At 71.4% G+C, this 45,414-nt stretch carries 45 protein-coding genes and 1 pseudogene (1 of these 46 only partly in view); 25 read left to right on the top strand and 21 right to left on the bottom strand.

What is annotated here, in order from left to right; translation table 11 throughout:
- Positions 1-133, top strand: the 3' end of a protein-coding gene (locus ACFWJ8_RS05025; protein ID WP_378809561.1) for an adenine phosphoribosyltransferase. Its footprint begins 383 nt before the window's first position; 133 of the gene's 516 nt are visible here — the last part of the coding sequence; its start codon lies off the left edge, out of view; the stop codon is at positions 131-133.
- Positions 134-154: 21 nt separating this feature from the next.
- On the opposite strand, the gene ACFWJ8_RS05030 is transcribed toward ACFWJ8_RS05025, so the two are convergent.
- A complete protein-coding gene (locus tag ACFWJ8_RS05030) occupies positions 155-736 on the bottom strand; it encodes a pyridoxamine 5'-phosphate oxidase family protein (protein ID WP_378809562.1) in 582 nt (193 codons plus the stop codon).
- Between the two features lie 618 nt (positions 737-1,354).
- Between ACFWJ8_RS05030 and ACFWJ8_RS05035 the strand changes: the two genes are divergently transcribed.
- Positions 1,355-1,753: a hypothetical protein gene (locus ACFWJ8_RS05035; RefSeq protein ID WP_378809564.1), complete on the top strand. Its 399-nt coding sequence runs from the start codon at positions 1,355-1,357 to the stop codon at positions 1,751-1,753.
- 164 nt (positions 1,754-1,917) lie between these two features.
- Here ACFWJ8_RS05035 and ACFWJ8_RS05040 read toward each other — a convergent pair whose 3' ends face one another.
- Both ACFWJ8_RS05040 and ACFWJ8_RS05045 read right to left on the bottom strand, forming a co-directional pair.
- A complete protein-coding gene (locus ACFWJ8_RS05040) occupies positions 1,918-2,388 on the bottom strand; it encodes a DUF1772 domain-containing protein (RefSeq protein ID WP_378809565.1) in 471 nt (156 codons plus the stop codon).
- A gap of 22 nt (positions 2,389-2,410) precedes the next feature.
- Positions 2,411-3,343, bottom strand: coding sequence for a 2-hydroxyacid dehydrogenase (locus ACFWJ8_RS05045; RefSeq protein ID WP_378809567.1), 933 nt, complete (start codon positions 3,341-3,343; stop codon positions 2,411-2,413).
- A 106-nt stretch (positions 3,344-3,449) separates the two neighbouring features.
- Between ACFWJ8_RS05045 and ACFWJ8_RS05050 the strand changes: the two genes are divergently transcribed.
- On the top strand, positions 3,450-3,881 hold the full coding sequence (locus ACFWJ8_RS05050) for a DUF1761 domain-containing protein (protein ID WP_378809569.1): 432 nt from the start codon (positions 3,450-3,452) through the stop codon (positions 3,879-3,881).
- 121 nt (positions 3,882-4,002) lie between these two features.
- Here the strand turns inward: ACFWJ8_RS05050 and purQ are convergent, their stop codons facing one another.
- Positions 4,003-4,710, bottom strand: a complete 708-nt coding sequence (gene purQ, locus ACFWJ8_RS05055) for a phosphoribosylformylglycinamidine synthase subunit PurQ (RefSeq protein WP_378809570.1) — start codon at positions 4,708-4,710, stop codon at positions 4,003-4,005.
- The gene (purS, locus tag ACFWJ8_RS05060) at positions 4,707-4,955 is read right to left on the bottom strand and encodes a phosphoribosylformylglycinamidine synthase subunit PurS (protein ID WP_378809571.1); all 249 of its coding nucleotides are present in this window, start codon (positions 4,953-4,955) and stop codon (positions 4,707-4,709) included. Before purS ends, purQ begins: the two co-directional genes overlap by 4 nt.
- 254 nt (positions 4,956-5,209) lie before the next feature.
- On the opposite strand from purS, the gene ACFWJ8_RS05065 reads away from it, so the two are divergent.
- The 5 genes from ACFWJ8_RS05065 to ACFWJ8_RS05085 all read left to right on the top strand — a co-directional run bounded on the left by ACFWJ8_RS05065 (position 5,210) and on the right by ACFWJ8_RS05085 (position 11,246).
- A complete protein-coding gene (locus tag ACFWJ8_RS05065) occupies positions 5,210-6,487 on the top strand; it encodes an ABC transporter substrate-binding protein (RefSeq protein ID WP_378809573.1) in 1,278 nt (425 codons plus the stop codon).
- Between the two features lie 166 nt (positions 6,488-6,653).
- A complete protein-coding gene (locus ACFWJ8_RS05070) occupies positions 6,654-7,715 on the top strand; it encodes a carbohydrate ABC transporter permease (protein WP_378809574.1) in 1,062 nt (353 codons plus the stop codon).
- A 14-nt stretch (positions 7,716-7,729) separates the two neighbouring features.
- Positions 7,730-8,635 (top strand): carbohydrate ABC transporter permease, encoded by a 906-nt coding sequence (locus tag ACFWJ8_RS05075; RefSeq protein WP_378809622.1) that lies wholly within the window; start codon positions 7,730-7,732, stop codon positions 8,633-8,635.
- A 69-nt stretch (positions 8,636-8,704) separates the two neighbouring features.
- The gene (locus tag ACFWJ8_RS05080; RefSeq protein ID WP_378809575.1) at positions 8,705-10,183 is read left to right on the top strand and encodes a glycoside hydrolase family 1 protein; all 1,479 of its coding nucleotides are present in this window, start codon (positions 8,705-8,707) and stop codon (positions 10,181-10,183) included.
- Positions 10,184-10,232: 49 nt separating this feature from the next.
- Complete coding sequence (locus ACFWJ8_RS05085) at positions 10,233-11,246, top strand: LacI family DNA-binding transcriptional regulator (RefSeq protein ID WP_378809576.1); 1,014 nt, start codon at positions 10,233-10,235, stop codon at positions 11,244-11,246.
- Between the two features lie 43 nt (positions 11,247-11,289).
- Here ACFWJ8_RS05085 and ACFWJ8_RS05090 read toward each other — a convergent pair whose 3' ends face one another.
- From ACFWJ8_RS05090 to ACFWJ8_RS05100, 3 genes are all read right to left on the bottom strand, one after another.
- On the bottom strand, positions 11,290-12,129 hold the full coding sequence (locus tag ACFWJ8_RS05090; RefSeq protein WP_378809623.1) for a VOC family protein: 840 nt from the start codon (positions 12,127-12,129) through the stop codon (positions 11,290-11,292).
- Between the two features lie 224 nt (positions 12,130-12,353).
- Positions 12,354-13,685 (bottom strand): uracil-xanthine permease family protein, encoded by a 1,332-nt coding sequence (locus tag ACFWJ8_RS05095; protein WP_378809578.1) that lies wholly within the window; start codon positions 13,683-13,685, stop codon positions 12,354-12,356.
- A gap of 71 nt (positions 13,686-13,756) precedes the next feature.
- On the bottom strand, positions 13,757-14,764 hold the full coding sequence (locus ACFWJ8_RS05100) for a phosphoribosylaminoimidazolesuccinocarboxamide synthase (RefSeq protein ID WP_378809579.1): 1,008 nt from the start codon (positions 14,762-14,764) through the stop codon (positions 13,757-13,759).
- Between the two features lie 82 nt (positions 14,765-14,846).
- Here ACFWJ8_RS05100 and ACFWJ8_RS05105 point away from each other — a divergent pair, with 82 nt between their 5' ends.
- Positions 14,847-15,467: a PadR family transcriptional regulator gene (locus ACFWJ8_RS05105; RefSeq protein WP_378809580.1), complete on the top strand. Its 621-nt coding sequence runs from the start codon at positions 14,847-14,849 to the stop codon at positions 15,465-15,467.
- Entirely contained in the window at positions 15,464-17,023 is a 1,560-nt protein-coding gene (locus ACFWJ8_RS05110) for a DHA2 family efflux MFS transporter permease subunit (RefSeq protein WP_378809582.1), read from the top strand. Before ACFWJ8_RS05105 ends, ACFWJ8_RS05110 begins: the two co-directional genes overlap by 4 nt.
- Before the next feature lie 76 nt (positions 17,024-17,099).
- Here ACFWJ8_RS05110 and ACFWJ8_RS05115 read toward each other — a convergent pair whose 3' ends face one another.
- Genes ACFWJ8_RS05115 through ACFWJ8_RS05125 form a run of 3 tightly spaced genes read right to left on the bottom strand, consistent with a single transcriptional unit; the run spans position 17,100 to position 19,589 of the window.
- Complete coding sequence (locus ACFWJ8_RS05115; protein WP_378809583.1) at positions 17,100-17,750, bottom strand: response regulator; 651 nt, start codon at positions 17,748-17,750, stop codon at positions 17,100-17,102.
- Positions 17,747-18,874, bottom strand: a complete 1,128-nt coding sequence (locus ACFWJ8_RS05120) for a sensor histidine kinase (RefSeq protein ID WP_378809584.1) — start codon at positions 18,872-18,874, stop codon at positions 17,747-17,749. The genes ACFWJ8_RS05115 and ACFWJ8_RS05120 overlap by 4 nt, the downstream gene beginning before the upstream one ends.
- Positions 18,875-18,878: 4 nt before the next feature.
- The gene (locus ACFWJ8_RS05125) at positions 18,879-19,589 is read right to left on the bottom strand and encodes a DUF2306 domain-containing protein (protein WP_378809586.1); all 711 of its coding nucleotides are present in this window, start codon (positions 19,587-19,589) and stop codon (positions 18,879-18,881) included.
- Positions 19,590-19,741: 152 nt separating this feature from the next.
- On the opposite strand from ACFWJ8_RS05125, the gene ACFWJ8_RS05130 reads away from it, so the two are divergent.
- Positions 19,742-19,900, top strand: a complete 159-nt coding sequence (locus ACFWJ8_RS05130; RefSeq protein WP_378809587.1) for a hypothetical protein — start codon at positions 19,742-19,744, stop codon at positions 19,898-19,900.
- Between the two features lie 136 nt (positions 19,901-20,036).
- On the opposite strand, the gene purD is transcribed toward ACFWJ8_RS05130, so the two are convergent.
- Positions 20,037-21,311: a phosphoribosylamine--glycine ligase gene (purD, locus tag ACFWJ8_RS05135; RefSeq protein ID WP_378809588.1), complete on the bottom strand. Its 1,275-nt coding sequence runs from the start codon at positions 21,309-21,311 to the stop codon at positions 20,037-20,039.
- A 149-nt stretch (positions 21,312-21,460) separates the two neighbouring features.
- On the opposite strand from purD, the gene ACFWJ8_RS05140 reads away from it, so the two are divergent.
- Positions 21,461-21,829 carry a sterol carrier family protein gene (locus tag ACFWJ8_RS05140; RefSeq protein WP_378809589.1) on the top strand — a complete coding sequence of 123 codons (369 nt, stop codon included), beginning with the start codon at positions 21,461-21,463 and terminating at the stop codon, positions 21,827-21,829.
- A 3-nt stretch (positions 21,830-21,832) separates the two neighbouring features.
- On the opposite strand, the gene ACFWJ8_RS05145 is transcribed toward ACFWJ8_RS05140, so the two are convergent.
- From ACFWJ8_RS05145 to ACFWJ8_RS05155, 3 genes are read right to left on the bottom strand one after another with little or no spacing between them, the layout of a single operon-like run.
- Complete coding sequence (locus ACFWJ8_RS05145; protein ID WP_378809590.1) at positions 21,833-22,663, bottom strand: heme ABC transporter ATP-binding protein; 831 nt, start codon at positions 22,661-22,663, stop codon at positions 21,833-21,835.
- A 5-nt stretch (positions 22,664-22,668) separates the two neighbouring features.
- Positions 22,669-23,757 (bottom strand): FecCD family ABC transporter permease, encoded by a 1,089-nt coding sequence (locus ACFWJ8_RS05150; protein WP_378809591.1) that lies wholly within the window; start codon positions 23,755-23,757, stop codon positions 22,669-22,671.
- Positions 23,754-24,896, bottom strand: a complete 1,143-nt coding sequence (locus tag ACFWJ8_RS05155; protein ID WP_378809592.1) for a hemin ABC transporter substrate-binding protein — start codon at positions 24,894-24,896, stop codon at positions 23,754-23,756. Before ACFWJ8_RS05155 ends, ACFWJ8_RS05150 begins: the two co-directional genes overlap by 4 nt.
- Before the next feature lie 145 nt (positions 24,897-25,041).
- Between ACFWJ8_RS05155 and ACFWJ8_RS05160 the strand changes: the two genes are divergently transcribed.
- Positions 25,042-28,026 (top strand): HtaA domain-containing protein, encoded by a 2,985-nt coding sequence (locus tag ACFWJ8_RS05160; protein WP_378809593.1) that lies wholly within the window; start codon positions 25,042-25,044, stop codon positions 28,024-28,026.
- Between the two features lie 122 nt (positions 28,027-28,148).
- A complete protein-coding gene (locus ACFWJ8_RS05165; RefSeq protein WP_378809594.1) occupies positions 28,149-28,502 on the top strand; it encodes a potassium transporter Trk in 354 nt (117 codons plus the stop codon).
- A 10-nt stretch (positions 28,503-28,512) separates the two neighbouring features.
- On the opposite strand, the gene ACFWJ8_RS05170 is transcribed toward ACFWJ8_RS05165, so the two are convergent.
- A complete protein-coding gene (locus ACFWJ8_RS05170) occupies positions 28,513-29,124 on the bottom strand; it encodes a zinc-binding alcohol dehydrogenase (RefSeq protein WP_378809595.1) in 612 nt (203 codons plus the stop codon).
- Between the two features lie 120 nt (positions 29,125-29,244).
- On the opposite strand from ACFWJ8_RS05170, the gene purM reads away from it, so the two are divergent.
- On the top strand, positions 29,245-30,396 hold the full coding sequence (purM, locus tag ACFWJ8_RS05175) for a phosphoribosylformylglycinamidine cyclo-ligase (protein WP_378809597.1): 1,152 nt from the start codon (positions 29,245-29,247) through the stop codon (positions 30,394-30,396).
- A 38-nt stretch (positions 30,397-30,434) separates the two neighbouring features.
- Positions 30,435-31,895 carry an amidophosphoribosyltransferase gene (gene purF, locus ACFWJ8_RS05180; RefSeq protein ID WP_378809598.1) on the top strand — a complete coding sequence of 487 codons (1,461 nt, stop codon included), beginning with the start codon at positions 30,435-30,437 and terminating at the stop codon, positions 31,893-31,895.
- A gap of 152 nt (positions 31,896-32,047) precedes the next feature.
- Here purF and ACFWJ8_RS05185 read toward each other — a convergent pair whose 3' ends face one another.
- A complete protein-coding gene (locus ACFWJ8_RS05185; protein ID WP_378809600.1) occupies positions 32,048-32,614 on the bottom strand; it encodes a DJ-1/PfpI family protein in 567 nt (188 codons plus the stop codon).
- A gap of 113 nt (positions 32,615-32,727) precedes the next feature.
- Between ACFWJ8_RS05185 and ACFWJ8_RS05190 the strand changes: the two genes are divergently transcribed.
- Together ACFWJ8_RS05190 and ACFWJ8_RS05195 are read left to right on the top strand one after the other, a co-directional pair.
- Positions 32,728-33,492 (top strand): IclR family transcriptional regulator, encoded by a 765-nt coding sequence (locus tag ACFWJ8_RS05190; RefSeq protein ID WP_378809602.1) that lies wholly within the window; start codon positions 32,728-32,730, stop codon positions 33,490-33,492.
- A gap of 64 nt (positions 33,493-33,556) precedes the next feature.
- Positions 33,557-34,807 carry a CynX/NimT family MFS transporter gene (locus tag ACFWJ8_RS05195; RefSeq protein WP_378809624.1) on the top strand — a complete coding sequence of 417 codons (1,251 nt, stop codon included), beginning with the start codon at positions 33,557-33,559 and terminating at the stop codon, positions 34,805-34,807.
- 146 nt (positions 34,808-34,953) lie between these two features.
- Here the strand turns inward: ACFWJ8_RS05195 and ACFWJ8_RS05200 are convergent, their stop codons facing one another.
- Entirely contained in the window at positions 34,954-35,151 is a 198-nt protein-coding gene (locus ACFWJ8_RS05200) for a DUF3073 domain-containing protein (RefSeq protein WP_203580981.1), read from the bottom strand.
- A gap of 166 nt (positions 35,152-35,317) precedes the next feature.
- On the opposite strand from ACFWJ8_RS05200, the gene ACFWJ8_RS05205 reads away from it, so the two are divergent.
- Positions 35,318-35,857 (top strand): universal stress protein, encoded by a 540-nt coding sequence (locus ACFWJ8_RS05205; protein ID WP_378809604.1) that lies wholly within the window; start codon positions 35,318-35,320, stop codon positions 35,855-35,857.
- Between the two features lie 119 nt (positions 35,858-35,976).
- On the opposite strand, the gene ACFWJ8_RS05210 is transcribed toward ACFWJ8_RS05205, so the two are convergent.
- Positions 35,977-36,585, bottom strand: coding sequence for a PadR family transcriptional regulator (locus tag ACFWJ8_RS05210; protein ID WP_378809606.1), 609 nt, complete (start codon positions 36,583-36,585; stop codon positions 35,977-35,979).
- Positions 36,585-37,475, bottom strand: a complete 891-nt coding sequence (locus ACFWJ8_RS05215) for a DUF4097 family beta strand repeat-containing protein (protein WP_378809607.1) — start codon at positions 37,473-37,475, stop codon at positions 36,585-36,587. The genes ACFWJ8_RS05210 and ACFWJ8_RS05215 overlap by 1 nt, the downstream gene beginning before the upstream one ends.
- 152 nt (positions 37,476-37,627) lie before the next feature.
- Here ACFWJ8_RS05215 and ACFWJ8_RS05220 point away from each other — a divergent pair, with 152 nt between their 5' ends.
- Positions 37,628-38,416, top strand: coding sequence for a MerR family transcriptional regulator (locus ACFWJ8_RS05220; protein ID WP_378809609.1), 789 nt, complete (start codon positions 37,628-37,630; stop codon positions 38,414-38,416).
- A gap of 67 nt (positions 38,417-38,483) precedes the next feature.
- Here the strand turns inward: ACFWJ8_RS05220 and ACFWJ8_RS05225 are convergent, their stop codons facing one another.
- On the bottom strand, positions 38,484-38,648 hold the full coding sequence (locus tag ACFWJ8_RS05225) for a hypothetical protein (RefSeq protein ID WP_378809611.1): 165 nt from the start codon (positions 38,646-38,648) through the stop codon (positions 38,484-38,486).
- Between the two features lie 223 nt (positions 38,649-38,871).
- Here ACFWJ8_RS05225 and ACFWJ8_RS05230 point away from each other — a divergent pair, with 223 nt between their 5' ends.
- From ACFWJ8_RS05230 to ACFWJ8_RS05250, 5 genes and pseudogenes are all read left to right on the top strand, one after another.
- Positions 38,872-39,138 (top strand): Rho termination factor N-terminal domain-containing protein, encoded by a 267-nt coding sequence (locus tag ACFWJ8_RS05230; RefSeq protein ID WP_378809612.1) that lies wholly within the window; start codon positions 38,872-38,874, stop codon positions 39,136-39,138.
- A gap of 46 nt (positions 39,139-39,184) precedes the next feature.
- Entirely contained in the window at positions 39,185-40,153 is a 969-nt protein-coding gene (locus ACFWJ8_RS05235) for a DNA topoisomerase IB (protein ID WP_378809613.1), read from the top strand.
- 200 nt (positions 40,154-40,353) lie between these two features.
- Complete coding sequence (locus ACFWJ8_RS05240; RefSeq protein ID WP_378809614.1) at positions 40,354-40,767, top strand: CrcB family protein; 414 nt, start codon at positions 40,354-40,356, stop codon at positions 40,765-40,767.
- Positions 40,764-41,141 carry a fluoride efflux transporter CrcB gene (crcB, locus tag ACFWJ8_RS05245; protein WP_378809615.1) on the top strand — a complete coding sequence of 126 codons (378 nt, stop codon included), beginning with the start codon at positions 40,764-40,766 and terminating at the stop codon, positions 41,139-41,141. The genes ACFWJ8_RS05240 and crcB overlap by 4 nt, the downstream gene beginning before the upstream one ends.
- A gap of 86 nt (positions 41,142-41,227) precedes the next feature.
- Positions 41,228-44,362, top strand: a pseudogene (locus ACFWJ8_RS05250) (efflux RND transporter permease subunit); the annotation flags it as partial.
- Positions 44,363-45,414: the final 1,052 nt, after the last annotated feature.

Raw genomic sequence — 45,414 nt, forward strand, 5'->3', positions numbered from 1 at the left:
CACCCTGGTCGCCGCCCACGAACTCGTCGGCGCCCTCGGCGGCGTCGTCGTCGGCACCGCCGTGCTCATGGAGCTCACCGCACTGGGAGGCCGCGCCGTCGTCGGCGACGTGCACACCGTCTTCACCGCCTGACGTACCGCAGCGCGGCCGGCGTCATTCCGACTGGCGCGGCTGCGGGGTGATCGGGGTCGCACCGGTGATCGGTTCGAAGTGCGGGATCGGCGCGGGGCGCTGTCCTCGTGCGACGTGCGGCTCCTCGGGCTGCGGCCGGGTCGCCTCCCCTTCGAATGCGATGGCAGGATCGCTCCGCCCGAGGTCGACGGCGAACCGCCGGCCGGTGATGGTGTTGACGGTGATCTTCACGACGAACAGCTTCACGGTCGGGCTCCACGAGACGAGTCGGCTGATCCCGCTCGCGCGGATCTCGTCGTCCCGGATCACGCGCTCGGCCTGTCCGCGGATCACCACGCTCCAGTAGTGGCCGTCCGCCTCGCCGTCGACTTCGAACGCAACGGCCGGATGGTGCGCGATGTGGAGCAGCTTCGGGTCGCGCGCGGTGCGGATGAACAACGAGCCCTCGTGGGCGAGATGATTCACCGGAAAGATGTCGGGCGAGCCCTCGGCGTTGATCACCGCGAGCCTGCCGAGCGGCGTCGTCTGCACATACTCCCAGCTGGTGGAGGCGGGGAGTCGCTCGATGGCCGGGTTTCCGCGTGCGGCGGGGGAGGTGTTCATCGCGATCGCTGTCCTTGCCTCCGGTCTACTCCACCGCGATGCAGAACTGAAGGGGGGCGGGATGCTGCGCCGTGTCCTTGACGGCCCCCCCGCTCAGGTCGCGCCGGCCCCGCATCCACGTTGTCCACAGGCCTCGTCGTCGACCTGCGCGCTTACCCTACTGTGGGCCCTGTGACCCGTCTGCCGCGCCGCCGGCTCCTCGTGACCGCCGCGGTCGGTGTCGCCGTGGCGCTCGTGCTCATTGCGGCGGTCCTCCTTCCCGACTGGGCGTCGTGGAGCCCGGCGGCGGGTCCATCGCCGACGGCTGCGGCGCCGGACGCCAGGCCATCCCGCACGCCGGCCCATCCCTCCGCGCGGGCGCTTCCCTCCGCGACGGCAACCACCGAACCGGCGGCATCAGACGCCGAGGCGCAGGCGGAGCCCGCCCCGGGAGCCACTTCGCCCGGCACGTCCCCCGAGACGTCGGCGCCGGAGACTCCCCCCACGACGACAGCCCCGGGCACGACCGCACCTGGTGGGGATCAGCCCGTCGGATCGGGCTCGCTGCCGCCTCGGACCGCGCCGACCATGACGCAGCCTCCTCCTCCTGCTACTGCTCCTCAGATCAACTGTCCGCGCGTGGTCGATGTCGAACTGGGGAACCTCGGGGCCTGGGTTTCGCACTACGAGCCCGGCGCGCCGGATCAGGATCGGATCACCCTGGGAGCCCAGGTGTGGATCAGGAGCTACAGCGACACGATGGTCGAGGTATCGGGGATATCCCTCGACGTTCGCGCGGACAACGGGCTCACGTTCACCACGACGCAAGGGCAGCCAATCCAGGTCCGCAAGGACGGCTTCCTCGACATGGAAGTCGGCACCCTGACGCGCGGCGAGTGGAACACCATCGGGTCGTGGGAGCACACCGGCGGCACCGCCCAACTGAGTTGGGCGGAAGCGCGACCCGCCGACTGCATTCCGGACTCGCCGATCCTGCAGGTCTACCCCAAGCCGCTCGCGCCGTACCTGCCCAGCTGAGACGCCGCGGGTCAGCCGCCGAGCATCACGTTCAGCGGCGGCTCGCCGGCGGCGAGGCGTTCGATCCGCGCGCGCGAGCTTGGCCAGCATCTGCCGACCTCCATTTCGCCGTTCCGTCCTACTCCTGGGCGAGGCGAAATGAGCGGGCCCCGCGCGGACCCGGCTCAGAGCAGCAGCGTGAGGATCAGGATCGCGGCGCCGAGGAACGCCGCCCAGCCGCGGACGTGGTTGCCGATCGTCCACTGGCGCGCGGTCGTCCGCCACGTGCGCTGAGCCGCCGCGTCGTCCGGAGACAGCCGGTCCACGGCGTTGTTCCGTGGGATGTGGAAGCTGCCGGTGATCAGGAAATGCGCGACGATCAGCGCGTCGCCGACGATGCGCCAGACCGAGACGGCCCCTTGCCAGGCCACCGCCTCCGCGACCACCGACGCGACCGCCACCAGCGTCGAGCCGAGGAACAGCAGCAGGAACACCGGCCGGATCGACCGGTTGATCTGCTGCATGACGCGCAGCGCGGCGTCGTCGGGCGAGCGCGACAGGCCCGGCATGACGAGCAGGGAGAAGCCGAAGTACACACCGCCCATCGCGGCGCCGAGCAGGGCGGCTGCGGCCGCCAGCGTGTCCTGCACGTCCATGTGCGCTCCTTGAGGTGGTGGGTCAGCCGCCGAGCACCACGTTCAGCGGCGGCTGGCCGGCGGCGAGCCGTTCGATCTGCGTGCGCACCAGCTTGGCCACGCGCGGGCGCATGGCGCTGGAGGCGCCGCCGACGTGCGGCGTGATGAGCACACCCGGGAGGCTCCACAGCGCGTGGCCCTCGGGGAGGGGCTCGGGCGCCGTCACGTCCAGTGCCGCGCGGATGCGACCGCGCTGCACGTGGTCGACGAGCGCGTCGGTGTCGATGAGCGAGCCGCGCCCGACGTTGATGACGAGCGCGCCGTCGGGGAGCGCCGCCAGGAACGCGTCGTCGACGAGGTTCTGCGTCGCCGCACCGCCGGGGAGCGTCAGGATCACGATCTCGGCGCGGGGGAGCAGGGCGGGCAGCTCGTCGACGCCGTGCACGGCCACGCCGTCCTCGTCGCGGGCGCTCGAGGCGACGGCGGTGATCTCGACCTCGAAGGGCGCGAGCCGCGCCGCGACGGCCTTGCCGACGCCGCCGTAGCCGAGCAGCAGCACGCGCCGGTCGGCGAGGCTCTGGGCGAACACCGGGGCCCAGCGGCCTGCCGCGGTGTCGACGGCGAACCGGTCGACGTGCCGCTGCGCCGCGATCGCGAGGCCGACGGCCAGCTCGGCGGTCGAGGTCTCGTGCACCGAGGCCGCGTTGGCGAACGTCAGGCCCTCCGGCAGGAGGTCGGCCACGCCGTCGTAGCCGATCGACTGGCCCTGCACGAGCCCCACCTCGACGCCCTCGAGGCGCTCGAGCACGCGGGCCATCGACATGTACGGCGGAACGACGATGTCGAAGCGGTCGCGCGGGGCGGCGGCATCCATCGGCCAGATCACGAGCTCGACGTTGTCGGGCAGCTCACCCAGATCTGCGGCGAGCTGTTCGGTGGGGACGCTGACGACGAGATTCGGGATGCCGGTGCTCACTCGCTCCACGCTACCGGCGAGGTGCCTGGTCGGTGTCGCCACGTGACGCTACGCTCGCGTCGAGCGGGGCGCGCGGCCCGAGCGGCCCCCGACGGAGGAGGCTGGCATGGTTCCCGAGATCAACTATTGGGCGGTGCTGCTGGCGACGGCGTCGAGCATGGTCGTCGGCTCGATCTGGTACACGCCGAAGGTGTTCGGCACGCGGTGGGCCGCACTCGCGAAGGTCGACATGGACCGGCCCGGCGCCAGCGCGGTGGTGCCGATCGTGGTGACCGTGATCGTGAGCTTCGTGACGGCCTGGGTGCTCGCCGGGGCGTCGACGATCGCCTGGCACTTCTACGACGGCAGCTACCTGTGGGGAGCGCTCGGCACCGGCGTCATCCTGTGGGCGGGTTTCACGGCGGCCCGCTTCATCACGCACGACGCGTTCGAGGGGCGCCCGTCGTCGCTCACGGTGCTCAACATCGCGCACGAGCTCGTGACGATCGTCGTGATGGCGCTCATCATCGGCGTCTGGCCGCCCGCCGGCACGGTCTGAGAGGGGCGCGTCCCGAGCTCGTCGAAGGGCGCTTCGACAGGCTCAGCGACCGCGCTGCCCGGCGACCGCGCTGCCCGGCGACCGGGCTGCCGCGAACGGCGGGGCGAAGGGATGCCGGCGGTCAGGCTGCCTGGGCGACGACGGCGGCGATCGCCGACGAGAAGAAGCTCAGGCCGTCGACGCCGGAGCGCATCGCGTCGGCGGTGCCGGGGCCGAAGCCGGGCTCCACGGCGTGCTCGGGGTGCGGCATGAGGCCGACGACGTTGCCGCGCTCGTTGACGAGACCGGCGATGTCGCGCAGCGACCCGTTCGGGTTGACCCCGACGTAGCGGAAGGCGACGAGGCCTTCGCCCTCGAGCCGGTCGAGCTCCGACTCGGACGCGATGTAGCCGCCGTCCGCGTTCTTCAGCGGGATCACGATCTCCTGGCCCGAGGCGAAGTCGCTCGTCCAGGCGGTGTCATTGTTCTCGACGCGCAGTTTCTGGTCGCGGCGGATGAACTGCTGGTGGGCGTTGCGGATCAGGCCGCCGGGCAGCAGGTGCGCCTCGACGAGCATCTGGAATCCGTTGCAGATGCCGAGGACGGGCATGCCCTTGGCTGCGGCATCCTTCACCTCGGTCATGATCGGCGCGAGGGCCGCGATCGCTCCGGCGCGCAGGTAGTCGCCGTAGCTGAAGCCGCCGGGCAGCACGAGCGCGTCGACGCCTTCGAGGTCGTGCGAGCCGTGCCACAGCGCGACGGGCTCGGCGCCGGCGATCTGGATCGCGCGCTGCGCGTCGCGGTCGTCGAGCGAGCCGGGGAAGGTGATGACGCCGATACGGGCGGTCATTCCACGACCTCGATGCCCACGACGTCCTCGATCACCGAGTTCGAGAGGATCTCGTCCGCGATGCGCCGGGCTTCGGCGAGGAGCTCGTCGGTGACCTCTCCCTCGACGGTCAGCTCGAACCGCTTGCCGATGCGGACGCCGGTGAAGTCGGAGACTCCGAGCCGCGCGAATGCGCCGGCGACGGCCTTCCCCTGGGGGTCCAGCAGTTCGGCCTTGGGCATGACGTCGACGACGATGGTGGGCATGTGACAGCTCCGGATGTCGCGGGCAGGGGTCTCCACCAGTCTACGGCCCCCGGCATCCCGCCTTTCCCGGAGCCGGTTATGGACTCGTGACACAACCGTGACCGTTTCGTGGGAGCGCTCCCTTGACTTTCGTGGGAGCGATCCCATAGCGTTGCCTCTCGATCGATGGGAACGCTCCCACGAACAGCCGGCACGGCACCCGTCCGAGTCGGTCCTGCAACACAGACAACCCCTGAAAACACAAAGGAGTGACAGTGAACGCACGCGCCTTCCGCAGAAGCGCCGTGGCACTCGCCGCATTCTCGGCCTCGGCCATCGTCCTCGCCGGCTGCGCCAGCGGCAGTGGCGACGACGCCGGCAGCTCGGACGAGAAGATCACGCTGACCGTCGCCACCTTCAACGACTTCGGCTACACCGATGAACTCCTCCAGGAGTACATGGACGAGCACCCGAACGTGAAGGTCGTCCACAACCAGGCCGCGACGTCGAACGACGCCCGCGCCAACTACTTCCAGAAGCTCGGCAAGAAGGGTCTCGCCGACGTCGAGGCCATCGAGGTCGACTGGCTCCCCGAGGTCATGAAGTACTCCGACCTGCTCGCGCCGGTGCCGGACGACCTGAAGGACCGCTGGCTGGACTGGAAGACCGACGCGGCCACCGACGCCGACGGCAACCTCATCGGCTACGGCACCGACATCGGCCCGGAGGGCGTCTGCTACCGCAGCGACCTGTTCGCCGCTGCCGGCCTGCCCACCGACCGTGAAGAGGTCGCCGCACTGCTCGAGGGCGACTGGGCGAAGTACTTCGAGGTCGGCGACCAGTACACCGCCGCGACCGGCAAGGCGTTCTTCGACTCCGCCGGCGGCACCTACCAGGGCATGATCAACCAGGTCGAGGCCGCGTACGAGGACCCCGACTCGGGCGACATCATCGCGACCGACAACGACGAGGTCAAGGACATCTACGACCAGGTCACCGCCGCCAGCGCCACGCAGTCGGCTCACCTCGGCCAGTGGTCGGACGACTGGTTCGCGGGCCTGTCCAACGGCGCCTTCGCGACGATGCTCTGCCCGGGCTGGATGCTCGGCGTGATCTCGGGCAACGCGCCCGACACCACGACGTGGGACATCGCCAACGTGTTCCCCAACGGCGGCGGCAACTGGGGCGGCTCGTACCTGACGGTCCCGGCCAACGGTGCGCACGTCAAGGAGGCTCAGGAGCTCGCCGACTGGCTTACCTCGCCTGACACCCAGATCAAGGCCTTCGAGAACGCCGGTACGTTCCCGAGCCAGTCCGAGGCGCTCACCTCCGACACGCTGCTGAGCTCGACCAACGAGTACTTCAACAACGCGCCGGTGGGCCAGATCCTCACCGACCGCGCCAACGCGGTCACGGTCGCGCCGTTCAAGGGTCAGTACTACTTCCAGATCAACGACGCGATGCAGCAGGCGCTGACCCGTGTCGAGGACGGGACGCAGGACGCCAAGACGTCGTGGGACCAGTGGGTCTCCGAGGTCGACGCGATCGGCTGATCGACTCCGGGATGCCGGGGGCCGCGCCGAGCGGCCGGCCCCCGGCATCCCACCCGAGACTCGGACGAGGCGGGTTCTGATTGCGGCCCGCCTCGTCCGCACCATGTCACCGCGCCGCGCGCCGGTGCCCCACCCGTCCGCTCCGGACCCGAACTGAGGAGCATTCGTGACCACCACCGTCTCGAGCCCGCGATCTCCCAAGCGCATCGGCTTCGGCCATCGGATGACAGCGTGGGATCTGAAGCTCTCCCCGTACCTCTACATCTCGCCGTTCTTCATCCTCTTCATCGTGGTCGGGCTCTTCCCGATCGCCTACACCGCGGTGATCTCGTTCATGGACTGGGACCTCGTCCGCAACTCCGGCGAGTTCATCGGGTGGGCCCAGTACGAGTGGGTGCTCTCGAACCCGAAGTTCTGGACCGCGCTGCGGAACACCTTCAGCATCTTCCTGCTGTCGAGCATCCCCCAGCTCATCGCCGCGATCTTCATCGCCGCGATGCTCGACCAGAACATCCGCGCCAAGACCTTCTGGCGCATGGGCGTGCTCATCCCCTACGTGATGGCCCCCGTCGCCGTCGCCCTCATCTTCAGCAACATGTTCGGAGACCAGTACGGCATCATCAACACGATGCTGAACCGGATCGGCATCCCCGACATCCCGTGGCACTCCAACGCGTTCGCGAGCCACATCGCGATCGCCACGATGGTGAACTTCCGCTGGACCGGCTACAACACCCTCATCCTTCTCGCCGCGATGCAGGCCATCCCGCGCGACTACTACGAGGCCGCGACGGTCGACGGCGCGGGCAAGATCCGCCAGTTCTTCTCGATCACCGTGCCGAGCCTGCGTCCGACGCTCATCTTCGTGATCATCACGTCGACCATCGGCGGTCTGCAGATCTTCGACGAGCCGCGCATGTACGACCAGTACGGCACCGGCGGCGCGAACTCCCAGTGGCTGACGATCAGCCTGTGGCTCTACAACATCGGCTGGGGCGAATGGAACTTCGGCCGGGCCGCCGCGCTGGCCTGGATCCTGTTCCTCATCATCCTCGCGATCGGCATCGTGAACCTGTTCGTGTCGCAGAGCCTCATCCGCGACGAGGGCGGCCGCGGGCAGCTGACCCGCAAGCAGCGCCGCGCCGCGGCGCGATCCGCTCGCGCAGCCGTCGCCGCCGACGCCGCCCAGGCCGCGTCTGCCGCCGCACCGAAGGAGACCGTGCGATGACCGCCACGACGCCGATGCCCCTGCATCTGGACGACCCCGAGATCCCCGCCGAGGAGAAGCGTCCGCGCGGCCGCCGCCGCCGCTATCGCGGCGGAGCGAGCGAGCGGCCGGGCTGGTTCGTCTACACCGCGCTCAGCTTCGTGCTGCTGGCATCCCTCCTGCCGTACTACTGGTCGCTGCTGATCGGCTCGGGCGACGCCTCCACGATCCGCGACCCCAACATGTCGTGGATCCCCGGCGGCAACTTCTTCGCCAACGCCGCCGCGGTGATCAACGACCCCGCCGTGAACTTCTGGCTCGCGCTGTGGAACTCCATCTGGAGCTCGGCGATCATCGCGCTGTCGGTGGTGTTCTTCTCGACGCTCGCGGGCTGGGCGTTCGCCAAGCTCCGCTTCCGCGGCGGCAACGGGCTGCTCGTATTCGTGATCGCGACCATGGCGGTGCCGACTCAGCTCGGCGTCGTGCCCCTGTACATCCTGTTCGCCGACCTCGGCTGGACCGGTCAGGTGGGCGCGATCATCATCCCGACGCTCGTCACCGCGTTCGGCGTGTTCTGGATGACGCAGTATCTGCGCCAGACGGTGCCCGACGAGCTCATCGAGGCCGCCCGCGTCGACGGCGCCAACTCGTTCCGCACGTTCCTGACCGTGGGGCTTCCCGCCGCCCGTCCCGCGGCCGCGATGCTCGGCCTGTTCACGTTCGTCTCGGCCTGGAACAACTTCTTCTGGCCGTTCATCGTGCTCGACCGACAGAACCCGACCCTTCCCGTGGCGCTGTCGCTCCTGCAGTCGAACTACTTCGTCGACTACTCGATCGTGCTCGCCGGCGTGCTGCTGGCCACCATCCCGCTCCTCATCCTGTTCGCCTTCACCGGCAAGCAGCTGGTCAGCGGCATCATGGCCGGCGCGGTCAAGGGCTAGGCCTACCGCGCCCGCCCGGCCCCCGGCATCCTGAATCCAGACGCTTTCTCCAGAGAGGACTCCCCCCTCATGACGACCGCGATCCCGCGCGCCTTCCCGTCGGACTTCCTGTTCGGCGCCGCGACGGCCGCCTTCCAGATCGAGGGCGCCGCCCACGAGGACGGCCGCCGCGACTCCATCTGGGACGCGTTCAGCCGTGTGCCGGGCGCCGTCATCAACGCCGACAACGGCGACGTGGCCTGCGACCACTACCACCGCTACCGCGACGATGTCGCGGTCATGAAGGACCTCGGGCTGCAGACCTACCGGTTCTCGACGTCGTGGTCGCGCGTCCGTCCCGACGGCGGCGCGGTCAACGCGCAGGGCCTGGACTTCTACAAGCGGCTGGTCGACGAGCTGCTGGGCGCCGACATCCTGCCGTGGCTGACGCTGTACCACTGGGACCTGCCGCAGGCGCTCCAGGAGGAGGGCGGCTGGGCCAACCGCGACACCGCCGACCTCTTCACCGAGTACGCGCTCACGATGCACGACGCGCTGGGCGACCGCGTGAAGGTGTGGACGACGCTCAACGAGCCGTGGTGCTCGTCGTTCCTCAGCTACACCGCGGGTCTGCACGCCCCCGGCCACTACAGCGTCGAGGAGGGTGTGCTCGCCGCGCACCACCTGATGCTCGGGCACGGCCAGGCCGTCCGCGAGCTGCGTGCCCGCGACGAGTCGCTCAACCTCGGCATCACGCTGAACCTGACGGTGGCCGAACCGGTCGACGCCGACGACCCGGCCGACCTCGACGCCGCGCGTCGCATCGACGGCCAGTTCAACCGGTGGTTCCTCGACCCGATCTTCCGCGGTCAGTACCCGGCCGACATCGTCGAGGACATCCGCGAAGTGGATGCCGCGGCCATCAGCGCGTGGGAGGCCGCCGTGCAGCCGGGCGACCTCGAGGCCATCTCGACCCCGATCGACACCCTCGGCGTGAACTACTACCACGGCGAGTACGTCGGCGGCCACGAGCCGGCGAACCCGCCGATCGGCGGCGACGCGCCGACCGACCGTCCCGGCCGTTCGCCGTTCCCATCGCACGAGGGCATCTACTGGCACGAGCGGGGCCTCCCGCGTACGCCGATGCACTGGGAGGTGCAGCCCGAGGGGCTCACCGAGCTGCTGCAGCGGGTGTGGGACGAATACGCCCAGCCCGCCGGCACGGTGCTCTACGTCACCGAGAACGGCGCCGCCTACGACGACGAGCTCGTCGTCGAGGAGGGTGTGAAGCGCGTGCACGACACCGACCGCGTCGAGTTCCTGCGCGGCCACCTGGGGGCGATCCTGGATGCCGCCGACGCCGGTGTCGACGTGCGCGGCTACTTCTACTGGTCGCTGCTCGACAACTTCGAGTGGGCGTGGGGGTACGAGAAGCGGTTCGGTATCGTGCGGGTCGACTACGACACGCAGGAGCGCACGCCGAAGGACAGCGCCCTCGAATACCGTCGCATCATCGGCGCCCGCGCGCTCGACGTGGCTGCCGCGGGCTCGGCCGCGGCCGCGTCATAGCGCGACTGGCCGTAGATTCGGACCGTAGGTTCGGCAAGGGAGGACAGCGATGAGCACCGATGTCGCGCGTCAGACGGTGACGATCGAAGAGGTCGCCGCCGCGGCGGGCGTCTCGCGGTCGACGGTGTCGCGCGTGGTCAACGGCTCCACCGCGGTCAGCCCCGAGGCGCTCGAGGCGGTCACGAAGGCGATCGCCGAACTCAACTACGTGCCCAACCGTGCGGCGCGCTCGCTGGCGAGCCAGAAGACGCACGCGATCGCGCTGATCGTCCCCGAGGACACCACGCGGTTCTTCGGCGACCCGTTCTTCGCGGCGATCGTGTCGGGCATCAACTCGCGCCTCAGCCGGTCGGACTACGTGCTCAACCTGTTCATCGCGAGCGACGACCCGGGTGACAAGACCACGTCGTACGTGCGGTCCGGCGCGGTCGACGGCGCGATCGTCGTGTCGCACCACACGAGCGACACGTTCATCGACCGCATCGCCAGCGTTGTCCCGGTGGTCTACGGCGGCCGCCCGGTGCGCGAGCGCGAGCGCGACTACTACGTCGACGTCGACAACGCGCGGGGCGCGTACGACGCGACGGTGTACCTGATCGAGAACGGCCGCAGCCGCATCGCGACGATCACCGGCCCGCGCGACATGCCCGCGGGCGTCGACCGTCTGCGCGGCTACCGGGATGCGCTGAAGGCGTTCCAGCTGGAGGAGATCGGGGTCGAGGACGGCAACTTCACCGCCGACGGCGGTGCCGCCGCGATGCGCCGCATGCTCGAGTCGGGCGCCAGGCCCGACGCCGTGTTCGTCGCGAGCGACCTGATGGCCCGCGGCGTGCTCACCGTGCTGGCGTCGGCGGGCCTGCGCGTGCCCGAGGACGTCGCGCTCGTCGGCTTCGACGACTCGCCCGTCGCGACGTCGGTGATCCCGCAGCTGACGACGATGCGCCAGCCGTCGTTCGCACAGGGCGAGCGCATGGCGACGGTGCTCCTCGACATCCTCGCCGGCCGCCACCCCCGCCATGTCACGATCCTCGAGACGGAGCTGGTCGTCCGCGACTCCGTCTGACGCGGTCCTCGGGCCCGAGCGGGGGTGTCGAAAGGCGCTCGGCTCAGCCGCGGCCGGGAGCGGTCGCGTGCAGCAGGTTGCGCCACGGGTCGTCGAACGACACCGTGCGCCCGTCGTCGCGCACCTCGAAGCCGTGGTGGCGCAGGCGCTCCGACAGCTCGCCGAGCGTGTCGGCGTCGGGCAGGTCGAGGTCGACGCGGCCGAGGCCGAGCGCAGGCATGCGCGGACCGGCGCCTCGCGAGTTCCACACGTTCATCGCCATGTGGTGGTGGTAGCCGCCCGCGCTGACGAACAGCGCCTGGCCGCCCATCGCGGCCGTCTGGTCGAACCCGAGCGCGTCGACGTAGAACGCGCGCGCCGTCTCGACGTCGCCGACCGAGAGGTGCACGTGGCCGACGGATGCCGCGTCCTGCGCGGTCCCGCCCGCCGCGGCGCTCTCGGTGAGGTGCTCGCGCAGGAAGGCGTTGGGGTCGAGGTACAGCGTCGCCATCTCGATGGTCCCGTGGGTCCAGGACCACTGGGTGCGGGTGCGGTCCCAGTACAGCTCGATGCCGTTGCCCTCGGGGTCGGTGAGGTAGAAGGCCTCGCTCACGAGGTGGTCGGCCGAGCCCGTGAAGGTCTGCGGAGCGCGCGTGGCCACGCTGTAGAGCGCGGCGGCGAGGGCCTCCTGCGTCTCGAACAGGATCGCGGTGTGGAACAGTCCCGCCGCGCCCGGCACGGCGTGCCGCAGGGCCGGCTCGTGCTGCAGGACGACGATCGCACGGCCGGCGCGGCCGAGCACGACCCGGTCGCCGTCGGCCGACAGCACCTGCAGCGTGATGACGTCGCGGTAGAACGCCGTCATGGCGTCGAGGTCGCCCACGAGCAGCGTGACGGCCCCCATCGCGGTGTCGGGGGCGAGTCGGTCGGCCTGTGCATTCACATGAATGAGAACCTCCGGCATCCCTGGTTCATTCCGCGGCACGACTTCCGGTTTTGGGGCGCGCATTCTCCCTCGGGGCGCGAGTTCCACGCCCCACGGGAGCTGATGCGCCCCAAACCCGAGGAAGAAGGGATGCCGCCACCCGGGCGGACCCGAAGGCCCGGGGTGACGGCATCCCGTTTCGACTACTGCGGGTCGCCGCCGAGCTGGCCGACGGCGGGGATCGGGCCGCCGTCGTCGGCGCCGGTCTTGCGCCAGCGGGCGATGAGGTTGCCGAGGTGGTAGATCAGCAGCGCCGCGGCCGCCCCGATCACGATGGCGCCGAGCTGGAAGTCGCCCCACTGCATCGTGAAGCCGGCGATCGCGATCACGAGCGCGACGGCACCGGTGTACTGGTTGACGGGGCGCGAGAAGTCCACGCGGTTGTCGACCCAGATCTTGATGCCGATGATGCCGATGAGGCCGTACAGGGCGGTGGTCACACCGCCGAGCACGCCGGCGGGGATCGAGTTGAACACCGCGCCGACGACGGGCGAGAGCGACAGCAGGATCGCGAAGACGCCCGCCACCCAGTACGCCGCCGTCGAGTAGACGCGGGTCGCCGCCATGACGCCGATGTTCTCGCCGTACGTCGTGGTGCCCGAACCGCCGAACGTTCCCGCGAGCACCGTGGCGGCGCCGTCGGCGATGAGCGCGCGGCCGGTGTACTTGTTGACCGACGAGTCGGTCATGGTCGCGACGCCGCGCACGTGGCCGACGTTCTCGGCGATGAGCACGAGCACGACGGGCAGGAACATCGCGATGACGCTCCACGTGCCCGGGTTGCCGAACGTCGGGAACGCGAAGGTCGGCAGGCCGATCCACTGGCCGTCGGCGACCAGCTCGTTGACGGCGGTGAAGTCGACCTCACCGGCGATGAGCGCCGCGATGTAGCCGATGATGACGCCGAGGAAGATCGAGATGCGGCCGAGGAACCCGCGGAACAGCACGCTGCAGAGGATCACCGCGACGAGGGTGATCGTCGCCGTGACGGGCGCCTTCTGATAGCTCTGCCACGCGACCGGCGCGAGGTTGAAGCCGATGAGCGCGACGATGGCGCCCGCGACCACGGGCGGCATGAGCTTCTCGATCCAGCCGAGCCCGGCGAACTGGACGATGAACCCGACGGCGGCCAGCAGCACGCCGACCGCGACGATGCCCGCGAGGGCCGAGCCCATGCCCTGCGAGGCGGTGGCCGCCGTCACCGGGGCGATGAACGCGAAGGACGAGCCGAGGTAGCTGGGGAGGCGGTTGCGCGTGACGAGCAGGAACAGCAGTGTTCCGATGCCCGAGAACAGCAGCGTCGTCGACACCGGGAACCCGGTGAGGATCGGCACCAGGAACGTCGCGCCGAACATGGCGATGACGTGCTGGGCGCCGATCGCAATGGTCGCCGGCCAGTTCAGGCGTTCTTCGGGACGTACGACCTGGCCCGGTTCGACGGTCCGGCCGTTGCCGTGGAGGGTCCACAGGGGCATGTGCGCTCCTTGCGCTCGGGTGATGTGCTCGCCTCACCCTAGCGGCGCGGAGGGATGCCGCCCGGGCGGCGTCAGGCCGAGGTCAGCAGCTCCAGCAGCTCGCGGTAGCGGGCGGCCGTGCGCTCGACGATGTCGGCCGGGAGCGCGGGCGGTTCGCCCTCGCGCGGCGGGGCCCAGTTGGCCGCGAGCCAGTTGCGCACGATCTGCTTGTCGAAGCTCGCCATGCGCTCGTCGGGGGTCGTGCCGTCCGCCCAGGCGGCGGCGTCCCAGTAGCGCGACGAGTCGCTCGTCAGCACCTCGTCGGCAAGGGTCAGCACCCCGTTCTCGTCGAGGCCGAACTCGAACTTCGTGTCGGCGAGGATCACGCCGTGCGCCTCGGCGGTGCGCGAGGCGCGCGTGTAGATCTCCAGCGACAGGTCGCGCAGCTCGGCCGCGCGCTCGGCGCCGACCAGCTCGACGGTGCGCTCGTACGAGATGTTCTCGTCGTGCTCGCCCATCGGCGCCTTGTACGCGGGGGTGTAGATCGGCTCGGGCAGCCGGTCGCCGTTGCTCAGCCCTTCCGGGAGCGGGATGCCGCACACCGTGCCGCCGGCCTGGTACTCGGCCCAGCCCGACCCGGTGAGGTAGCCGCGCACGACGCACTCGATGGGCAGCATGTCGAGGCTCTTGACGACCATCGCGCGCCCGACGACGGCATCCGGGATCAGGCTCTTCAGATCGTCGGCGGTGTTCGCGACGCCGTCGGCGCCGAGTCCGAGCGTGTGCGAGGCGGCGAGGTGGTTCGGGATGCCGCGCCCCCCGTCGGCCCCGGCCAGCTGGTCGAACCACCACAGGCTGAGCGTCGTGAGCAGCTCGCCCTTGCCCGGGATGCCGGGCGAGAGCACGTGGTCGAACGCGCTGACGCGGTCGCTCGCGACGACGAGGAGGCGCTCGGGTTTTCCGCCCGACTCCGTCCCTGACCCCGACTCCGTCCCTGAGCCCGTCGAAGGGTCGGCCGGCACGTACAGGTCGCGGACCTTGCCGGAGTAGACGTGGCGCCAGCCGGCGAGCTCGGTCGAGGGGGAGGGGATAGCCGTCACCACGCCATTATCCCCGCCCCGGCGTCCCGAACGGGAGTCGGGACGTGTATAGTCCATGTGGACTAGTCGATTTGGAGCGATCGTGAAGGATGCCCTCGCCCGCCTGACCCCGCTCGGGGTCATGGTGCTCGCGCTGCTCGCCGAGGGCGACATGCACCCGTACGAGATGATCCGGCTGATGCACATCCGGCGCGACGACCGGCTCGTGACCATCACCAACGGCACCTTCTACCACACGGTCGGCCGCCTCGAACGGGCGGGGCTCCTCGCCGAGGTGGGGGTCGACCGCGATGGCAACCGCCCCGAGCGCACCACTTATACGCAGACCGAGGCGGGCGCCGCGGCGGTCGTGGAGTGGGTGCGGCGCGAGCTGCCGCGCGTCGACCGGCCGGCGGAGTTCCGCGTCGCGCTCGCAGAGGCCCACGGCCTGGAGCGCGATGAGGCGGTCACGCTGCTCGCCGAACGCCGTGCCGCGCTGGCGGAGCTCCTCGAGGCGATCGAGACCGGCCGTTCCCACGCGCTGGGCAAGGGCGTGCCCGAGCAGTACCTGCTCGAGCTCGGCCGCGAAGAGCTCCTCGTGCGCGCCGACCTCCAGTGGCTCGACGCCACGATCGCCCGCATCGCCTCCCCCGACTTCCCGTGGGGTCCCGAAGAGACCCATTCGGACCGCTATCTCGCACAGAGAAAGGCTGCACGACAGTGACTGACGCTTCGACAAGCTCAGCGACCGGGCCCAACCCGGCCGCGCACCCGCCCACCGGCGCCTATGCCGCCGGACACAAGCCCCGCAGCCCCTGGCCCGCCCTGTGGGCGCTGGTCATCGGCTTCTTCATGATCCTGGTCGACACCACGATCGTCTCGGTGGCGAACCCCGCCATCAAGGCCGCGCTGGACCCCGACACCAACAACCTCGACAACGTCGTGTGGGTGACCTCGGCCTACCTGCTCGCGTACGCCGTCCCGCTGCTGATCACCGGCCGCCTCGGCGACCGCTTCGGCCCGAAGAACATCTACCTCATCGGTCTGTCGATCTTCACGCTCGCGTCGCTGTGGTGCGGCCTGTCGGGCACCCTCGAGATGCTCATCGTCGCGCGCGCCGTGCAGGGCCTCGGCGCCGCGCTCATGACGCCGCAGACCATGGCGGTCATCACGCGCACGTTCCCCCCGAACCGCCGCGGTGCGGCGATGGGCCTGTGGGGCGCCACCGCCGGTGTCGCGACCCTCGTCGGCCCGCTGGCCGGCGGTCTGCTGGTCGACGGCGCCGGATGGGAGTGGATCTTCTTCATCAACATCCCGGTCGGCGTGATCGCGTTCGTGCTCGCATGGATCCTCGTGCCCAAGCTCGAGACCCACCCGCACCGCTTCGACATCGTCGGCGTGCTGCTGAGCGCCCTCGGCCTCTTCCTCATCGTCTTCGGCCTGCAGGAGGGCGAGAAGTACGACTGGGCGCCGTGGGTGTGGACGATGATCCTTGCCGGCGTCGTGGTGATGGCCCTGTTCGTCTGGACGCAGGCGCGCACCAAGAACGAGCCCCTCGTGCCGCTTCCGCTGTTCCGCGACCGCAACTTCTCGGTGTCGAACCTCGCGATCGCCCTCGTGGGCTTCACCGTGACGAGCATGTCGCTGCCGCTGATGTTCTTCATCCAGCTGGCCCGCGGCCTCACCCCGACCGAATCGGCGCTGCTGCTCATCCCGATGGCCGTCCTGTCGGGCGTGCTGGCGCCGTTCGCCGGAAAGCTGCTCGACCGCACCGACCCGCGGTTCCTGCTCGTGCCCGGACTCCTCCTCGTCGCCGGTTCGCTGTTCTGGTACGCGACGCTGATGAACACCGACACCCCGATCTGGGTGTTCCTGCTGCCCTCGGCCCTCATGGGCATCGGCAACGCCGGCATGTGGGGTCCGCTCGCGACCACCGCGACCCGCAACCTGCCCCCGCGGCAGGCGGGCGCCGGCGCCGGCATCTACAACACCACGCGCACGATCGGCTCGGTCATCGGCTCGGCCTCGATCGCCGCGTTCATGCAGGCGCGTCTGGAGGCCAACCTGCCCGGCGCCTCGGACTCCGCCGGCTCGTTCGGGACGGGCACACTCCCGCCGTTCGTCGTCGACGGCTTCTCCCAGGCGATGGCGCAGGCCATCCTGCTGCCCGCCGCGGTCATGCTGGTCGGGGTCGTGGTCGTGCTGTTCCTGCAGCGCCCGAAGCTGTCCTCCGCCGAGGACTGGCACGCCGGCCACGCCACGGTGCCCGCCGCCGACTGAAACCGTGACAGTGGATGCCTCGACCGCCGCACCCGCGGGGTCGAGGCATCCACTTTCCGCGGGGGCGGCCCCGCACTCAGTCGCGGTAGCCGCGCTCGTGCGCCCAGACGGCGAGCCCGACGCGGTTGCGCGTTCCGGTCTTGGCCATGATGCTCGCGAGGTGCGTCTTCACGGTGCTGAGCGAGATGTGCAGCTCGTCGCCGATCTCGGTGTTGCCGAGTCCGCGGGCCACGGCCACGAGCACGGCCTGTTCGCGGCCGGTGAGCGGACTCGTGGGCGGCCGGGCGGTGCGCGGCGCGGTCCCGGCGAACGCCTGGAGCAGGCGCACCGTCACGGCGGGGTCGATCAGCGCATCACCGCGTGACGCCGCCCGCACCGCATCGGCGAGCAGGTCGGGTCCGGAGTCCTTCAGCACGAACCCGCGCGCTCCCGCGCGCAGCGCGGTGTAGACGTACTCATCGAGGTCGAACGTCGTGATCACGACCACCGGGATCGGGTCCGTCGTCTCCGGCCCCGCAAGCTCGCGGGTCACCGCGAGGCCGTCCATCACCGGCACGCGGATGTCGACGAGACACACGTCGGGCCGCAGCCGGCGCGCGAGCTCGACCGCCGCCGCGCCGTCGGCGGCTTCGCCGACCACCTCGATCCCGTCCTGCGCGTCGAGGATCATGCGCAGGCCCGTTCGCACGAGGTCCTGGTCGTCCGCGAGCAGCACCCGGATGCTCATGCGCCCCACCCCGTTCGCGGCAGCGACACCGTGACCCGCCACCCGCCGTCCGGTCGCGGCGCCGCCTCGCACCGGCCGCCCAGCAGATCGGCGCGCTCCTGCATGCCGCGGATCCCGAATCCGGGAGGAGTGGATGCCGCACCCCGCCCGTCGTCGTCCACGGCGAGCCGCAGCCCGTCGGCGTCGATCCGCACGTCGACGTCGATGCGGCCCACGCCGCGGCCGTGGCGCCGGGCGTTGGTGACGGCCTCCTGGGCGATGCGGAACACCGCGGCGGCGACGGGCGGCGGGACCGCGCCGGAGTCGCCCTGCACCTGGACGACGACCTCGGGGCGTCCGTCGCCGGCGACGGCGAGGCCCTGCAGGTCCTCGAGCGTCGGCGTGGGCATCAGTGGTGCGGCATCGGCCCGCAGCACGCCGACCATCGCGCGCATCTCGCGCAGTGTCTGCGTCGCCTCGGCCTCGATCGTGCGCAGCGCCTCGGCCGTCGCTGCCGGGTCCTTCGCCACGACGAGCGAGCCGGCCTGCGCCTGGATCGCGATCGCCGACACGTGGTGCGCGACGGTGTCGTGAAGGTCGCGGGCGAGCTGCACGCGTTCGGCGAGGCGGGCCTGCTCCAGGTCGCGCGCGCGGACCCGCGCACGCCAGCGCAGTGCGACACCCAGCGATCCTGTGGCGACGGCGACGGCGATGCCCCCGACGACGTCGCCCGGAGTCGTCCCCGAAGAGGTGAGCGAGAGCACGGTGCCGAGCACCACCAGCGCGCCGCCGACGATCAGCTCGCGGCCGCTCGCCCACCGGAACAGGGCGTACAGCAGGACGAGGAAGTACGCCGTCGTGAACAGCTGCGGGTCAGCGCCGGCCGCGAAGCCGACGGCAGTGCCCACCACCAGTGCGATCGTGAGCATGGCGAGCGGGTGCGTGCGCCGCCACAGCAGCGTGGCCGACAGGCCGACCAGGACGACGGCCCACAGCCAGCGCCACGGAACGTCGGGCCGCAGCAGCGCCTCCAGCGCCGCGGCCACCACGATCGAGCCCACGAGCACGGCGTCGCGCCACACGTGCCGCGGCGGCGCGGGGGCGGCCCTCGGGGCGTCCCAGAGAGCGCGCACCGGGCTCGTCATGCCCTCATGATAGGGGCGCGCCGGCCCGCGCCGAGGGGTGGCCGGACCTGGTGGCACGCGGTCCCGGCGACCGCCGGATCACGATCTCGGCGACGGCGAGGTTGATGGCCCAGCCGGCCGCCATGAGGAGCGTGTGCCCCACCGGGGTCGGTGCGCCCACGAGGAGCGTCCACGGCAGGAACGTCAGCACCTGCGTGCCCGCGCCCAGGCCGATCGCGTACGCACGCGTCATCCAGGCACGATGTGTGCGCACATCGCCGCGGCGGATCGCCAGGAGGGCGACGACGATGCCACCCGCCATGACCGCCGCGAGCACGAGGCGAAGCGGCGAGAGCCCCGGCCCGGTCACCTCCGGCGGCAGCGCGTAGAACACCGTCATCCACGCCGCCGACAGTGCCGACAGCAGGCCGGCGGGTGCGACCAGACGACCGGCGCGGCGGTGCCACGCGCGCCGTCGCAGCTCCGGGGCGAACTGCAGCGCCCCGAGCAGCAGGAACACCGTCGAGCCGACGATGTGCACGATCACCGGCACGGGGGAGTCGAAGAAGCGTGCGTTCGCCGCGGTGACGGGGCCTCCGCCCGCGAGCTGGGAGACACGGGCGGCGCCCGCGACGACGGGCACGAGGCTCAATGCGATGAGGCCGGCCGGAACGAGCCGTCCTCTCCATGTGCCGCGGGAGGTCGCACGCGGCGACGCAACGGGGTGCGAGGTCATGCGGCCATGCTCGCGTCCGGGCATGCCGCCGCACATCGGCCGTGAGGCCCGGTTCGCCTCGTCCGATCGGCCGAGGCGAGGACGGCCTGCACGCCGAGGGCCCGTTGTCAACCCGTTGGCGCAGAACGCCGGGGAGGGGTCAGCATGACACCATGACCGCTCTCGCTGTGATCCTGCTGGTCGTCGGAATCGTCCTGCTGCTGCTGGGCGTGTTCGTCGAAGCGGCGAAGTTCCTGCTGTGGATCGGCCTGGTGATCATCGTCATCGCCATCATCGCCTGGCTGATGCGCTTCATCCGCCGGCAGACCTGAGTCCCCCAGCTCGGGTCCTGATGCCTTGTGCGGAGTCGAGGATTCCCGAGGCATCGAGACGCCGGCGCTGTGGAACCCCAGCCACGGCGCCGGCGTCATCTCGTGCGATGTGCCGGCCCCGCTCCCGGCGTCGGGGTCAGAGGCCTTCGGCGACCCGGGCGGCGATGTCGGTGCGGTGCTGGCCGCCCTCCAGGCCGATCTCGCCGAGCGCGCGGTACACGCGCTCGCGGGCCTGGGCGAAGGTCGTCGCGACGCCGACGACGTTGAGCACGCGGCCGCCGGTCGCGACCAGTCCGCCGTCGGTCTCGGCCGTCGCCGCGTGCGCGAGGTGCACGCCGTCGACCGCTTCGGCCGCGCGCAGCCCGGTGAGGGCCCGGCCCGTCAACGGCGCCTCGGGATAGCCCTCGCTCGCGAGCACGACCGTGACCGCCACATCGTCGGCGAACGCCGGTCGGGGCTGGTCCTCGAGGTGGCCGGCGGCGGCCGCGAGCAGCAGCTCGGACAGCGGGTCCACGAGCCGCGGCAGCACCACCTGGGTCTCGGGGTCGCCGAAGCGGGCGTTGAACTCGATGACCTTGACGCCGGCGTCGGTCAGGATCAGTCCCGCGTACAGCAGCCCGATGAACGGCGTGCCCTCGGCGTCGAGTTGGCGGATGACCGGCTCGGCGACCTCCCGTGTGACGAGGTCGACGAACTCGGCCTCGCTGCCGAAGCGGCCGTCGAGCCACGGTAGCGGTGAGTAGGCGCCCATGCCGCCGGTGTTGGGGCCCTCGTCGCCATCGAGGAGGCGCTTGTAGTCCTGAGCGGGGCTGAGCGGCAGCACGTGGTCGCCGTCGCTGAGGAAGAACAGCGACACCTCGGGGCCGGCGAGGAACTCCTCGACCAGCACCGCGCCCGACGGCAGATACGCGTCGGCGTGCGCGAGGGCGGCATCGCGGTCACTCGTCACGATGACGCCCTTGCCGGCGGCCAGTCCGTCGGCCTTGACGACGTGCGGGGCGCCGAGCTCGTCGAACGCGGCCTCGACCTCTGCCCGGTTCGCGGCGCGCACGGCGCGGCCGGTGGGCACGCCCGCGGCATCCATGATCCGCTTGGCGAACGCCTTGGATCCCTCGAGCTGTGCGGCCATGCGGCTGGGGCCGAACACGGGGATGCCGCGCTCGCGGACCTCGTCGGCCACCCCCGCGACGAGCGGGGCCTCGGGGCCGACGATGACGAGGTCGACCTGGTTCTCGTTGGCGAAGTTCGTGACGGCGGCGGGATCGTTCGCGTCGAGTGCGACGAGCTGTGCGTCCTGCCCGATGCCCGCGTTGCCGGGGGCGGCGAAGATCTCGTGCTCGGCCTCCTCCGACCGCAGCGCCAGGATGATGGCGTGCTCGCGCGCGCCCGAACCGAGGACCAGGATCTTCACCTGATCAGCCTACCGGCGGGTCATCCGGGGTTTCAGAGGCCCCGCGACGGCGTCATGGTGAAAGCGACGGGCTCGAATGTGGCCTCGGGCCGGATGGCGGGGCCGCCGGCACGGTTCGGCCCGTCGCCTTCACGCGTAACGTGGGAACCGTGCCACCGAAGATCTCGACCGACGCCGGCCGTGCCGCGCTGAGCGCCGTCGCGGCGGCGGTGGCGGCATCCGTTTCTCCGTCCCGCCCCGACAACGCGACCGCGGTGCGCTACCTGCTGCAGCTGCTGGTCGAGAAGGCGCCGGGCAACTCGGTCGAGGTGCGGGTGCCGCCGTTCGGCGCCGTGCAGGTGGTCGAGGGTCCCCGGCATACGCGCGGCACCCCGCCGAACGTCGTCGAGACCGACGCGGCCACCTGGATCGCGCTCGCGACCGGCACTGAGGAGTGGAAGGATGCCGCGGCCGCCGGCCGCATCAGCGCATCGGGGACGCGCGCCGACATCTCGGATCTGCTGCCGCTGCGTCCCTGAGCCCTACCGTCGCGGCGCGACCACCGGGACGCCCGTCACCGGGTGCGGGAACACGTCGACGGGCTGGCCGTAGACCGCTTCGATCGCCTCGGCCGTGAGCACCTCCGACGGCATGCCCGTGGCCAGCACCCGCCCCCGTGCCAGCAGCGTCACGCGGTCGGCGACGCCGAGCGCGGCGTTCAGGTCGTGCAGCACCACCGCGACCGCGGCGCCGTCGCGGGCACGGGTGCGCGCGACGCGGAGCACGTCCTCCTGATGGCGCAGGTCGAGCGCCGCGGTCGGCTCGTCCAGCAGGAGCACGTCGCACGCCTGCGCCAGCACCCGGGCGAGCGCCGCACGGGCCCGTTCGCCGCCCGACAGCGACGAGATCGTGCGCTCGGCGAGAGGTACGAGGTCGGTCGCCTCGAGGGCACGGGCGACCACGGCGTCGTCGTCGAGCTCGGCGGGTGTGCGGGCCCACGGCGCCCGTCCCATCCGCACCACCTGCTCGACCGTGAACGGGAACGACACCGCGTTCTGCTGCAGCAGCACGGCGCGGTGCCGGGCGAGCAGGCGGGGAGGGATGCCGTCCAGCGGCGCGCCGTCGAGCACGACGTCGCCCGCATCCGGGGCGAGGTCGCCGGCCAGGACCCCGAACAGCGTGGACTTGCCGGCGCCGTTCGGGCCGACGAGCGCGTGCAGCTCGCCCGCGCGGACGTCGATCGAGGCGTCCGCCAGCGCCGGGGCCGCGCTCCCGGCGTGCGACACGGTCACGCCTCGCGCGGCCAAGCGCACCGCGCCGGCCTCGGGCGACACGGCGGTCGTCGCCGGAGGGGCGGGGGTGGCGGCATCCATCCGGGTCATCCCCAGCCTCCCGCTCGGCGTCGCGTGCGCAGCAGCAGCCACAGGAAGAACGGGCCGCCGACGAGCGACGTGATCATGCCGATCGGCAGATCGGCCAGCGGCACCGCGGTGCGGGCGACGAGGTCGGCCACCGCGATGAGCAGTGCGCCGCCCAGGGCGCTCGCGATCACGAGCGGCAGGTGCGCCGGGCCGATCGCCATGCGCATGAGGTGGGGCACGACGAGTCCGACGAAGCCGATGATGCCGGCGAACGACACCGCCGCGCACACCAGCAGCGCCACCAGCACGATGACGACGACGCGCAGCAGCTCGACACGCACGCCGAGGTGGCGGGCGGTGCGCTCGCCGAGGGCGAAGAGGTCGAGCCGATGGGCGACGGCCACCGCGGCGGCGACTCCCGCGACCACGAGCGGCGCGACGAGCGCGATGTTCTGCCACAGCGCGCCGTTGAGGCTGCCCAGCTGCCAGAACACGATCTGCTCGCGCGTCGACGTGGTGCCGAGGAAGGTGAGGAACGCCAGCCCCGCACCCGCGATCGCGTTGATCGCGATGCCCGTCAGCAGCAGCGTGACGACCTCGGTGCGGCCGCCCGACCGGCTGATCAGGTACACCGAGAACACGGCGACCAGCCCGCCTAGGAACGCGAAGGCGGGGGTGGTCCACATGCCGAGCACGCCCACGCCGAACGTGATGCTCGCCGCGGCGCCGAACGCGGCACCGGACGAGACGCCGACGACCCCGGCGTCGGCGAGCGGGTTGCCGAAGATCGCCTGCATGAGCACGCCCGACACGGCGAGGGCCGCGCCCACCAGCAGGCCCAGCACGATGCGGGGGAGGCGGATGCCGAGCACGACTCCGGCGGCCGTGGGCGCGTCCGGCGCCCACGGCGTGTCCACCCCGATCGCCTGCAGCAGCACGCCGGTCACCTGTGCCGGCGTGAGCCAGTACTGCCCGAGTCCGAGCGACACGACCGCGACGACGACGATCCCCGCAGCGAGGCCGGCGACCGCGAGCGCGAACCGGCGGGTCCGATGGGTCGCCGGCACCGCCGTGACGACCTCCGCCGTGGCCGTGGCGGCGGTCACGACGCCGGCGCCGCGGTCGGCGCGGAGGCGGCCGAAGCGGGTGCGTACACGGCCCGCGCGAGGGCCCGGATGACGTCGGCCGTGCGCGGCCCGAAGCTCAGGATCTCGGCATCCGCCATGTCGACCACCCGGCGGTGCTCGCCGGCGGGCGTCTGCTGGAGCGCCGGGATGCGCTCCAGCAGGCCGTCGACGCCACCGACGGACGCCAGGCCGTCGGTCATCATGACCAGCACATCGGGCTGGGCCGCGACGAGGGCCTCGGCGGTCATCGGCTTCATGCCCTCCCAGCCGATCTCGGACGCGACGTCGACCCCGCCGACCGCGTCGATCAGCGAGTCCGCACCCGAGTCGCGGCCGAAGATGTAGTACACGTTGGCGCTGCCCCGCACGTAGAGGAAGAGCAGGCGGGGGCGATCGGATGCCTCGGCCGGGACGATCCCCGCGACCTCGGCGACCGCGTCCGCGACGTCGGCGGCGAGGCGGTCGGCGAGCTCGGTGCCGCGGTCTGCGACGCCGAGGGCTGCGGCGATCTCGGCGACGAGCGCGCCGGTGGTGTCGGCCCGCCGCTCGCTGGAGACGACCACGACGGCGATGCCCGCGTCGCGCAGCTGCTGGCGCACCTCCTTGGGCCCGATCGTCGTGTCGGTGAGCATGACGGTCGGCGCGAGCTCCGCAATCGCCTCGGCGTTGAGCGTGTGCCCCGACTTCGTCACCACGGGAAGGCCCTCGGTGCCTGCGAAAGTGGTCGACGAGTCGCGTCCGACGACGGCATCCCCGAGTCCGAGCCCGAACACCGTCGCGGCGATGGTGCCCGAGATGTCGACCGGAAGGATGCGGCTGACATCGGCGACCTCGACGGTCCGGCCCTCGGCATCCCTCACCGTCGCCGGCAGCACCGGGGCGCTCGTGTCGGCCACGGCCTCGATCGCATCGGAGGCCAGGCATGCCGTCGACGAGCCGGTCGTGGCGCGCGGGTCGGTTTCGAGGGCGAGCGAGGCGAGCGGCGTATCGGCGTCGGGGCACGCCGCGTCGGCGGTCTTCGCGGACGCGGCTGCGCACCCCGAGAGGGCGGCCGTGGTGAGCGCGAGGGCGAGCGCGAAGGCTCCGGCACGCCGCCGGAGGGAAGCGGTGGAAGTCATTTAGGTGAGCCTTACCTTAGGCTTGACGTCGGCTGTGAGAGTGCCGTACGTTCGTGTCGATATTAGGTTAGCCAAACCTAAGTAACCAACCCGACCCGCACTGATGCATCGGTGCGCTCCGGCGTGCCCGATGCCGGAGACCCACGTGAACACGCAGCCGTTCCCGCACCGCAGCAGAGCCGCCCTGGCCGCCCTGCTCGCCATCCTGCTCGCCGTCGCCGGCGCGCTGACCGCCGTCCCCGCCTACGCCGCAGATGCCCCGGCGACCGCAGCCCCGACCGTGTCGGCCACCGCCGCGCCCCGCGCCGGCGGAACGATCACCGTCACCGGCAGCGGCTTCACCGCCGCGTCGCCCGGCATCTACCTCGGCGTGGGGCCGGCCGGGCTCGCGGGCTTCTACCAGGGCGCCTCGCAGATCACCGAGGTCGTCTGGATCGCCCCGGGCAACGCCGACGGCTCGTCGGCCGCGGGGCGCACGGCGCCGCTGAGCGCCGAGGGCGGCTTCACCGTGCAGGTGTCGGTGCCGGCGCTCGCCGGGGGAGCGCAGTACGCGATCTACACGTCCAAGGCGCACGGCCAGGGCTTCTCCGACCCGAGCCAGAACACGGTCACCGCCGTCGCATGGCAGGCGCTGCCGACCCCCGCCGTCACGGTGTCGAAGACGACCGGACTGGACGCGACCGGCGAGACGGTCACCGTCACCGGCACGGGCTTCGTGCCGAACCCGCCGTCGACGAGCGGCACCCGTCCGCCGCTGGCGGGCTCGTTCACCGGCGCGTACGTCGTGTTCGGCCGCTTCGCCGACGCATGGCGCCCCTCGGCCGGCGGCACCAGCGCCGCGCGCACCGTGGTCGCGCAGAAGTGGGGCGTGCTCGAGGCCGACCTCTCGAAGGTCGGCGGCGCTGCAGCCGGCGGCATCGTGATCGGCGCCGACGGCTCGTTCCAGACGACGCTGACCGTGTCGAAGACCGAGGCCTCCGAGCTCGCCGCGGGCACCTACGGGATCTACACGTATGCGGCCGGCGGCGCGGTCTACGCTCCGTTCGAGACCGCCACACCGGTCGCGTTCGCGACGGCGCAGCCCGAGCCGGAGCCCGAACCCGAGCCCGAACCGGAGCCGGAGGCGGCCGTGAGCGTGACGGTGAAGGGCGCCGCCGCCGCAGCGGGCGCGACGCTCCAGGTCGCCGCGACCGGCCTCGGCGACGTCACCGGCGCCTACGCCGCCGTGATCGAGAAGGGCACCGAGTCCCAGCTCACCTCCGCCGGCGGCTACGTCGCATTCGTGCTGCCCTTCCCCGTCGTGACCGACGGGGCCACCGCGTTCTCCGTCGTCGCGCCCACCGCGGCGCTCGACGCGTCGAAGCAGTACGAGGTGCTCGTGTGGCGTCAGCACTCCTCGCCGAACGCCGAGACGATCTACGCCCGTGCGGATGTGCCCTTCACCGCCGCGCACTGGAAGGCCCTCTTCCCAGGCACCCCTGTCGACCCGGGCACGCCGGTCGACCCGGGCACGCCGGTCGATCCGGGCACCCCGGTCGATCCGGGCACGCCGGTCGATCCGACGACGCCCGTCGCCCCCGTCGCGCCCACGGGCGCCGGCTCGCTGTCGTGGGGCATCTCGTCGAGCTTCACGTCGTACATCACCGGCATCGCCAAGGGCAGCATCGTCGTCTCCGGCGGAGCGACACGCGCCGGCGGGGCATTCCAGTTCGGTCAGACCAGCAGCTCGTACGACGTCGCGACCGAGTCCGGCACCGTGACGTACGCGGGCAGCGTGCGCTTCACCGGACACGGCGGCATCCTCGACGTCACCGTCTCGAACCCGCAGGTCCGCGTCGCGTCCTCGCGCGAGGCGACGCTGTACGTCTCCAGCGGCGGCGCCCAGGTGGCGTTCGCCTCGCTCGACCTCGACGCCGCGGTCCGCTCGGTCTCAGGGGGCACCGTGAGCTACTCGCGCGCTCCCGCGACCCTCACCTCGGCGGGTCGTGACCAGGTCTTCCAGGGCTACTCGACGCAGCTCGACCCCGTGTCGTTCACGATCGGGGTCGCCTCGCCCGCGCCGGCCGGCTCGACGGGCACCGTCGCGTCGGCAGCACCCGCATCGGCGACCCGCGCTCTCGCCGTCGCGATCCCCGCGGCGCCGCCGACGTCGACCGGCATCGAGCTCGACGCCGCCGCGCTGGCCGAGCTCCAGGCCGGGCGCCCCGCCACCGTGTCGGCGAGCGGCTTCGCGCCGAACGAGACCGGCATCCGCGTCGTCGTGTACTCGACGCCGATGCTGCTCGGCGAGATCACCGCGGACGCCGCCGGCATCGCCACCTGGACGGGCTCCCTCCCGGCCACCCTCGCCGACGGCGAACACACCCTGACGTTCCAGGGTTCCGTGGACCGCGGCATCCGCTTCACGCTCGCCCGCACGGCGACGACGGGCTGCTTCGTCGAGGCGGCGAGCCTCGAGTGGGGCTTCAAGGAGTCCTTCCGCACCTACCTCGAAGGCATCGCGGCCGGCGGCTGGGAGCTCACCGACGTCGTGTACGAGTACCCCCGGTTCGTCTGGAACGCGGGGACCGGATCGGTGGATGCCGACACCCTGACCGGTCTCGTCTCCTTCGGCGGCGGCATCCGGTTCACGGGGCACCAGGGCGCCCTCGACACCACGCTGTCGAACGCTCGCGTTGAGCTCGCCGGCGACACGGGGTACCTCGTGTTCGATGTGAGCGGCACCACGCAGGACGGCACGCCCGTCACGGCGGAGGCCGTGCGCTTCGCGCAGTTCGCCGTGCCCGACCTCGCGGTCGGGACCGAGGGCCTCGTGCTCGACGCGCTGCCGACGACGCTCACCGAGGCGGGCGCTGCGGCGTTCGGCACGTACGAGGCGGGCGAGGCGTTCGATCCCGTCTCGGCCGTGCTCCCGGTCTCGGCCGACTGCGCGGTCGCCGAGCCGGCGGTCGCCGACGAGGTCCCGGTCGCCGAGGCGGCCGAGGCAGAGGCCGTCTCCGCCGTCCCGACGGCGGCACCGATGTGGCCGTGGGCGGTCGGGGGGATCGCCCTCGTGCTCGCTGCCGGCGCCGTCGTGTGGATCCTGGTCGCCCGCCGCCGCGCGGCGACCGGCGGAGGCACGGCCGGCTAGTCCGGCCCCCAGGACGGTGCCCCGCGCACCGGCCGCGGCTTCCGCCGGAGCCGGGGCGCCGTCCGCCACCACCGCCGGGTCCGGCGGGCGCGAACCCCGCGCCCGAGTGGGACAATGGAGACATGCCCGAGCACAGCCAGGACCGCATCGAGACCGTGCGCGTGCGTCGCGCTCCGAAGATCTCGGTGTTCCTGATCCTCGGCGCCCTGGTCGGCGTCTTCGTCGCGATGATCCTCACGTTCGCGTTCAACGGCACCGCGCAGGCCAGCCCCAACACCGGCCTGGAGTACTCGCAGGGTCAGGTCTTCGGATTCCTCGTGCTGATCTGCGCCCCCGTCGGCATCGCGCTTGCCGGCATCCTGGCGCTCATCCTCGACCGCCGCTCGCGCCGGCACACGCACGAGATCGCGGTCGACCACGAGTCGGTGCACGTCGACCCCGAGCCCGGCACGAACGGCGACGGCCCGGGTCACTGACCCTCCGCAGCTACGCGAGTTCGGCGATGATCGGGTGGATCGCGGCGTCGAACGCCGCGACGTCGCCGCGCAGTCCGTCGGTGACCGCGATCGTGAGCGCGCCGATCCACCACACGCCGCGCTGACTGAGCGGGAGCACCTGCACGTTCAGCTCGAACGCGTGCGCGCGGCGTCCGACCTGCCGTTCGTGCTCGGCGATCGCCCCCGCGTAGGCGCGGTAGCTCGTTCCCGTGGTGTGCGCCGCCTCCTTGCGGTAGCGCTCGTGCGCCGACTGCGAGAACGCGAGGGCTTCCGCCGCATGCGGCACGACGGCCGCCCGCAGCGCGTCGGCACCCTCGGTGGGAAGTGCCAGCGACGTGCCGAACTCGTCGACCAGTTCGAGCGGGACCGCCGAGGGATGCGCCTGCGGCTCGACGGTCATCGCCCAGTACGTGCGCCACTGCTCCTCGAGCGTCTCCTGGGCCTGCGCGCTGCGGTCGTTCGCCCGCGCCGGGATGCCGCGCAGATGCGGCAGCTCCTCGGGCGAGCGGATGCCGAGCACCTGCCGCAGATAGAGGGCAAGAAGTATCGGCTGACCGGCGTCCTCGCGGATCAGCCACTCCGGAGCTCCGGCGCCTCCCATGCCCCTCATTCTAAGTCCGCGCAACCCCTGCCCGGCGGGTTTCCGGGGCCCCTGGCGCAGGCGCGGCGGGCGGGCGGACATCCGGCGTCCGCTCAGGCAGGCCGCCGGTAGGCTGGAGGCGTGGCCTCATCCGATCGCGATGCCCCCTCCCGCCCCCAACCGCCCGTGAACCCGTACGCGGCAGCCGGCGTCGACACCGCCGCCGGCGACCTCGCCGTCGAGCTCATGAAGTCCGCCGTGCGCCGCACCCACGGCCCCGAGGTGCTCGGCGGCGTCGGCGGTTTCGCCGGACTCTTCGACGCCACGACGTTCAAGGCCTACGACAAGCCGCTGCTGGCGACCAGCACCGACGGCGTCGGCACGAAGGTCGCGATCGCCCAGGCGATCGACAAGCACGACACGATCGGGCAGGACCTCGTCGGCATGGTCGTCGACGACATCGTCGTGGTCGGCGCGAAGCCGCTGTTCATGACCGACTACATCGCGTGCGGCAAGGTCTTCCCCGAGCGCATCGCCGACATCGTCCGCGGCATCGCCGACGGCTGCGCGGCCACCGGCACCGCCCTCGTCGGCGGCGAGACGGCCGAGCACCCGGGCCTGCTCGGCGTCAACGACTACGACGTCGCAGGCGCCGCGACCGGCGTGGTCGAGGCATCCCGCGTCCTCGGCGCCGAGCGCGTGCGCGACGGCGACGTGGTGCTCGCCCTCGCGTCCAGCGGCCTCCACTCGAACGGCTACTCGCTGGTGCGTCACATCGTGGCGGGTTCCGGCATCCAGTACGGCGACAACTCCGCCGACTTCGGCACGACGTGGGGCGAGGCCCTGCTCGAGCCGACCCGTCTCTACACGCTGCCGCTGCTGCGCCTCATCACCGAGACGGGCGACGCGGTGCACTCCCTCAGCCACGTCACCGGCGGCGGCATCGCCGCCAACCTCGCGCGCGTGCTCCCGCAGGGCACGTGGGTCGAGGTCGACCGGTCGACGTGGACGCCGTCCCCGGTGTTCCGCGTCCTCGCCGACCTCGGCGGCCTCGACCTCGAGGCGACGGAGGGCACCTGGAACCTCGGCATCGGGTTCCTCGCTGTCGTCTCGCCGGAGAAGGCGGAGGCCGCGGCATCCGCCCTCACCCGCGAGGGCATCGCCACCTGGCAGGTGGGCGTCGTGCGGGGCGGCGAACGCCCGGCCGGCGACCACTGGGAACAGGGCGCCAAGGGCGTCGACGGCGGCGCAGTGCGCCTCGTCGGCCGCTACGCAGACCACGCGGCTCGCTGAGCCGCAATCGAACGATCTAACGGAAGCAAGCAACACCCATGTGCGGAATCGTCGGGATGGTGGGCCGTGGGTCCGTCAACCAGGAGATCTACGACTCCCTCCTCCTGCTGCAGCATCGGGGCCAGGACTCCACGGGCATCGCCACCGCCGAGAACAGCGGCGTCGTGCACATGCACAAGGCCGGCGGCCAGGTGCGCGAGGCGTTCCGCACGCGCGACATGCGTGCGCTCCTCGGTGAGATCGGCCTCGGTCACGTGCGGTACGCCACGAAGGGCACCGCGTCGAGCGAGGAGGAGGCGCAGCCGTTCTACGTCAACGCCCCCTACGGCATCGTGCTCGTGCACAACGGCAACCTCACCAACACGCGTGAGCTGACCGACGAGCTCTTCCACAAGGACCGCCGTCACCTCAACACGAGCTCCGACACCGAGCTGCTGGTGAACGTGCTGGCCAACGAGCTGCAGTCGTCGATCTCGGGCCTCGAGCTCGACCCCGAGCAGGTGTTCCAGGCCGTGACGCGCGTGCACGAGCGCGTCGAGGGCTCGTACGCGGCCATCTCGCTGATCGCCGGTTACGGTCTGCTCGCCTTCCGCGACCCGTTCGGCATCCGTCCGCTCATCCTCGGCACGCGCAAGCACGACGACGGCCACTACGAGTGGGTCGTCACGAGCGAGTCGCTCGTGCTCGAGAACGGCGAGTTCGAGGTCGTGCGCGACGTCGAGCCCGGCGAGGCGGTGTTCATCGACCTCGACGGCAAGCTGCACACGCGCCAGTGCGCGTCCGACCCGAAGCTCGTGCCGTGCTCGTTCGAGTACGTGTACCTCGCGCGCCCCGACTCGGTCATGAACGGCATCTCGGTCTACGAGGCGCGGCTGCGCATGGGCGAGCGCCTGGCCGACACGATCGCGAAGTACACGCCGCCCGAGGCGATCGATGTCGTCATGCCGATCCCGGACTCCTCGCGCCCGGCCGCCATGCAGGTGGCCCGCAAGCTCGGCGTCGAGTACCGCGAGGGCTTCTACAAGAACCGCTACGTGGGCCGCACGTTCATCATGCCGGGGCAGGCGGTGCGCAAGAAGAGCGTGCGCCAGAAGCTCAACGCCATGTCGAGCGAGTTCAAGGGCAAGAACGTGCTGCTGATCGACGACTCGATCGTGCGCGGGACGACCTCGAAAGAGATCATCCAGATGGCCCGGGATGCCGGCGCCAAGAGCGTCACGTTCGCCTCGGCCGCGCCGCCCGTCCGCTACCCGCACGTGTACGGCATCAACATGCCGTCGCGTCACGAGCTCGTCGCGCACGGCCGGACGATCCCCGAGATCGCCCAGGAGCTGGGCGCCGACTTCGTCGTGTACCAGGAGGTCGAGGACCTGAAGGCGGCGATCCTGGAGGGCTCCGACCTCGACGACCTCGACATGAGCTGCTTCGACGGCCGCTACGTCACCGGCACCGTCAGCGACGAGTACCTGGCCTGGGTCGAGGGCTCGCAGGAGTCCTGACACCCCGGCGCCGCGCATCCCCGCGCCGTCGCTCGGAGATCTCGCGAATCTCGGACGGATCACGCCGATCCCTCCGAGATCCGCGAGATCCCCGATCCACACGAGCACCGGCCCGCGGCGTCCCCCCGGAGGCCGCGGGCCGATGTGTTCCGCTAGGCCGTGACCTTCGCGCCCTCGAGCACCTCGAGGAACGCCTTCATCCACGTGCCGTTGTCGGGCCAGGCGCGGGCCGACACGAGATTGCCGTCGACGACGCCGCCGCCGTTCTCGAAGACGCCGCCGGCCAGCTCGACGTCGATCGCGAGCTCGGGGTACGCCGACGACGTACGGCCCTGCAGCACGCCCGCAGCAGCCAGCAGCAGCGGGCCGTGGCAGGTCGCCGCGACCGGCTCGTTCTGCGCGAAGAAGTGCTGCACGATGCGCTTCGCGTCGGCGTTGTTGCGGATGTACTCGGGCGCCCGCCCGCCAGGGACCACGATGGCGACGTAGTCGGACGGGTCGACGTCGGCGAACGCGACGTCGGCGTCCCACGTGTGGCCCGGCTTCTCGGTGTACGTGTCGAATCCGTCGACGAAGTCGTGCACGACGAACTGCAGCTTGCGCTTCTCGGGGGCGCCGATGTGGACCTCGTAGCCGGCCTCCTGCAGGCGGTGGTACGGGTAGAACACCTCGAGGGTCTCGGCGGCGTCGCCGGTGAGGATGAGGATCTTTTCGGACATGGCGGGTTTCCTCTCTGGACGTCAGTGTCGGGTCCCAGCGTCCGCCCGCTGCAGCCGCCGTCGCGAGCCGGATTCTCACGATGTGCGAAACGTGCCGGACGTACACTGACGGCATGAGCGCACCCCTGCGCGACACCGGCGGCATCCGTTCCGCGGATCGCGTGCTGCAGATCCTCCACGAGGTCTCGGGCGATGCCGAGGGGCTGACCGCCGCCGAGCTCGCGGTGCGGCTGGAGCTGTCGACGGCGACGACGTACCGGCTGCTGGCGACGCTGCAGACGCACGACTACCTCGTGCGCGGCGTCGACGCCCGCTACACGCTGGGCAGGGCGGTCGACGGGCTGGGGCGTGCGGTGCGGTCGCAGCTGGTCGCGACGCCCGAGGTGCGCGACATCCTCGCCCGCATGCGCGATGCGGCGCGCGCGCCCGCCTACCTCACCGTCTTCCGCGGTGACGACATCGCTGTCGCCCACGTCGCCGACTCGGCGGCGCACCCGCGCATCGGCCAGCTGCACGTCGGGTTCGCCGAGGCCGCGCACGTCACCGCCTTCGGCAAGCTCATGCTCGCGGCACGCGACGACGCCGAAGTGCGGCGCTTCCTCGAACGCCGCGGAGCTGCGGCTGTCTCGCGGCGATCGATCACGGGCGAGCGCGAACTGCTCGAGCAGCTGGACGAGGTGCGCGCGCAGCAGATCGCCGTCGAGGTCGAGGAGTACATGCCGAAGCTCGCGTGCATCGCCGCCCCGGTCAAGTCCCGCAGCGGGCGCACCGTCGGTGCGGTGTCGCTGTCGACGACGGCCGAGGACTTCGCCTCCCGTGCGCACGAGCTCGAGCGGATCGTGCGCCGCGGCGCGTGGCACGTGTCGAGCAGTCAGTAACCGCACAGGGCGGACAGTGGGTGCCGGGGCCGCCGGCATCCAGGCCCCATAGGCTGGAGGCGTGATGTCGACCCCGCGCCCGCTGTGGCAGGGGAGGACCCTCGCGGTGGTCGGGATCGTGCTGTTCGCGTTCTCGCTGCGCTCGGCGGTCGCCTCCCTCTCGCCGTTGTTCGATCACATCTCGGCCGAGTTCGACCTCCCGGCGGCGGTCATCGGCCTCATCGGGACGGCGCCCCCGGTCTGCTACGCGGTGTTCGGTCTGCTCACGCCTGCGCTGGAGCGTCGCTTCGGGCTGGAGCGCCTCGCCGTCGCCGCCATGGTCGTGGTCGCCGCGGGGCTCGTCGCACGCAGCCTCGCCCCCAACGCCGGTCTGCTGCTGGCGGGGACGGCGCTCGTGTTCGCCGCAGTCGGCACCGGCAACATCCTGCTGCCGCCGCTCGTGAAGCGCTACTTCCCCGATCGCATCGGGCTCATGACGACCGTCTACTCCACGACGATGGCGGTCTCGACGGCGCTGCCGGCACTCATCGCGGTGCCCGTGGCCGACGCGTCGGACTGGCATCTGTCGCTGGGGCTCTGGTCGGTGTTCGCGCTGGTCGGCACGATCCCCTGGATCGGCCTGGCGGTGCGCCATCACCGGGAGACGGTCGCCGCCGGTGTGCCCGACGTCGCCGACGCGGACGACATCGAGCGGCCGAGCCCGCGTGCGTTCGGACGCATGTGGCGGGTGCCGCTCGCGTGGGCGCTGCTGGTGACCTTCGCCGCGTCCGCCACGATGGCCTACACGTCGTTCGCGTGGCTGCCAAAGATGCTCGTCGACGTCGCGGGGGTGACCCCGGCCGCGGCGGGCGGGCTGCTTTCGCTGTTCGGATTCATGGGGCTGCCGGCATCCCTCGCCGTCCCGCTGCTCGTCGCCCGCTGGAACGCGACCCGCCTGCTCATCGGCGTCGCGATCGCGTGCGGGTTCATCGGCCTCGCCGGCCTGCTGTTCGTGCCGACCGTCGCGACCTGGCTGTGGGTGGCGCTGTTCGGGCTGGCCCCCCTGCTGTTCCCGCTCGTGCTCGTGCTGCTCGGCCTGCGCACGCGCACGCACGAGGGCGCGGTCGCGCTCAGCGGCTTCGTGCAGAGCATCGGCTACGGCATCGCCGCGCTGTTCCCCCTGGGCATCGGGCTGCTGCACGACGCCACCGACTCGTGGACCGGGCCGCTCATCGTGCTGGCGATCGTCGTGGCCGCCGTCATCCCTGCGGGCACGGTCGTGGCGCGGCCGCACACCGTCGAGGACGAGTGGGAGCGTCACCACGGCGCGTGGTGACGCTCGGGAGCGAACGGATCGCGTGACGGACGACCGCGGGCGCGCCGACGCGCGCGGTGCGGCATCCCGAACCTCGCGGACCGGGGAGATCGTGCGAGGCTGCGACGGACGTCATCGCGTGCGCGAGGCGCGGTGCGGTCGCGGTGTTACGCCTGCGACGACGAGAGCGGCGAGGTCTCGTCCTCGTCCTCGTCGTTGTACTGGTCGGCCCACTTGTCGACGTACTCGTCCTCGCTGTGGTGGCCGAGCTCGCGCTCGAGTGCGGAGTAGTTCACGTTGTACGTGTCGTACTTCAGCTCACGGGCGATCTTGGTGTGCTTCGCCTTCTGACGGCCACGCCCCATGCGAGACCCCCTCATTTAGAGTTGCGGGCTTTTGCGGGCTGTCAGCCTCGCAAACCCGGGCATTCACGAATCCGGCTTCGAACCGGTAAGAGTAGCATTCAGGATAACACGGAGCCCCCGCACCCCGGCGGTTCCGGAGCCACCGGTGCGGGAGGAGCGCGGACGTATGACCGACGAGGCATCCGAGACCGGCGGCGACGACGTCAGCGACGAACAGCTGCACGGGGCGGTGATCGTGGGCGTCGTGCCGGACCAGTCCACGCGCGTGCTGAAAGAGGGCGCGCGGTACGCGCAGCTCCTCCAGGCGCCTCTGGTCGTGGTGCACGTCGACGTCACGAGGTTCGTCACGTACGAGGACCCCGATGGGTACGTGCACTCCGCGCCCATCGACCTGAACATCGCGGCCGGCGAAGGGGATCTCACGAAGGTGAGGGATGCCGCCACCGCCGTGCTCGAGGGCACCGGCGTCGAGTGGGTCTCCCGCCAGCTCGTGGGTGATCCTGCGATGGCCATCAAGCATCTGGCCGACCAGGTGGACGCGCGACTGCTCGTCGTGGGCACCCGCAAGCGCGGGTTCGGCGAGTCCGTGCGCGAGTTCTTCACCGGCTCGGTCGGCGCGCGCCTGGCGCACCGCCAGCACCGCCCCATCCTCATCGTGCCGTTGGGCGAGCCGGTCCCGGACGACGAGGAGATCTGGCCGGCATAGCCGCATCGCCCGTGACCGCTCGTTGAGCGAGCGAGGAACGAGCGAGACGAAACGTGTTGCACGAGTTGCCTCGTGCGCCACGTTTCGTCTCGCTTCGCTCGCTCAACGACCGGAATGGCTCAGCCGCGCAGGGCGCGCGTGACGTCGCGGGCGACGCGGTCGAGTTCGGCGGTCAGCTGATCCACGACCGTCGCGGCGAGGTCGCCGCCGCGCGCGACGTGCGTGCGCAGGTCGCTGCGCACGCGGGCGCGGAACTCGTTCACCGACGCGTCGGCGCGCTGCAGCTGCTCGCGGGCGAGCACGCGCGGGTCGTCCTCACGGGGGCCCTGCGGCGTGGCGGCGCGCTCCTCGCGCGATGCGGCGGCGAGGTCGGCGCGCAGGCTCTTCATCGCCTCGCGGACGCTCCCGCGCACCTCGTCGGCGATGAGCCGCACCGAGTCGGCGAGGCCGGCCTCGATGCCCTCGAGCTCGCCGGCGCGGGCCTGCACCTCGGCGTGGCCCGCCTCGGTGATCGCGTACACGGTCTTGCGGCCGTCGACGCTCTTGGTGACCAGGCCCTCCTCCTCGAGCTTGGCGAGGCGGGGGTAGATCGTGCCGGCGCTGGGCGTATAGGTGCCGCCCGTGCGGTCCGACAGGGCCTGCATGATGTCGTAGCCGTGGCGCGGCCCTTCGTCGAGCAGGTTCAGCAGGTACAGGCGCAGGTCGCCGTGCGAGAAGACGGGGGTCATCACCACTCCGCCTCTTCCTCGCTCGACGCCGATGCCGGTGTCGGCTCGTTCTCCGGCTCGGCCGTGGGTCCGGCGGTCGCCCGCCGCAGCACCGTCACGTCGCCCGACACGCTGTGCGCGCGGACGTCGGCGAAGCTGCCGCTCAGCTCGCCCACCGAGCCCACGTAGTTGGTGGTGGGGCCCGAGCCGTTGCCCGAGCGCACGACGCCGTCGATCTGCACGCGACCGCTCACGCTGCGCACGACGTAGTTGGCGGGGTAGCCCTCGTCCAGGCGCACGGTGGCGTTGCCGCTGACGGTGTTGACGCTCACGGTGAGGATGTCGCCGGTCGAGTCGACCAGGGCGGCCCCCGACACGGTGTCGATGGTCGCCTTGCGCAGCGCGCCGGTCGCTGCGACGTCGCCCGAGACGCTGTTGGCGCTCAACGCGCCGACGAGCTCGCGCACCTGCACGTCGCCCGAGACCGCGTTGACCGACAGGTCGCCGGTGAGGCCGTCGACGATGATGTCGCCCGACACGGTGTTGAGCGAGGCGCTCTCGCGCAGGCCCGACACGAGGCCGCTGGCGCTCACGACGCCGAGGGTCAGGGCGACCTCGCGGGGCACCGCGACGCTGATCTCGGCGCGCGGACCGCCGGCGCCGAAGTTGCGGAACACTTCGAGGAAGTTGTCCCACCGCAGCTGCGGGTGGTCGATCTCGACGTGGTCGTCGGCGACCTCGATGCGGAGGTCCTTCACGGTGACGCCGTGCACCTCGATGCGGGCGCCGGGCTCGTCGTGGGCGATGACGTCGATCTGGCCGCCGACGAGGCCGATCTTGAGCGTGCGCACGGTCTCGATGTCGATCACGCGCGTCTCGCCCGGGTGGATGATCCACTTCTCCAGGGTCATGACTGCTTCTCCTGCGTTTTCTCTCGGGGGTTGGTCCACTTCGCGATATATCGCGTATGAAGAAGCGTAACACGATATATCGCGACTCTGTCAAGTGCTCTCGGAAAAGTTGTCTTGACCTTGACGCAACGTCAACCTTTACCGTGGAGGACATGAACGACGACGAGGAATGGTCGATCCAGCAGATCGCCCGGCTCGCCGGCACCACGAGCCGCACGCTCCGCCACTACGACGACATCGGGCTGCTCGCGCCGTCGAGCATCGGGCACAACGGCTACCGCTACTACGACCAGGCGGCGCTCGTGCGCCTGCAGCGCATCCTGCTGCTGCGCGAGCTCGGCCTGGGACTGCCGCAGATCGCGGAGGTGCTCGGGCGGGAGGCATCCGAGGCTCACGCGCTCGAGAGCCACCTCGCATGGCTGCGGCAGGAGCAGGGCAGGCTGGCGCGCCAGATCGCGTCGGTCGAGAACACCATCACGGCATTGAGAGGAGGTGAACGACTGATGGCAGAGAACATGTTCGACGGCTTCGACCACACGCAGTACAAGGACGAGGTCGAACAGCGCTGGGGCAAGAAGGCGTACGCCGACAGCGACCGCTGGTGGCGCTCCATGAGTGCCGACGACAAGGCCGCATGGCAGCAGCGGGTCGCCGACCTCGGTCGCGACTGGATCGCGGCCGCGGAGTCCGGCGCCGCCCCCGAGGGCGACGAGGCGCAAGCGCTCGCGAGGCGCCACGTGGAGTGGCTGACCGGCATCCCGGGCACCCCGGCGGCTTCGGCAGGCTCAGCGACCGGTGGAGGCGGCGACGTGAAGGCGTACGTACTGGGGCTCGGCGAGATGTACGTCGCAGATCCGCGCTTCGGCGCGAACTACGGCGGCACGAAGGGCGCCGAGTTCGTCCGCGACGCGCTGCGCGTCTACGCGGAGGCGAACCTCTAGCACCGGAACGAGTGGATGCCGCAGCCCCACGGGCCGCGGCATCCACTCTCTCTCGTTCCCGGTGTCGTCAGGTGTTGCGGTTTCCGGTCAGAACGCGGAAGAGGAACGCGATGAGAGCGATGACACCGACGATGATCGCGACCCACAGCAGCCAGTTCAGAGCGGAGCTCAGTCCGCCGACGATGGCGAGGATGATCGCGATGACGATGATGATGATGAGGGCGATGTTCACGGGGGTCCTCCTTGTGGGTGCCGGCGCAGCTGCACCGGTTGCCTCGTAGGCACACCATGAGATTGGCACCGGAACCCGTCAGCGACGTAGTGGGTTGACGCGGTCGCGTCGCCGGTGATACGCACCGCTACGGCCGCCGGTGACAGAAGTCAACCCCCGTGATCCGCCGGTCGAGCGCTCCTACGGTCGCGGTCAGGAGCACATCGACGACGAAGGAGGACCCATGCCCGGACGGCGCGGATCCAGCCTGAATGACCCCGATCTCTACGAGGAGCTGCGCGGCGAGGGGGCTTCGAAGGAGAAGGCGGCGCGCATCTCGAACGCGGCCGCGAGCCAGGGGCGCACGACGATCGGCCGTCGCGGCGGCAACGCGAAGGACTACGACGACCGCACCGTGCCCGAGCTGCGTACGCGTGCGAAGGAACTCGGGATCACGGGATACTCGGGCAAGAAGAAGTCCGAGCTGATCTCGATGATCCGCAACCACTGAGGCGGCGCCGCGGGCCGGCCTCCGGACTCGCAGGAACGGAGGACGGATGCCGAAGCTCGCGCGCGTGCGGCCCTACAGCGATGCGGGCATCCGCCGCGTCCGCGCGGGGTCCGGCTTCCGGTACGTCGACGCGCGCGGCCGCACGCCCGCCGCCCGTCAGCTCGAGCGCATCCACGCGCTCGTGATCCCGCCCGCCTGGCACGACGTGTGGATCAGCGCGCGTCCGGACGGGCATATCCAGGCGGTCGGCGTCGATGACGCCGGCCGCACGCAGTACCTCTACCACCCACAGTGGACGGCGGGCCGCGACCGCGGCAAGTTCGCCCGGTCGCTCGCGCTCGCCGAGGCGCTGCCCCGCGCCCGTGCGCGTGTCACGACGTCGCTGCGCCGCTCCGCGCTCGATCGGGAGCGGGTGCTGGCGGTCGCGTTCCGCCTCCTCGACGAGGCGGCGCCCCGCATCGGCTCCGAGCGCTACCTGTCGGCGCACGGCAGCCGCGGGCTCACGACGCTGCAGAGACGGGATGCCGCGGTCGAGGCATCCATCGTTTCGCTCGCTTTCCCGGGCAAGAGCGGCAAGCGGCAGCTGCTCGAGGTCGACGACGCCGACCTCGCCGCGGCGATCGAGCTGCTCGCGGCCGGACGGCCGCGCACACCCCTGCTGGCGTGGGACCGTGCCGGACGGCGCGTGCCGCTGACTCCCGCCGAGGTGAACGCGTATGTGCGTGCGCTCACCGGAGGACGGTTCACCGCGAAGGACTTCCGCACGCTGCGCGGCACGATCCTCGCCGCCGATGCGCTCGCCCGCATCGGCACCGTCGACACCGCCGCCGACCGCAAGCGCGCCGAGGTGCTCGCCGTGCGGGCCACCGCCGCCGCGCTCGGCAACACGCCCGCCGTGGCGCGCGGCTCCTACATCGACCCGCGCGTGTTCGCCCGCTACGGCGACGGGCACCTGCTCGACCTGTCGATCACGCCCGAGTCGGCGATCCGCGGGCTGCTGCGACCCGGGCGCTGAGCCGCTGCGGTCGCTGAGCCGGTGCGGTCGCTGAGCCGGTGCGGTCGCGGAGCTCGTGCGGTCGCTGAGCTCGTCGAAGCGCCCTTCGACAGGCTCAGGGACCGGGGGCACGCAGACTCAGGAGCCGGGGGGACACGCGGACTCAGGGACCGCGCCCTCGACGGGCTCAGGGGCCGAAAGCACGGGAGTAGCGTGGGGGGATGCCGCAGTCCGTCGACCCCCGCGTGCTCGGGGCGACGGTGCTCGGCGGGGCCGTGGGGGTGCTCGCGCGCGGTCTGATCATCGCGCCCGCCGCGGACCCGTCCGCCGTGCCGTGGCTGACGCTCGCGATCAACGGCGTCGGCTCGCTGCTGCTGGGAGTGGTCGTCGGCTGGCTCGACGACCGGCATCCGCTCGCCCGAGCGTTCCTCGGAACCGGGGTCATGGGCGGCTTCACGACCTACAGCGCGTTCGCGGTGGCGACGGCGCTGTGGGTGTCGACACCGTGGCTCGCGGGCGCGCTGGCGGCGGCATCCCTCGTCGCGGGCGTCGCCGGAGCCGTGATCGGGCTGTTCATCGGACGCCGGATCGCCGACGTGCCCGGCGAGATCGAGCCGATCGAGGACGCCGAGTGAGCCCGTGGCTGCTGGTCGCGGCGCTCGCCGGCGGCGTGGGCGCGGGGCTGCGCTACGTCGTCGACCGGTGGCTCACGCCCGCCCGCGGCGCGCGGTTCCCGGTCGGGATCCTCGTGGTGAACGTGTCGGGCTCGTTCGTGCTCGGCATCGTCACGGGACTCGGCTCTGCGATCGCCCCAGAGCTGTCGCTCGTGCTGGGTCTGGGCCTCCTCGGCGGCTACACGACCTTCAGCACCGTGTCGGTCGAGACGGTGCTGCTCGCCCAGCGGCACCGGTGGCGGAATGCCGCCCTGAACCTGTTCGGCACGCTCGTGCTCGCCGCCCTCGGGGCCGGGCTGGGGCTCTGGGTGGGAGCGGTCCTCTCGGGTGTTTGAGCGCATGAAATACTGAAAACCGATACACGTTCGTATCGTGCGGGTTCCCGCATCCATGCACCACCTCACCCAGCGAAGGCATTGCTGTGTCGAACCTCGCCGTCCTGAGCCTGAAGAACCGCGCACTGATCGCGCTGATCACGATCGTCGCCGCCATCTTCGGCGGGCTCGCGCTGACCAACCTGAAGCAGGAACTGATCCCCTCGATCGAGTTCCCCGCGCTGATCGTCGTCTCGACCTACCCGGGCGCGTCGCCCGATGTCGTCAACAACGACGTGTCCACGCCCATCGAGTCCGCCATCCAGGGCGTGCCGGGGCTCGAGGGCACCACCGCGACGAGCACCACGAACGCGTCGATCGTGCAGGCGACCTTCTCGTACGGCACCGATCTGGCGACCGCCGAGCAGAAGATGACGCAGGCGATCAACCGCATCCAGTCGACGCTGCCCACCGGGGTCCAGCCGAACGTGCTGTCGGTGAGCATCGACGATCTGCCTGTCATCCAGATCGCGGTCACCGGCTACGACGACGCGGAGACGATCCAGGCTCAGCTGGAGGCATCCGTCATCCCCGATCTCGAGGACGTCGAGGGTGTCAACGCCGCTCAGATCGTCGGCGGTGTGGGACAGCGTGTCACGATCACTCCTGACCAGGAGGCGCTCGCCGCGGCCGGCTACTCGCAGCAGGCCATCACCGACGCGCTGAAGCAGAACGGCGTGCTGTTCCCCGGCGGCGAGATCACCGAGGACGACCAGACGCTCACCGTGCAGACGGGCAGCAAGATCTCCACGGTCGACGAGATCGCGGCTCTTCCGCTCGTGCCGAGCGACGCCGAGCAGTTCTCGGGCGGTCAGAAGACCATCGGCGATGTCGCGACGGTCGTGCAGGAGAGCGACCCCATCACGAGCGTCTCGCGCGTGAACGGCGAGGCGGCGCTGACGATCGCGGTCACCAAGCTTCCCTCGGCGAACACGGTGGACGTCTCGCGCGGCGTCACTGCGCTGCTGCCGAGCCTGGAGGACGACATCGACGGCGTCGAGTTCACCGTCGTCTTCGACCAGGCTCCCTACATCCAGCAGTCCATCGACTCGCTCGCGCAGGAGGGCCTGCTCGGCCTCGTCTTCGCGGTGCTCGTGATCTTCATCTTCCTGCTGTCGGTGCGCTCCACGCTCGTCGCGGCCATCTCGATCCCGACGAGCGTGCTCATCACGTTCATCGGCATCCAGGCGTTCGGGTTCTCGCTGAACATCCTCACGCTCGGCGCGCTGACGATCGCCATCGGGCGCGTGGTCGACGACTCGATCGTCGTCATCGAGAACATCAAACGGCACTACATCGGCGACGCCGACAAGAAGACCGCGATCCTGCGCGGCGTGCGAGAGGTGGCGACCGCCGTCAGCGCCTCGACGATCGTGACGGTCGCGGTGTTCCTGCCGATCGCGTTCGTGGGCGATGTGACCGGCGAGCTCTTCCGCCCGTTCGCGCTGACGGTCACGATCGCGATGCTCGCGTCGCTGTTCGTCGCGCTGACGATCGTGCCGGTGCTCGCCTACTGGTTCCTCAAGCCGGGCAAGCCGCTGCTGGATGCCGCCGGCACGGCGATCGACCCCGAAGACGCCGCCGCGCCGCCGAGCCGCCTGCAGAAGTCGTACCTGCCGATCCTCACGTGGACGCTCAAGCACTCGTGGGTGACGCTGCTCATCGCGGTGCTCGTGCTCGCCGGCACGATCGCCCTCGCGCCGCTGATGAAGACGAACTTCCTCGGGGACTCGGGGCAGAACACGTTCACCGTCACTCAGGATCTCGGACCCGCGCCGAGCCTGGAGGCCGAGACGGCCGCGTCCGAGCCGGTCGAAGAGGCGCTGCTCGGCATCGACGGCATCGAGACCGTTCAGGTGTCGATCGGCTCGAGCGGCTCCGCCCTGCGCGATGCGTTCAGCGGCGGCAGCGCGGGCATCACCTACTCCATCACCACCGACCCCGACGCCGACCAGGTGGCGCTGCGCGAGGACGTGCAGGACGCGCTGGCCGATCTCGACGACGTGGGCACGCTCACCGTCGGGACGGGCAACGGCGGTTTCGGCTCGAGCGACATCGAGGTGGACGTGACGGCTCCCGACGCCGACACCCTCACCACGGCGACCGACGCGGTGGTGGATGCCGTCACCGGCGCGGAGGGCGTCGGTCAGGTGTCGAGCAACCTGTCGGCCTCACTGCCGTACATCGCCGTCACCGTCGATCGCGACAAGGCCGCACAGCTCGGCCTGTCGGAGGTCGCCGTCGGCGGTCTGGTCTCGGCAGCGATGCAGCCGCAGCAGGCCGGCACCGTCGAGATCGACGACACGACGCTGACCGTCTATGTGGCGGCATCCGATCCGCCGGCCTCGATCGACGAGCTCAAGGCGCTTCCGGTGCCGAGCGCGGCGGGCATGGTCCCGCTGTCGGACGTCGCGACCGTGGAAGAGAGCAACGGGCCCGCCTCGATCACGACCGAGGACGGTCAGCGCACCGCGACGGTGACCGTGTCTCCGGCGACCGACGACCTCGCCACGGCGACCGCGTCGGTCACGCAGGCGATCGCCGATGCCGACCTGCCCGCGTCGGCCGACGCGGCGATCGGCGGCGTCGCGTCGCAGCAGGGTGACGCGTTCTCGCAGCTCGGACTCGCGATGCTCGCGGCGATCCTCATCGTCTACATCGTGATGGTCGCGACGTTCAAGTCGCTGCGTCAGCCGCTGCTGCTGCTGGTGTCGGTGCCGTTCGCGGCGACCGGCGCGATCCTGCTGCAGATCATCACGGGCGTGCCGCTCGGCGTCGCCTCGCTCATCGGCGTGCTGATGCTGATCGGCATCGTGGTGACCAATGCCATCGTGCTCGTCGACCTCGTCAACCAGTACCGCGTGAAGGGCCTGTCGACGCACGACGCGACGCTCGCGGGCGGGTCGCGCCGTCTTCGGCCGATCCTCATGACCGCGCTCGCGACGATCTTCGCTCTCCTGCCGATGGCGATGGGCCTCACCGGACACGGCGGATTCATCTCGCAGCCGCTGGCGATCGTCGTGATCGGCGGTCTCATCTCGTCGACGGTGCTGACCCTTCTCGTGCTGCCCACGCTGTTCAACCTGGTCGAGGGTGCAAAGGAGCGGCGCGCTGCGCGTCGTGCCGGCGGGGACGGTTCCGCCGAGCGCGGTGACGGTCCGGCGCCTGAGGACGAGGGCCCGGACGAGGGAACGGAAGCCGCCGAAGGCGAGCTCGTCGGCGCTGCCGTCGCCGCGCCCGGCGTCCCGTCCGCCGCCGCGGGTGCGGCTGCCGCCGGTGCGGTGGCCGCCGGAGCCGCGGGCGCCGGGTTCGAGACCCGCCGAGAGCGTCGTCAGCGCGAGGCGGCGGGCGGCCGCAAGGGCGCCGTGGCCGCAGAGACCGCGGCGGTGGTCGTGCCGGTGATCGAGGAGGGCCCCGACGTCGAGGTGCCTGCATCCGAGCCGGCACCCGCGGCCGCAGCGATCGAGGCGGAGCCGGTGGATGCCGTCGAGCCGGCGGATGCCGTCGAGCCAGCGGACGCGGTCGAGCCGGCGGACGCGGTCGAGTCCGCGGTTGCCGATGCCGAGCAGTCGGAGCCTGGCGTCGCGAACGAGGCCGAGACCGACGAGCAGGCGGAGACGGAGACGGTGGACGAGCCGCGCGCCGACGTCGTCGACGCCGTGCCGACCTTCGCCCCGGCGGACGCGGACGCCGCGACCGAGGTCGAGCCGGAGGCGGAGGGTGCGCCGGAGGCGGAGGGTAAGCCGGAGTCGCCGTCCGAGGCTGGGTCGCCGTCCGAGGCCGAGGACCAGGCCGAGGACCACGCGGAGCCCGCAGTCGAGACGGAACCGGAGCCGGAGGCCGACCCGGCCGAGGCCGCGGGACCCTCGATCGAGGAGCCCCTGACCGACGACGAGCCGCGAGACGAAGCCGCCGAGGCGGACGAGTCGGAGCACGAGGAGACCGCGTCCGACCCCGCGTCGGACGAGTCCGAGCCTGCGCCCGACGCGCCGGAGGAGTCCGAGCCCGCCGACTCGGAGACGGCCCCGGTCTCGGAAGAGCCGGAGGAGTCCGCGGTTCCTCAGCCCGAGTCCGAGGAGTCCGAGAGTCCCGACGAGCGCGAGCGCCGCGACGACGCCTGACGCCTGAAGATCGAGAGGGGGGGGTGGGGCGCGGCGCCGGCGGCGCCCCCCCCGGGGGAAGTGGGGGGGCGCCCGCCCCCGGCGTGGAGAACACGGGGGGGGGGGGGGCGCAA

Source organism: Microbacterium sp. NPDC058389 (assembly GCF_042722305.1).
In the GTDB taxonomy this organism is placed as follows: domain Bacteria; phylum Actinomycetota; class Actinomycetes; order Actinomycetales; family Microbacteriaceae; genus Microbacterium.

Coding starts and splice junctions, on each gene's coding strand:
- ACFWJ8_RS05030 (WP_378809562.1), bottom strand. CDS start 736: ATGAACACCTCCCCCGCCGCACGCGGAAACCCGGCCATCGAGCGACTC.
- ACFWJ8_RS05075 (WP_378809622.1), top strand. CDS start 7,730: ATGCCCCTGCATCTGGACGACCCCGAGATCCCCGCCGAGGAGAAGCGT.
- ACFWJ8_RS05185 (WP_378809600.1), bottom strand. CDS start 32,614: ATGTCCGAAAAGATCCTCATCCTCACCGGCGACGCCGCCGAGACCCTC.
- ACFWJ8_RS05205 (WP_378809604.1), top strand. CDS start 35,318: ATGACCGACGAGGCATCCGAGACCGGCGGCGACGACGTCAGCGACGAA.
- ACFWJ8_RS05115 (WP_378809583.1), bottom strand. CDS start 17,750: ATGAGCATCCGGGTGCTGCTCGCGGACGACCAGGACCTCGTGCGAACG.
- ACFWJ8_RS05235 (WP_378809613.1), top strand. CDS start 39,185: ATGCCGAAGCTCGCGCGCGTGCGGCCCTACAGCGATGCGGGCATCCGC.
- ACFWJ8_RS05040 (WP_378809565.1), bottom strand. CDS start 2,388: ATGGACGTGCAGGACACGCTGGCGGCCGCAGCCGCCCTGCTCGGCGCC.
- purS (WP_378809571.1), bottom strand. CDS start 4,955: ATGCCCACCATCGTCGTCGACGTCATGCCCAAGGCCGAACTGCTGGAC.
- ACFWJ8_RS05165 (WP_378809594.1), top strand. CDS start 28,149: ATGCCCGAGCACAGCCAGGACCGCATCGAGACCGTGCGCGTGCGTCGC.
- ACFWJ8_RS05145 (WP_378809590.1), bottom strand. CDS start 22,663: ATGGATGCCGCCACCCCCGCCCCTCCGGCGACGACCGCCGTGTCGCCC.
- ACFWJ8_RS05190 (WP_378809602.1), top strand. CDS start 32,728: ATGAGCGCACCCCTGCGCGACACCGGCGGCATCCGTTCCGCGGATCGC.
- ACFWJ8_RS05195 (WP_378809624.1), top strand. CDS start 33,557: ATGTCGACCCCGCGCCCGCTGTGGCAGGGGAGGACCCTCGCGGTGGTC.
- ACFWJ8_RS05050 (WP_378809569.1), top strand. CDS start 3,450: ATGGTTCCCGAGATCAACTATTGGGCGGTGCTGCTGGCGACGGCGTCG.
- ACFWJ8_RS05200 (WP_203580981.1), bottom strand. CDS start 35,151: ATGGGGCGTGGCCGTCAGAAGGCGAAGCACACCAAGATCGCCCGTGAG.
- ACFWJ8_RS05215 (WP_378809607.1), bottom strand. CDS start 37,475: ATGACCCTGGAGAAGTGGATCATCCACCCGGGCGAGACGCGCGTGATC.
- ACFWJ8_RS05240 (WP_378809614.1), top strand. CDS start 40,354: ATGCCGCAGTCCGTCGACCCCCGCGTGCTCGGGGCGACGGTGCTCGGC.
- ACFWJ8_RS05130 (WP_378809587.1), top strand. CDS start 19,742: ATGACCGCTCTCGCTGTGATCCTGCTGGTCGTCGGAATCGTCCTGCTG.
- ACFWJ8_RS05120 (WP_378809584.1), bottom strand. CDS start 18,874: ATGACGAGCCCGGTGCGCGCTCTCTGGGACGCCCCGAGGGCCGCCCCC.
- ACFWJ8_RS05085 (WP_378809576.1), top strand. CDS start 10,233: ATGAGCACCGATGTCGCGCGTCAGACGGTGACGATCGAAGAGGTCGCC.
- ACFWJ8_RS05125 (WP_378809586.1), bottom strand. CDS start 19,589: ATGACCTCGCACCCCGTTGCGTCGCCGCGTGCGACCTCCCGCGGCACA.
- ACFWJ8_RS05170 (WP_378809595.1), bottom strand. CDS start 29,124: ATGGGAGGCGCCGGAGCTCCGGAGTGGCTGATCCGCGAGGACGCCGGT.
- ACFWJ8_RS05210 (WP_378809606.1), bottom strand. CDS start 36,585: ATGACCCCCGTCTTCTCGCACGGCGACCTGCGCCTGTACCTGCTGAAC.
- ACFWJ8_RS05220 (WP_378809609.1), top strand. CDS start 37,628: ATGAACGACGACGAGGAATGGTCGATCCAGCAGATCGCCCGGCTCGCC.
- ACFWJ8_RS05095 (WP_378809578.1), bottom strand. CDS start 13,685: ATGCCCCTGTGGACCCTCCACGGCAACGGCCGGACCGTCGAACCGGGC.
- ACFWJ8_RS05090 (WP_378809623.1), bottom strand. CDS start 12,129: ATGGGGGCCGTCACGCTGCTCGTGGGCGACCTCGACGCCATGACGGCG.
- ACFWJ8_RS05155 (WP_378809592.1), bottom strand. CDS start 24,896: ATGACTTCCACCGCTTCCCTCCGGCGGCGTGCCGGAGCCTTCGCGCTC.
- purQ (WP_378809570.1), bottom strand. CDS start 4,710: ATGACCGCCCGTATCGGCGTCATCACCTTCCCCGGCTCGCTCGACGAC.
- ACFWJ8_RS05080 (WP_378809575.1), top strand. CDS start 8,705: ATGACGACCGCGATCCCGCGCGCCTTCCCGTCGGACTTCCTGTTCGGC.
- purF (WP_378809598.1), top strand. CDS start 30,435: ATGTGCGGAATCGTCGGGATGGTGGGCCGTGGGTCCGTCAACCAGGAG.
- ACFWJ8_RS05230 (WP_378809612.1), top strand. CDS start 38,872: ATGCCCGGACGGCGCGGATCCAGCCTGAATGACCCCGATCTCTACGAG.